This window comes from Enterobacter cloacae complex sp. 342H5 (assembly GCF_050030905.1).
Taxonomy (GTDB): domain Bacteria; phylum Pseudomonadota; class Gammaproteobacteria; order Enterobacterales; family Enterobacteriaceae; genus Enterobacter; species Enterobacter intestinihominis.
In genome coordinates this window covers 2,861,667-2,919,337 of sequence record NZ_JBLGVB010000001.1, presented here as the reverse complement: position 1 = coordinate 2,919,337, position 57,671 = coordinate 2,861,667, and the positions used below count along the sequence as shown (strand labels likewise).

The 57,671-nt window shown below is 53.4% G+C and carries 49 protein-coding genes, 4 tRNA genes, 2 pseudogenes and 1 other annotated feature (2 of these 56 cut by a window edge); of the genes and pseudogenes, 29 read left to right on the top strand and 26 right to left on the bottom strand.

Annotation, left to right across the window (positions count from 1 at the left end):
- The 8 genes from ACQG03_RS14005 to ACQG03_RS13970 form a co-directional block, all read left to right on the top strand.
- Positions 1-19, top strand: partial view of a glycosyltransferase family 2 protein gene (locus ACQG03_RS14005; RefSeq protein ID WP_426726131.1) — the end only. It extends 770 nt beyond the left edge of the window; only the last 19 of its 789 coding nucleotides appear in the window; the start codon falls outside the window, past its left edge; the stop codon is at positions 17-19.
- Between the two features lie 40 nt (positions 20-59).
- Positions 60-608: a dTDP-4-dehydrorhamnose 3,5-epimerase gene (rfbC, locus tag ACQG03_RS14000; RefSeq protein WP_032623964.1), complete on the top strand. Its 549-nt coding sequence runs from the start codon at positions 60-62 to the stop codon at positions 606-608.
- Positions 608-1,003 (top strand): sugar 3,4-ketoisomerase, encoded by a 396-nt coding sequence (locus ACQG03_RS13995; RefSeq protein ID WP_032623965.1) that lies wholly within the window; start codon positions 608-610, stop codon positions 1,001-1,003. Before rfbC ends, ACQG03_RS13995 begins: the two co-directional genes overlap by 1 nt.
- 16 nt (positions 1,004-1,019) lie before the next feature.
- Entirely contained in the window at positions 1,020-2,123 is a 1,104-nt protein-coding gene (locus tag ACQG03_RS13990) for a DegT/DnrJ/EryC1/StrS family aminotransferase (protein WP_063162897.1), read from the top strand.
- 106 nt (positions 2,124-2,229) lie between these two features.
- Entirely contained in the window at positions 2,230-3,369 is a 1,140-nt protein-coding gene (locus tag ACQG03_RS13985; protein WP_426726130.1) for an O-antigen translocase, read from the top strand.
- A 141-nt stretch (positions 3,370-3,510) separates the two neighbouring features.
- A complete protein-coding gene (locus tag ACQG03_RS13980) occupies positions 3,511-4,680 on the top strand; it encodes a hypothetical protein (RefSeq protein WP_139153939.1) in 1,170 nt (389 codons plus the stop codon).
- 24 nt (positions 4,681-4,704) lie between these two features.
- A complete protein-coding gene (locus tag ACQG03_RS13975; protein ID WP_032623969.1) occupies positions 4,705-5,592 on the top strand; it encodes a glycosyltransferase family 2 protein in 888 nt (295 codons plus the stop codon).
- Entirely contained in the window at positions 5,585-6,481 is an 897-nt protein-coding gene (locus ACQG03_RS13970) for a glycosyltransferase family 2 protein (RefSeq protein WP_032623970.1), read from the top strand. The genes ACQG03_RS13975 and ACQG03_RS13970 overlap by 8 nt, the downstream gene beginning before the upstream one ends.
- A gap of 95 nt (positions 6,482-6,576) precedes the next feature.
- Here the strand turns inward: ACQG03_RS13970 and ACQG03_RS13965 are convergent, their stop codons facing one another.
- The gene (locus ACQG03_RS13965) at positions 6,577-7,032 is read right to left on the bottom strand and encodes an acyltransferase (RefSeq protein ID WP_032623972.1); all 456 of its coding nucleotides are present in this window, start codon (positions 7,030-7,032) and stop codon (positions 6,577-6,579) included.
- A gap of 129 nt (positions 7,033-7,161) precedes the next feature.
- Here ACQG03_RS13965 and gndA point away from each other — a divergent pair, with 129 nt between their 5' ends.
- Together gndA and ugd are read left to right on the top strand one after the other, a co-directional pair.
- On the top strand, positions 7,162-8,568 hold the full coding sequence (gene gndA, locus ACQG03_RS13960; protein WP_006811221.1) for an NADP-dependent phosphogluconate dehydrogenase: 1,407 nt from the start codon (positions 7,162-7,164) through the stop codon (positions 8,566-8,568).
- A 222-nt stretch (positions 8,569-8,790) separates the two neighbouring features.
- A complete protein-coding gene (ugd, locus tag ACQG03_RS13955) occupies positions 8,791-9,957 on the top strand; it encodes a UDP-glucose 6-dehydrogenase (RefSeq protein WP_032623973.1) in 1,167 nt (388 codons plus the stop codon).
- A 51-nt stretch (positions 9,958-10,008) separates the two neighbouring features.
- Here the strand turns inward: ugd and ACQG03_RS13950 are convergent, their stop codons facing one another.
- Positions 10,009-11,013 carry an NAD-dependent epimerase gene (locus ACQG03_RS13950; protein ID WP_032623974.1) on the bottom strand — a complete coding sequence of 335 codons (1,005 nt, stop codon included), beginning with the start codon at positions 11,011-11,013 and terminating at the stop codon, positions 10,009-10,011.
- Positions 11,014-11,205: 192 nt separating this feature from the next.
- Here ACQG03_RS13950 and wzzB point away from each other — a divergent pair, with 192 nt between their 5' ends.
- Together wzzB and ACQG03_RS13940 are read left to right on the top strand one after the other, a co-directional pair.
- Positions 11,206-12,186 (top strand): LPS O-antigen chain length determinant protein WzzB, encoded by a 981-nt coding sequence (gene wzzB / locus ACQG03_RS13945; protein WP_032623976.1) that lies wholly within the window; start codon positions 11,206-11,208, stop codon positions 12,184-12,186.
- Between the two features lie 112 nt (positions 12,187-12,298).
- Positions 12,299-13,254, top strand: a pseudogene (locus ACQG03_RS13940) (IS4 family transposase); the annotation flags it as partial.
- 111 nt (positions 13,255-13,365) lie between these two features.
- Here ACQG03_RS13940 and hisIE read toward each other — a convergent pair.
- The 9 genes from hisIE to hisL form a co-directional block, all read right to left on the bottom strand.
- Positions 13,366-13,977 carry a bifunctional phosphoribosyl-AMP cyclohydrolase/phosphoribosyl-ATP diphosphatase HisIE gene (gene hisIE / locus ACQG03_RS13935; protein ID WP_063162900.1) on the bottom strand — a complete coding sequence of 204 codons (612 nt, stop codon included), beginning with the start codon at positions 13,975-13,977 and terminating at the stop codon, positions 13,366-13,368.
- A complete protein-coding gene (hisF, locus tag ACQG03_RS13930; protein WP_063162901.1) occupies positions 13,971-14,747 on the bottom strand; it encodes an imidazole glycerol phosphate synthase subunit HisF in 777 nt (258 codons plus the stop codon). The genes hisIE and hisF overlap by 7 nt, the downstream gene beginning before the upstream one ends.
- The gene (gene hisA, locus ACQG03_RS13925; RefSeq protein WP_023300528.1) at positions 14,729-15,466 is read right to left on the bottom strand and encodes a 1-(5-phosphoribosyl)-5-[(5-phosphoribosylamino)methylideneamino]imidazole-4-carboxamide isomerase; all 738 of its coding nucleotides are present in this window, start codon (positions 15,464-15,466) and stop codon (positions 14,729-14,731) included. Before hisA ends, hisF begins: the two co-directional genes overlap by 19 nt.
- On the bottom strand, positions 15,466-16,056 hold the full coding sequence (gene hisH / locus ACQG03_RS13920; RefSeq protein WP_023300527.1) for an imidazole glycerol phosphate synthase subunit HisH: 591 nt from the start codon (positions 16,054-16,056) through the stop codon (positions 15,466-15,468). The genes hisA and hisH overlap by 1 nt, the downstream gene beginning before the upstream one ends.
- Complete coding sequence (hisB, locus tag ACQG03_RS13915; RefSeq protein WP_038416352.1) at positions 16,056-17,123, bottom strand: bifunctional histidinol-phosphatase/imidazoleglycerol-phosphate dehydratase HisB; 1,068 nt, start codon at positions 17,121-17,123, stop codon at positions 16,056-16,058. The genes hisH and hisB overlap by 1 nt, the downstream gene beginning before the upstream one ends.
- Positions 17,120-18,181 carry a histidinol-phosphate transaminase gene (gene hisC / locus ACQG03_RS13910; RefSeq protein WP_063162902.1) on the bottom strand — a complete coding sequence of 354 codons (1,062 nt, stop codon included), beginning with the start codon at positions 18,179-18,181 and terminating at the stop codon, positions 17,120-17,122. The genes hisB and hisC overlap by 4 nt, the downstream gene beginning before the upstream one ends.
- Complete coding sequence (gene hisD / locus ACQG03_RS13905) at positions 18,178-19,482, bottom strand: histidinol dehydrogenase (RefSeq protein WP_063162903.1); 1,305 nt, start codon at positions 19,480-19,482, stop codon at positions 18,178-18,180. The genes hisC and hisD overlap by 4 nt, the downstream gene beginning before the upstream one ends.
- 5 nt (positions 19,483-19,487) lie before the next feature.
- Positions 19,488-20,387 carry an ATP phosphoribosyltransferase gene (gene hisG / locus ACQG03_RS13900; protein WP_000886595.1) on the bottom strand — a complete coding sequence of 300 codons (900 nt, stop codon included), beginning with the start codon at positions 20,385-20,387 and terminating at the stop codon, positions 19,488-19,490.
- A gap of 45 nt (positions 20,388-20,432) precedes the next feature.
- Positions 20,433-20,556 (bottom strand) — a sequence feature (His leader region).
- A complete protein-coding gene (hisL, locus tag ACQG03_RS13895; RefSeq protein WP_099516347.1) occupies positions 20,532-20,582 on the bottom strand; it encodes a his operon leader peptide in 51 nt (16 codons plus the stop codon). (Overlaps the previous feature by 25 nt.)
- Before the next feature lie 172 nt (positions 20,583-20,754).
- Between hisL and ACQG03_RS13890 the strand changes: the two genes are divergently transcribed.
- From ACQG03_RS13890 to ACQG03_RS13875, 4 genes are all read left to right on the top strand, one after another.
- Positions 20,755-21,579 (top strand): SDR family oxidoreductase, encoded by an 825-nt coding sequence (locus tag ACQG03_RS13890; protein WP_063162904.1) that lies wholly within the window; start codon positions 20,755-20,757, stop codon positions 21,577-21,579.
- 41 nt (positions 21,580-21,620) lie between these two features.
- On the top strand, positions 21,621-22,550 hold the full coding sequence (locus ACQG03_RS13885) for a LysR substrate-binding domain-containing protein (protein WP_063162905.1): 930 nt from the start codon (positions 21,621-21,623) through the stop codon (positions 22,548-22,550).
- Between the two features lie 219 nt (positions 22,551-22,769).
- Positions 22,770-22,832 (top strand): membrane protein YoeI, encoded by a 63-nt coding sequence (yoeI, locus tag ACQG03_RS13880; RefSeq protein WP_099458931.1) that lies wholly within the window; start codon positions 22,770-22,772, stop codon positions 22,830-22,832.
- Entirely contained in the window at positions 22,822-24,180 is a 1,359-nt protein-coding gene (locus ACQG03_RS13875) for an APC family permease (RefSeq protein ID WP_022648602.1), read from the top strand. The genes yoeI and ACQG03_RS13875 overlap by 11 nt, the downstream gene beginning before the upstream one ends.
- A gap of 130 nt (positions 24,181-24,310) precedes the next feature.
- On the opposite strand, the gene sbcB is transcribed toward ACQG03_RS13875, so the two are convergent.
- A complete protein-coding gene (gene sbcB / locus ACQG03_RS13870) occupies positions 24,311-25,747 on the bottom strand; it encodes an exodeoxyribonuclease I (RefSeq protein ID WP_373602579.1) in 1,437 nt (478 codons plus the stop codon).
- Positions 25,748-25,938: 191 nt separating this feature from the next.
- On the opposite strand from sbcB, the gene dacD reads away from it, so the two are divergent.
- From dacD to ACQG03_RS13850, 4 genes are all read left to right on the top strand, one after another.
- Complete coding sequence (dacD, locus tag ACQG03_RS13865; RefSeq protein WP_139153368.1) at positions 25,939-27,111, top strand: serine-type D-Ala-D-Ala carboxypeptidase DacD; 1,173 nt, start codon at positions 25,939-25,941, stop codon at positions 27,109-27,111.
- Between the two features lie 118 nt (positions 27,112-27,229).
- A complete protein-coding gene (gene sbmC / locus ACQG03_RS13860) occupies positions 27,230-27,703 on the top strand; it encodes a DNA gyrase inhibitor SbmC (RefSeq protein WP_022648599.1) in 474 nt (157 codons plus the stop codon).
- A 91-nt stretch (positions 27,704-27,794) separates the two neighbouring features.
- Positions 27,795-28,853, top strand: coding sequence for an FUSC family protein (locus ACQG03_RS13855; protein WP_022648598.1), 1,059 nt, complete (start codon positions 27,795-27,797; stop codon positions 28,851-28,853).
- Positions 28,854-29,000: 147 nt separating this feature from the next.
- The gene (locus ACQG03_RS13850) at positions 29,001-29,336 is read left to right on the top strand and encodes a DUF496 family protein (RefSeq protein WP_063162906.1); all 336 of its coding nucleotides are present in this window, start codon (positions 29,001-29,003) and stop codon (positions 29,334-29,336) included.
- 136 nt (positions 29,337-29,472) lie between these two features.
- On the opposite strand, the gene ACQG03_RS13845 is transcribed toward ACQG03_RS13850, so the two are convergent.
- A tRNA-Asn gene (locus tag ACQG03_RS13845) sits at positions 29,473-29,548 on the bottom strand.
- Between the two features lie 161 nt (positions 29,549-29,709).
- Between ACQG03_RS13845 and emmdR the strand changes: the two are divergent.
- Together emmdR and ACQG03_RS13835 are read left to right on the top strand one after the other, a co-directional pair.
- Positions 29,710-31,193 (top strand): annotated as a pseudogene (gene emmdR, locus ACQG03_RS13840) (multidrug efflux MATE transporter EmmdR).
- A 103-nt stretch (positions 31,194-31,296) separates the two neighbouring features.
- Positions 31,297-31,372: transfer RNA gene (locus tag ACQG03_RS13835), tRNA-Asn, on the top strand.
- 142 nt (positions 31,373-31,514) lie between these two features.
- On the opposite strand, the gene ACQG03_RS13830 is transcribed toward ACQG03_RS13835, so the two are convergent.
- From ACQG03_RS13830 to shiA, 3 genes are all read right to left on the bottom strand, one after another.
- Positions 31,515-33,287, bottom strand: a complete 1,773-nt coding sequence (locus tag ACQG03_RS13830) for an aminopeptidase P family protein (protein ID WP_058677948.1) — start codon at positions 33,285-33,287, stop codon at positions 31,515-31,517.
- Between the two features lie 15 nt (positions 33,288-33,302).
- Positions 33,303-34,757, bottom strand: a complete 1,455-nt coding sequence (locus tag ACQG03_RS13825) for an AMP nucleosidase (RefSeq protein ID WP_022648595.1) — start codon at positions 34,755-34,757, stop codon at positions 33,303-33,305.
- 76 nt (positions 34,758-34,833) lie between these two features.
- A complete protein-coding gene (gene shiA, locus ACQG03_RS13820; RefSeq protein WP_022648594.1) occupies positions 34,834-36,150 on the bottom strand; it encodes a shikimate transporter in 1,317 nt (438 codons plus the stop codon).
- A gap of 256 nt (positions 36,151-36,406) precedes the next feature.
- Between shiA and pagP the strand changes: the two genes are divergently transcribed.
- A complete protein-coding gene (pagP, locus tag ACQG03_RS13815) occupies positions 36,407-36,982 on the top strand; it encodes a lipid IV(A) palmitoyltransferase PagP (protein WP_023300518.1) in 576 nt (191 codons plus the stop codon).
- On the opposite strand, the gene ACQG03_RS13810 is transcribed toward pagP, so the two are convergent.
- The 3 genes from ACQG03_RS13810 to ACQG03_RS13800 are packed head-to-tail and all read right to left on the bottom strand — an operon-like array spanning position 36,979 to position 42,088.
- Positions 36,979-37,902, bottom strand: coding sequence for an acyltransferase (locus tag ACQG03_RS13810; RefSeq protein WP_161956935.1), 924 nt, complete (start codon positions 37,900-37,902; stop codon positions 36,979-36,981). The two genes, pagP and ACQG03_RS13810, sit on opposite strands and share 4 nt — an antisense overlap.
- Before the next feature lie 38 nt (positions 37,903-37,940).
- Complete coding sequence (locus ACQG03_RS13805; RefSeq protein ID WP_063162907.1) at positions 37,941-41,003, bottom strand: efflux RND transporter permease subunit; 3,063 nt, start codon at positions 41,001-41,003, stop codon at positions 37,941-37,943.
- Positions 41,003-42,088 (bottom strand): efflux RND transporter periplasmic adaptor subunit, encoded by a 1,086-nt coding sequence (locus ACQG03_RS13800; protein ID WP_022648590.1) that lies wholly within the window; start codon positions 42,086-42,088, stop codon positions 41,003-41,005. The genes ACQG03_RS13805 and ACQG03_RS13800 overlap by 1 nt, the downstream gene beginning before the upstream one ends.
- 472 nt (positions 42,089-42,560) lie before the next feature.
- Here ACQG03_RS13800 and ACQG03_RS13795 point away from each other — a divergent pair, with 472 nt between their 5' ends.
- The 3 genes from ACQG03_RS13795 to ldtA all read left to right on the top strand — a co-directional run bounded on the left by ACQG03_RS13795 (position 42,561) and on the right by ldtA (position 46,728).
- Positions 42,561-42,992, top strand: coding sequence for a universal stress protein (locus tag ACQG03_RS13795; protein ID WP_023300514.1), 432 nt, complete (start codon positions 42,561-42,563; stop codon positions 42,990-42,992).
- 47 nt (positions 42,993-43,039) lie between these two features.
- Positions 43,040-45,733, top strand: coding sequence for a cation-transporting P-type ATPase (locus ACQG03_RS13790; RefSeq protein WP_063162908.1), 2,694 nt, complete (start codon positions 43,040-43,042; stop codon positions 45,731-45,733).
- A 62-nt stretch (positions 45,734-45,795) separates the two neighbouring features.
- Positions 45,796-46,728, top strand: a complete 933-nt coding sequence (ldtA, locus tag ACQG03_RS13785; protein ID WP_063162909.1) for a L,D-transpeptidase — start codon at positions 45,796-45,798, stop codon at positions 46,726-46,728.
- An 83-nt stretch (positions 46,729-46,811) separates the two neighbouring features.
- On the opposite strand, the gene ACQG03_RS13780 is transcribed toward ldtA, so the two are convergent.
- Positions 46,812-46,887, bottom strand: a tRNA-Asn gene (locus tag ACQG03_RS13780).
- A 320-nt stretch (positions 46,888-47,207) separates the two neighbouring features.
- Here ACQG03_RS13780 and nac point away from each other — a divergent pair.
- The gene (gene nac, locus ACQG03_RS13775) at positions 47,208-48,125 is read left to right on the top strand and encodes a nitrogen assimilation transcriptional regulator NAC (RefSeq protein WP_022648585.1); all 918 of its coding nucleotides are present in this window, start codon (positions 47,208-47,210) and stop codon (positions 48,123-48,125) included.
- Positions 48,126-48,221: 96 nt separating this feature from the next.
- The gene (gene cbl / locus ACQG03_RS13770) at positions 48,222-49,172 is read left to right on the top strand and encodes an HTH-type transcriptional regulator Cbl (protein ID WP_063162910.1); all 951 of its coding nucleotides are present in this window, start codon (positions 48,222-48,224) and stop codon (positions 49,170-49,172) included.
- A 99-nt stretch (positions 49,173-49,271) separates the two neighbouring features.
- On the opposite strand, the gene ACQG03_RS13765 is transcribed toward cbl, so the two are convergent.
- The 6 genes from ACQG03_RS13765 to ACQG03_RS13740 all read right to left on the bottom strand — a co-directional run bounded on the left by ACQG03_RS13765 (position 49,272) and on the right by ACQG03_RS13740 (position 57,481).
- Positions 49,272-49,347 (bottom strand) — tRNA-Asn (locus tag ACQG03_RS13765).
- Positions 49,348-49,514: 167 nt separating this feature from the next.
- On the bottom strand, positions 49,515-51,704 hold the full coding sequence (locus ACQG03_RS13760; protein ID WP_063162911.1) for a TonB-dependent siderophore receptor: 2,190 nt from the start codon (positions 51,702-51,704) through the stop codon (positions 49,515-49,517).
- Between the two features lie 26 nt (positions 51,705-51,730).
- Entirely contained in the window at positions 51,731-53,056 is a 1,326-nt protein-coding gene (locus ACQG03_RS13755) for a lysine N(6)-hydroxylase/L-ornithine N(5)-oxygenase family protein (protein ID WP_023306541.1), read from the bottom strand.
- Positions 53,053-54,795, bottom strand: coding sequence for an IucA/IucC family protein (gene iucC / locus ACQG03_RS13750; RefSeq protein ID WP_063162912.1), 1,743 nt, complete (start codon positions 54,793-54,795; stop codon positions 53,053-53,055). The genes ACQG03_RS13755 and iucC overlap by 4 nt, the downstream gene beginning before the upstream one ends.
- Positions 54,792-55,739, bottom strand: coding sequence for a GNAT family N-acetyltransferase (locus tag ACQG03_RS13745; RefSeq protein ID WP_063162913.1), 948 nt, complete (start codon positions 55,737-55,739; stop codon positions 54,792-54,794). Before ACQG03_RS13745 ends, iucC begins: the two co-directional genes overlap by 4 nt.
- Complete coding sequence (locus ACQG03_RS13740; RefSeq protein WP_426726129.1) at positions 55,739-57,481, bottom strand: IucA/IucC family protein; 1,743 nt, start codon at positions 57,479-57,481, stop codon at positions 55,739-55,741. Before ACQG03_RS13740 ends, ACQG03_RS13745 begins: the two co-directional genes overlap by 1 nt.
- A 138-nt stretch (positions 57,482-57,619) precedes the next feature.
- On the opposite strand from ACQG03_RS13740, the gene ACQG03_RS13735 reads away from it, so the two are divergent.
- Positions 57,620-57,671, top strand: the beginning of a protein-coding gene (locus ACQG03_RS13735; protein WP_022648579.1) for an MFS transporter. It continues 1,157 nt past the right edge of the window; the window shows 52 of its 1,209 coding nt (coding positions 1-52); it begins with the start codon at positions 57,620-57,622; the stop codon falls past the right edge of the window.

Sequence of the window (57,671 nt, the reverse complement as noted above, 5' to 3'; positions counted from 1 at the left end):
TAATATTACACGAAAATAGAGACTCACTCTGCGAGTTACTGATATTGATAGAGGCTATAATGAAAATTTCTAATACTTCGCTCAGTGGTGTTTTGATTATCGAACCTCGAGTGTTTCATGATGAAAGAGGCTATTTCTTTGAGAGTTTTAACGAAAAAAACTTCAAAGAAAATATAGATCCAAACGTCATTTTTAAACAAGATAATCAGTCAAGATCTTCTAAAGGGGTTTTACGGGGTTTGCACTATCAAGAAGCACCTTTTGCCCAGGGAAAACTGGTTAGATGCGTTACAGGGCAGGTTTTTGATGTAGCGGTTGATATACGCAAAGAATCTCCAACATATGGGCAATGGGTGGGTGTTATTATATCAGAAGAGAATAAAAAGCAGCTTTGGATCCCAGCTGGATTTGCACACGGTTTTTTAACTTTAAGTGAGCATGCAGAATTTCTTTATAAAACTACCGATTATTATTCTCAAGCACATGAACGTTGTATAAAATGGGATGATAAGGACTTGAATATAGAATGGCCAAAAATGGAATACATCATTTCTGAGAAAGATCAGAACGGTTCAACCTTTGCTTCATTAAACGTTCAAGGTAAATAATGAAAATCAATTTTATCCCACTTCAAAAGCATGGTGATGATCGTGGTTCATTGGTCGCCTTAGAAGAAGAGAATAATATCCCTTTTAGTATTAAAAGAGTTTACTACATCTTTGATACTAAAGAAGGTGTTCGTAGAGGTTTTCATGCGCATAAAAAATTAAAACAGGTTGCGATCGCCGTAAAAGGTTCTTGTCGTTTTCTGTTGGATGATGGGACAGAGAGGATAGAGGTTGTTTTGGACAATCCAGCGCAGGGGCTTCTCATTGAGTCATGTATTTGGCGTGAGATGTATGATTTTTCGAGCGATTGCGTTCTGATGGTATTAGCTGACTGTCATTATGACGAAAATGATTATATTCGTGATTATGACGATTTTTTAAAGCAAGCAAGATAAATATTACAGGCTTAATATGATTAATTTTCTGAATTTAAAAGAAGTAAATGCCAGATACAATGAAGAACTTAAAAATGCCTGCGCTAAGGTGATTGATTCTGGCTGGTATATTATGGGTGAGGAATTACAAAAATTTGAGAAGGATTTCTCATACTTCTGCAATGTTAAACATACAATTGGTGTAGCTAATGGTTTAGATGCACTCATTCTCATTTTTAGAGCCCTAAAAGAATTAGGAAAGCTAAAAGATGGTGATGAAGTTATCGTTCAGGCTAATACCTATATAGCATCGGTTCTGGCGATCACTGCGAATAATCTTAAACCTGTACTTGTCGAGCCCGATGCGGATACATTCAATCTCTCACCTCAGAATGTTCGCTCCGTCATCACAGAGAAGACAAAAGCGATATTGCCAGTGCATTTGTATGGACAATTGTCTCCAATGCCTGAAATCATGGAGATTGCAAAAGAATTTGATCTACTCGTCATCGAAGATAGTGCCCAATCTCATGGGGCAAATATTAATGGTAAAAAATCTGGGAACTGGGGTATAGCGTCAGGGTTTAGTTTCTATCCAGGAAAAAATCTGGGTGCTCTGGGCGATGCGGGTGCAATCACTACCAATGATGATGAATTAGCAGATGTACTCCGTGCTTTAAGAAATTATGGTTCTCAGAAAAAATACGAGAACCTTTATCCTGGAGTTAATAGTCGCCTTGACGAGATTCAGGCTGCAATACTATCTGTTAAACTAAAATATCTTCCTCAAGAAACTATTCGCAGACAAGAGATTGCAAAAATGTATATCGAAGGGATCTCTAATAGTTTGATCACAGTGCCGACAGTAACCTTTGACTCTGCACATGTTTGGCATCTATTTGTTGTGAAGTGCGAATACAGAGAACAGTTACAGGCATGGCTGACAAAAAATAATATTCAATCATTAATTCACTATCCAATACCACCTCATAAGCAAAAAGCATATGAGGAACTAAACGGTATGAGTTTGCCTGTGACGGAAAAAATTCATAATACTGTATTATCTATACCTCTTGATCCAACAATGTCAAACCTTGAGGTGGAAAAAGTTATCGATGCTTTAAATGAATTTACTGTATGAAAAAGTTGTTAAAGGTTACGGCAATGACAGGGTCATTAACATTATTAAAAATGTTAATTGGCTTTATAATTGCTAAGTAGTCGCGATCTACACTGGGCCATCAGGTATGGCCCTTTTAGGCCAAATACAAAGTCTGGTAAATGCATTTAATGGTGTTATTAACGCACCTGTTTCAAATAGCGTGATACGTTATACCGCTGAGCACCATGAAGATGGCTATGAAGCATGTAGCCCATGGTGGCGAGCTGCTTTATTTTGGATGTTAGCATTATATATCATTTTACTGCCAATTGGATTATTTTTAAACCACTATCTATCACAATGGTTATTTGGTGGGGCTGAATATCAATGGGTTATTTATTTGGCAGTTTTCGTTTTGCCCTTTACCGCTATTGGGACCTTAGTCAATTCTGTCATTAATGGACTGCAGAATTATAAACTCTATGTCTTTTTGGGAATAGTTTCTGTTTCTGTTTCTGGTGCGGTTATGACAGCGCTAATCATTAGATGGAATATAAATGGAGCTCTGATAGCCGCAGCTTTGCAATCGGCATTGATAGGCATTTCACTGATTGTTATGAGCATTAAGCAGCCATGGTTTAGATTCAGCCTATGGTTTGGTAATATTGATAAAAAAGCATTGGCTGACACGTGGGGATATATTGTTATGGCAATCATCACTGCTATCGCCATGCCGGTGGCATTGATGCTTATTAGAAACTTGCTGGTAGCTAATGAAGGATGGGCCGCTGCTGGGATGTGGCAATCCGTGTGGAAAATATCAGAAGTGTACTTGGGGGTATGTACCATGGCGCTTAGTGCTTATTATCTCCCAAGATTGTCTAAAATAAGTGATTATTATTCGATTAAACTTGAGATTTGGAATACAGCCAAAATAATAATACCGATTGTAATAATTATGGCCGTTACAATTTATTTGTTACGTGATGTAGTCATAACTGTTTTATTCACTGAGCAATTCAGGAACGCAAGAGATTTATTTGGCATTCAACTTATGGGGGATGTTGTTAAAATAGCAAGCTGGCTTTATGCATTTCCTATGATAGCTCGGAATGCAACAAAATGGTTTGTTGCAAGTGAGGTGTTTTTTTCTGCAACGTTGGTTGTACTGAGTTATTATTTTATCCTGCATTTTGGAATTCAGGGCGCCAATATAGCTTACTTATTGAACTATACTCTCTATTTTATTTTTGTTGTGACAAATTTAAAAAGAATTTCTAGCTGAGTAAATCTACTTATGGACAATGGCCAGTTTTTAGATCTGTTATACTCGAACCTCACGTTATATTTATCTTTGTTGGGTCTGGTTTTCATAATTTATTATGCATGGTTTGGTAACAAAGTTAGGCATGTTGCAGACCCTCTGATGATTGGTTTTGTTGCACAGGTTTTTTCCTGTTCAGTTGTTTTATTGTTAGAGTTTACCTCAGAGATAGATGATTTTTATTTCTATTCTTTTTTATATACTGAGGTTATGTTTTTAATACCATTGTTGTTTATGCGGAAAAGTTATGTAAAGATTAATGATGATTCCCATGAACGCTTTATTGCTTACAAACGCTGGAATTATGGGTACTCCAGTTTTTACTATACAACTACTATTTTACTCATCATAACGAGTATATATTATTTTGCTATTGTAGGTATTCCAATCTTAAATCAATTATCGAGGTTGGATACAAATGAATCAGCTGGAATTATTTCATGGTTTACCGATGTCTACTGGGTTTGTTTCCCAGCTATGGTAGCTATTAAGAGATATGTTTATCGTAGGAAGAGTTTTGTCGACTACGTGCTATTATTATTTTGTTTTGTATGTTTGCTGGTTAAAGGGGGGAAATCTGACTTCTTCTTTATGATTGTATCCTTATTTTTAGTTAAGGAAGTATATCAAATACGAGAATTAGCAAAAGTTGTAAAGATACTATCATACATATCTCCTTTAATAATTCTGGGATTGATGGTTGTTATTTTCAGTGTTTGGGGAGCCAACGGCAGTGTGCTTTCGGCGTTTTTTGAGCGTTTTGTTTTATTTGGTGATGTTTTTTACCAGGGTTATAGCAAACCATTTATGGATTCGTTACCAAAGGATATTTATGTCTGGGATTATTTTTTTGGCGGTACAATAAACAAATTGTCTATGATTCTTGGCTATCCGGTCAAAGACAAAGTCATTTTTGGATACGAGATTTCAAAATACTATTATAATATCGACAGTGGAATTGGTCCCAATGCAAGACAGAACATTCTTGGGTTGTATTTATTCGGGCCATATTTTTGTGGTGTTTTTTCGTTTGTTTTAGGGCTAATATATTTGGCAATAAGACGTGGTACATTTTTAGTAAATAACCGAACAAGAGCTTATTCATTAAGAGTTGTATTCTATATTATCTTTTGTACCTATTCTTGTTATTTATTTATCGACCCAACTTTGACATGGGGTTTGTATTTAAAAACAACGTTCGTGTTTATTTTCCCGCTTATTGTGTCGCTACTTAATCAATCTATATATAACAGGCGATTAAAAGGTGTATAAAATTTGGTGATAAATAAGAAAACTATGAATTCTCTATCCGTGATAGTTCCACTGTATAATCAAGCACTATATGTTGAAGAGTGTCTCAATGCATTAAACAAAATAGATATTCTAAATGTTGAAGTGATTATTATTGATGACTATTCACGCGATACATCTGTAGAACGGGTATCGATCTGGATAGAGAAAAACATTGATACAAAACTAAATGTTCGTTTTTATAAAAATGAATCGAATCTTGGAATATGTCGAACTTTAAATAAAGGAGTTAAGTTATCGACTCATAACATTATTTACATATGTGCCGCTGATGATTTTCCATTGTCAGATGTGATTGACAATAAAGTGCGTTTACTCAATGAGTCTGATTATGATGCAATAATAAGTGATGTCATGATCATTGATGAAAAATCTAAAATAGTCTTAAATAGTGGATTTGAAGATTATTTTCATGCCAGTCCAAAAGCCCTTGAGAGCTCTAAATTCTTGGCTGGAGAAATTATTACTAATTGGTGCATTCCTGGCCCATGTCTGCTAATAAAAAAAGACGTATATAATCAGATTGGCTTTTATAATGAATCACTGATCGCTGAAGACCGAGATTTTTATTTAAGATTATTTAGACATGCTAAAGTTCTCTATGATTCAGAGAGAATAGCTGCGTATAGAGTGCATTCTTCAAATATTTCTAAAAGTACTGCCTTTAGGAAGAATATGAATTTAGAAATACGAAAAATAAATTACAGCTATGCATCTGAATGGCAAGGTATATACAAGCTATATCTTAAAAGCTACGGATTAAGTCTTATTTCAGAATCAAAGCTATCTATTTTTTATTCGATGCTTGGGAGCATCGTTCGTAAGGTTTTACGAGTTATATTTATATTGAAGGTATATTTCTCTCATGGATAATAAAGTCTGCGGAGTGGTGGTTACATATAACCCAAATATTAATGATCTCCAAATTTTAATTAACTCGATGACCTCACAAGTTGATGAGATAATTATTGTCGATAATGGCTCCAGTAGTGATTTCAGCGATCTTCAAATACCCGATAAGTTGCACTTTGAATTCTTAAATGAAAATGCTGGTATCGGAAGAGCACAAAATATAGGTGCTCGATTAGCAATTAAAAATAATTGTAAATTTGTTTGTTTTTTGGACCAAGATAGCCGTTTAGAACCTAAATTCATTTCAAGTCTTAAAGATGCCTATTCGGATCTTACCCAGCAAGGTATGAAAGTTGGAGCACTGGGGCCTATAATTATTGATGAAAGATCTGGGAAAAAATTTCCCTTTTACCGTTACACAACATTTAAACGTATAGTGGTTAGCGCAGACGAAAATGAAAAATATATTGAAACTCAACAATTAATTTCATCGGGAACTTTTTTTTGCGTTGATATATGGTCTTCTGAATCTGAAAACCATGAGGGATTTTTCCTTGAATATGTTGATACCGATTGGTGTTTACGGTTATCCCAAAAGGGATATAAATTATTTGGCGTAACTAAAGCTCATTTAATCCACAAGCTCGGTGATGACCGTAAAAAAATATTAAATGTTTTGGAGGTACCAATACATTCAACATATCGATATTTTTATGTATTCCGTAATGGCGTTTATTGTAGTTTCTACAGGAAGTTCACATTTAGTTGGAGTTCATATAATATATTTAGACTAATATCTTTCTATTTTATCATGTTAATGCTTAAGAAAGATAAATTAAAATTTACCAAGTATGTGGTTCTAGGAATTTATGACGGTATCAGAAAAAATTTTTCAAGAAAGTTAAAATAATAGAATGAAATTATAAGTTGTTCTAAATATTAATATGCCGCAAGCACTGTTATGAGTAATTGGTTCAGAATTGTAAATTTCTGAACCATTTACTTTTAAAGGTAACGCACGATTTTCCCTGGATTACCAACTACAACTGCATTGTCAGGAACATCTTTCGTTACTACGGTGCCTGCACCTATCATGCTATTAGCACCTATAGTTATTCCTGGTAATATGGTTGAGTTGGCACCAATTGATGCTCCCTTTTTAATCCAGATTTTAGGGAACTCAGTACAATATTTCTTTGATCTTGGGAATTTATCATTTGTAAAAGCAACACAGGGTCCAATAAATACATTATCTTCGATCATTGTGCCATCCCAAATATAAACTCCTGATTTAACAGTTACATTGTCACCAATGATAACATCATTCTCGATTAATGTATGAGCACATATATTGCAGTTTTTACCAATTTGTGCATTTTCGAAAATTACCGCAAACTGCCATATGGTAGTGTTTTGACCGATTTGTGTTGATTTAACATCACTTAGATTATGTATTTTCATTTATTAACCTTAAAGTTGACGCGTAATTATTAAAATAATACTGCTGAATGCTTTCTATTATAATCGATCTAAGATAGAATTTACACATTCTGCTCGCTCAATAATAATGTTATATGACAGGAGTATGTAATGTCCAAGCAACAGATCGGCGTTGTCGGTATGGCAGTGATGGGGCGCAACCTGGCGCTCAACATCGAAAGCCGTGGTTATACCGTCTCCGTTTTCAACCGCTCCCGTGATAAGACCGAAGAAGTTATCGCTGAGAATCCAGGCAAGAAACTGGTTCCATTCTATACGGTTAAAGAGTTCGTTGAGTCTCTGGAAACACCTCGTCGGATCCTGTTAATGGTGAAAGCGGGCGCAGGTACCGATGCAGCCATCGACTCCCTGAAGCCGTATCTGGATAAAGGCGACATCATCATTGATGGTGGTAACACCTTCTTCCACGATACCATCCGTCGTAACCGTGAACTGTCTGCTGAAGGCTTCAACTTTATTGGCACCGGCGTATCTGGCGGTGAAGAGGGTGCTTTGAAAGGTCCATCTATCATGCCTGGCGGCCAGAAAGAAGCGTACGAACTGGTAGCGCCTATTCTGACCAAAATCGCAGCCGTTGCTGAAGACGGTGAGCCATGCGTGACCTATATCGGTCCTGACGGTGCTGGCCACTATGTGAAGATGGTGCACAACGGCATCGAATACGGTGATATGCAGCTGATAGCCGAAGCTTACTCCCTGCTGAAAGGCGGCCTGAACCTCTCTAACGAAGAACTCGCTGAGACCTTTACCGAGTGGAACAAAGGCGAGCTTAACAGCTACCTGATTGACATCACCAAAGATATCTTCACTAAGAAAGATGAAGAGGGTAAATACCTGGTCGATGTGATTCTGGATGAAGCGGCGAACAAAGGTACCGGTAAATGGACCAGCCAGAGCTCTCTTGATCTGGGCGAGCCGCTGTCTCTAATCACCGAATCCGTATTCGCGCGTTATATCTCTTCTCTTAAGGAGCAGCGCGTTGCGGCATCTAAGGTGCTGTCCGGCCCGCAGGCAAAACCAGCCGGCGACAAAGCTGAATTCGTTGAAAAAGTACGTCGTGCACTGTACCTGGGTAAAATCGTTTCTTACGCGCAGGGCTTCTCTCAGCTGCGTGCAGCTTCAGACGAAAACAACTGGGATCTGAACTACGGTGAGATCGCGAAGATTTTCCGTGCTGGCTGTATCATTCGCGCACAGTTCCTGCAAAAAATCACCGATGCCTATGCAGAAAATGCAGGTATCGCAAACCTTCTGCTGGCTCCTTACTTCAAGCAAATTGCAGATGAATATCAGCAGGCGCTGCGTGATGTGGTTGCGTACGCGGTGCAGAATGGTATCCCAGTTCCTACCTTCTCCGCTGCGGTGGCGTACTACGACAGCTATCGTGCTGCCGTTCTGCCAGCGAACCTGATTCAGGCACAGCGTGACTACTTCGGTGCGCATACCTATAAGCGTACGGATAAAGAAGGTGTGTTCCACACCGAATGGCTGGATTGAGTTAATACAGCTGCGGTGAACATAACCCGGAGATATCTCCGGGTTTTTTTACGTTAAAAAATGACGTTTTTTTTCGAAGTTGTCTGAATGTCGGCCCGCTCGCGGGGATTAGTCCTGGTTTGCCTTGACAGTTCTGTCAGGCTGAAGGTACAAAGCCCAACAGTCTATTTCGCGATGGTCTGACGATCATCTCTACAATTAACTCAAAGAAGTCATAAGCGAATGAAAATAACTATCTCCGGAACTGGTTACGTTGGCCTCTCAAACGGTATATTGATTGCCCAGAATCATGAAGTGGTTGCGCTGGATATCGTTCAGGCCAAAGTGGACATGCTGAACCAGAAGCAGTCTCCTATTGTTGACAAAGAGATTCAGGATTATCTTTCGAATAAATCACTTAATTTCCGTGCTACTACCGACAAAGAAGATGCGTATCGTGATGCGGATTACGTCATCATCGCCACGCCAACCGACTACGATCCGAAAACCAACTACTTCAACACCTCTACCGTTGAGGCAGTTATTAAAGACGTTGTAGCGATCAATCCTAACGCCGTAATGGTTATCAAATCGACCATTCCAGTAGGCTTCACCAAATCTATTAAAGAAGAGTTGGGTATTGATAATGTCTTCTTCTCGCCTGAGTTTCTCCGCGAGGGCAGGGCGTTATACGATAACCTGCATCCATCACGCATCGTGATCGGTGAGCGTTCCGAGCGTGCGGAGCGTTTTGCGGCGCTGCTTCAGGAAGGCGCCATCAAGCAAGATATTCCGGTTCTGTTCACCGACTCCACTGAAGCGGAGGCGATTAAGCTTTTCGCTAACACCTATCTGGCAATGCGCGTGGCTTACTTCAACGAGCTGGACAGCTATGCAGAGAGCTTAGGCCTGAACACCCGTCAGATCATTGAAGGCGTGTGCCTCGACCCGCGTATCGGCAACCACTACAATAACCCGTCATTCGGTTACGGCGGCTACTGTCTGCCAAAAGACACTAAGCAGCTGCTGGCAAACTATCAGGCGGTGCCAAATAACCTGATTTCCGCAATTGTGGATGCTAACCGTACGCGTAAAGACTTCATCTCGGATTCAATCCTGGCGCGCCAGCCGAAAGTGGTCGGGGTGTATCGACTGATCATGAAGAGCGGTTCGGATAACTTCCGCGCCTCTTCCATTCAGGGGATCATGAAGCGTATTAAGGCAAAAGGCGTACAGGTCATCATTTATGAACCGGCCATGCAGGAAGACGAGTTCTTCCATTCACGTGTGATCCGCGATCTGGATGCATTTAAGAAAGAAGCGGACGTAATTATCTCCAACCGTATGGCGGAAGAGCTGGCGGACGTAAAAGATAAAGTCTATACCCGTGACCTATTCGGTAGTGACTGATTGCTAACTGTCGCGCATAAAAAACCCGGCATCTTGCCGGGTTTTCTGTTTTTAAACCTTATAGAAACTACGGTACCAGTCGACGAAGTTTTTCACGCCTTCTTTGACTGAGGTTTGTGGTTTAAACCCAATGACGTCATACAGCGCTTTGGTGTCCGCACTGGTCTCCAGCACGTCCCCCGGCTGGATCGGCATCATATTTTTCACCGCTTCCTTGCCCAGTGCCTCTTCAAGCGCGGTGATGTAATCCATCAGTTCGACAGGTGAACTGTTGCCGATGTTATACACGCGATACGGGGCAGAGCTGGTTGCTGGCGAACCGGTTTCGACTGTCCAGTCGGCATCGGCCTGAGGAATGACGTCCTGTAGGCGAATAATCGCCTCCGCAATATCATCGATATAGGTGAAGTCGCGCTTCATCTTTCCGTAGTTGTATACGTCGATGCTGTTGCCTTCAATCATGGCTTTGGTGAATTTAAACAGCGCCATGTCCGGGCGTCCCCATGGGCCATAGACGGTAAAGAAGCGCAGGCCAGTGGTCGGCAGGTTGTACAGATGCGAATAGGTATGCGACATCAGCTCATTGGCTTTTTTGGTTGCCGCATACAGGGAAACCGGATGGTCTACGGAGTCGTCAGTAGAAAACGGCATCTTACGGTTGAGGCCGTATACAGAGCTGGATGAAGCATACAGAAGATGCTGAACCTTGTTGTGGCGACAGCCTTCCAGCACGTTCAGGTGACCTACCAGGTTAGCATCTGCGTAGGCATGCGGGTTTTCCAGCGAGTAACGCACGCCCGCCTGTGCGGCAAGATGGATCACGCGGTCAAAGTTCTCATTGGCGAAGAGCGCAGCCATGCCCTCGCGGTCCGCTAAGTCCAGCTTGTGGAAGGTGAAACTCCCGGATTTGAGCAGTTCGAGGCGAGCGAGCTTGAGGTTAGGGTCATAGTAATCATTCAGATTATCAATCCCAACAACTTCATGCCCTGCATCAAGCAGGCGCTTGCTGACATGAGAACCGATAAAGCCCGCCGCGCCCGTTACCAGAAATTTCATAGCTTCCCTCATTCACAGTGTTCTTGTTGATGTCCCAGGACATCAGAATCCGTCTATGATAGCGCGTTGCTCTTCACATACATAACCCATCTTTCCGATATAACTCATCGGATTCTTATAGAATTTTCTACAACAAGAGATACACTATGGAAACAAGATTATTTTTGCCCTTTTTCATCTGTTAGGGATTGTATGACGCAGAACAACGATAGCCTGGTCAATCGCAGCAATGACCCGGAGCAAATTGATTTACTTGATTTAGTAGTACAACTATGGCGCGGTAAGTGGGTAATTGGAGCGTTTATTGCTGCTTTTATTGTTCTCGCTGTTGCATACATCACTGTTGCTAAAGAAAAATGGACTTCATCCGCCATCATTTCCCAGCCTGATGCGGCGCAAATTGCCACCTATGCAAACGCGTTGAACATCCTTTATGGCGGTGCCGCACCTTCTATGTTGGACATTCAGAATCGCGCCATTGGCCGTTTCAACTCTTCCTTCTCCGCATTAGCGCAGGCGCTTGATAATCAGGAAGATTCGGAGAAACTTACTATCGAACCGACCGTGAAAGGCCAGGCATTACCCTTAACCGTTAGCTATCAGGGTGAATCGGCTGAGGCTGCACAGAAGCAACTGGCGCAGTATATTCAGCAGATCGATGAGCAGACGGCTAAAGAACTGGCGCTTGACCTAAGAGACAACCTCAAGCAGCAGATTACTACATTGAACGATTCCCTCAAAAATGAGGAGAAAGTCGTACAGGAGCAAAAAGATCTGCGTATCAAGCAGATTTCAGAGGCGCTTAAAAACGCAGAAGCCGCAAAAATTAGCACACCGCAGCTTCAGCAAACTCAGGATGTGACCCAGGAAACGATGTTTCTGTTAGGTACTGTTGCCCTCAAATCAATGGTTGATAACGAAGCATCTCGCCCGCTGGTGTTCTCTGGCTCTTACTATCAGACCAAAAAGAATTTACTGGATATTCAGAATCTCAACGTTAATCCTGATACCATTCATGTCTATCGTTACGTTATGAAACCGGACCTTCCTTTCCGCCGTGATAGCCCTAAAAAGGCTGTAACCCTCATCCTCGCGATACTGCTTGGTGGTGTTATTGGTTCTGCTGTCGTCCTTGGCCGCAATGCGCTGAGAAACTACAAACCAAGAGCCTGATTTACAAACAAAAAAGACCGGGTCGCCCCTAATGCCGATCTTTTAAGGATCGGTTGACCGATCCAGTGGCTGGTGTAAAAAGGGTTCATGTCTCTTCATGGACCCTTTTAAAATGGAACTTTCTCAGGCTCCCGGTAATATACATCTCACCGCACCGGAACGTGCCTGTTCCCTTTCCGAACTCATCCACGCAGACCTTATCCGGGAAGCCTTCAGGCTGACCGATACTGTGACGCTCCGTAAACGTAAACTCCCATCGAATCAATTGCATGGCTTGTTGTCGGCATGTCTGTTTTCTGTGACAGGCCGATGACCGATATTGTTAATCTCATGGATATCACTGGCCGTTCGGGCGCGCCATTCACCGCACGAAGCGCCGTTATCCAGCGCCGCAAAAAGCTCGGCGAGGGGGCTGTCCGGGAGCTTTTTGATATCACGCAGCAATACTGGAACCACCAGGTGTCACACCCGCAATGGCACGGACTTTACCTGTTTGCGATGGATGGTGTGGTCTGGAGAACGTCTGATACGCGGGAGAACAGCGAAGCGTTCAGCAAACACGGCAACCAGCACAGCGAAGGCAACTATCCGCAGGTGCGCATGGTCTGTCTAATGGAGCTCAGCAGCCATCTGATTAACGCCAGCGCTTTCGACAGTGAGAGCGTCAGCGAAATGCGTCTGGCGGCACAGTTAACGGACCGGGTACCGGACAACAGTATCCCCCTGTTCGACAAGGGATATTACTCCCCGGGGCTGCTGCATCACTGGCAGCACGCCGAATAGAACCGGCACTGGCTGCTGCCCCTGATAAAGAATACGGAGTATAAGGTCGTGTGCCGTCTGGGGCGGGGTGACGAGCGGGTGAAGCTGAAAACGAGCCCGCAGGCCCGGAAACAATGGCCGGGACTGCCGGAAGAGGTCGCTGCCAGACTTCTGAGCCGGAAAGTGGACGGAAAGGAGAGGAAAGTCCTCACGTCTCTGGAAGACCCCTGTCGTTATACGGCGGGTGCGCTGAGCGAGCTGTACCGTCACCGTACGAACAGGCGAGATGGCTGGTATTACCGGGAAGACGGGAGCGAAGTTACCCGAGAGAGCTCAGGGTGAAGGGCAAGAAATACCCGGATAAAAAAACTGCTGGTCACCTTAAGTGACCAGCATTAGAGTCTCCCCGGTTTTTTTTTATTTATGTCGTTTCCGCAAATTCTCAATCACCGTCGTTAAATCCAGCTCCTGATCCTGAAGCAGCACCAGCAGGTGATACATCAAATCCGACGCTTCGTTCGCCAGTTCCTCCCGATCATGCACGGTGGCCGCCAGCGCCGTTTCAACGCCTTCTTCACCCACTTTCTGCGCAATCCGTTTGGTGCCGCTGGCGTACAGCTTCGCCGTGTATGAGCTCTCGGGATCCGCTGATTTACGCTCTGCCAGCAGCTGTTCCAGCTGATAGAGGAACAGCCACTGGTGGCTCGCCTCGCCGAAGCAGCTGCTGGTGCCTTTGTGGCAGGTCGGCCCAATCGGGTTGACCAGCACCAGCAGGGTGTCGTTGTCGCAGTCTGGCGTAATGCTGACCACGTTCAGGAAGTGATCCGAGGTTTCCCCTTTCGTCCACAGACGCTGCTTGGTGCGCGAGAAAAACGTCACCTTGCCGCTGTCGAGCGTTTTTGCCAGTGCCTCCTGGTTCATGTATCCCAGCATCAGCACTTCGCCTGAAACGGCATGCTGTACAACCACCGGCAGTAATCCGTCAGTTTTTTCCCAGTCCAGCTGCGCCTGTTGTTGCTCTGTTAACATACCCTGATCTCCACGCCCTGGTCGGCCAGGTACGTTTTTAACTCACCAATATTGATAATCTGTTTGTGGAACACGGAAGCGGCCAGCGCGCCGTCTACGTTCGCATCGCGGAAGGCTTCAAGGAAGTGTTCCATGGTGCCCGCGCCGCCGGAGGCAATCAGCGGAACCTGGCAGACCGCGCGCACTTTTTTCAGCTGCTCCAGGTCGTAACCGTTACGAACGCCGTCCTGGTTCATCATGTTCAGCACGATTTCACCCGCACCGCGTTTTTGCACTTCCTGCACCCAGTCCAGCGTCTCCCATTGGGTGATGCGCGTGCGGCTTTCATCGCCGGTGTACTGGTTAACGTGATATTTTCCCGTTGCGGCATCAAACCAGGTGTCGATCCCCACGACAATGCACTGCACGCCAAAGCGATCCGCCAGACGCGTAATCAGCTCCGGATCTGCGAGCGCAGGGGAGTTAATGGAAATTTTGTCCGCACCGAAAGAGAGAATTCTCGCCGCATCGTCAGCAGATTTAATCCCGCCCGCCACGCAGAAGGGTATATCAATCACCTCTGCCACGCGCGCCACCCAGCTTTTGTCCACCACACGGCCATCGCTGGAGGCGGTGATATCGTAAAATACCAGTTCGTCTGCGCCTTCCTCGGCATAGCGTTTTGCCAGCGGAACGATGTCGCCAATGATCTCGTGGTTGCGGAACTGCACGCCTTTTACAACCTGACCATCACGCACGTCCAGGCAGGGAATTATCCGTTTTGCCAGCATTGAATCGCCTCCTTCACTGTAAATTTGCCTTCCAGCAGCGCGCGACCCACGATCACGCCGCGTACACCGGTTCCGCGCAGAGCGGCGATATCCGCCAGGTCGCCGATACCGCCAGAAGACTGGAACGCTACCTGCGGATAACGCGCGCAAACCTCTTCATACAGCGAGACGTTAGAGCCTGCGAGCGTACCATCGCGTGAAATATCCGTGCACAGCACATGCTTTAGCCCTACGGGGAGATACATCTCAACCAGCTCTTCCAGCGTCACGCCGGAGTTTTCCTGCCAGCCGCTGACCGCGACCTGCTTGTTACCCTGTTCGTCAATGCGCACATCCAGCGCCAGCACCAGCGCATCCGCGCCGAAGCGGCGGAACCAGCCCTTGACCGTCTCAGGATCTTTCACAGCGGTCGAACCGACTACCACGCGCGCCACGCCCGCGTCCAGTAAGGCGGCAACATCGGCTTCCGTACGCACGCCGCCGCCCACCTGCACCGGGACGTCCACGCCAGCCACCAGTGTTTTAAGCAGTGGGATCTGGCGTTTGGCCGGATCTTTCGCACCGGTCAGATCGACCAGGTGCAACACCTCAGCGCCCTCGGCGGCGTAGGCCTGTAACCGCGGCAGCGGGTCGTTGCCGTAGTCGCGCTGCTGTCCGTAATCGCCCTGGTGGAGACGAACAACCGTGCCGTCAATTAAATCTAAAGCGGGAATTATCATCACATCTCCAGGAAATTTTTCAGCAGTTGCGCACCGGCGGCGCCGGAGCGTTCCGGGTGAAACTGCACGCCGTAAAAGTTATCTTTCTGCACAGCGGCGGTGAACGCCTCGCCGTAATTGCACTGGGCGATGGTGTAGGTATTCACGGGCATGGCGTAGCTGTGGACGAAGTAGAAGTACGCGCCGTCTTCGATTCCCTGGAACAGCCTGTTGCCCGCCTTCGGATAAACGCGGTTCCAGCCCATGTGCGGCAGCGGCAGGCCGTGGTCGGTCATTTTCGGCACGTCTTCTTCTATAATGCCCAGCAGATCGACGCCGTTGCTCTCTTCGCTGCGGCGGCCAAGCAGCTGCATGCCGAGGCAAATGCCCAGCACCGGTTGAGTACAGGCTTTGATGAGTTCAACCAGCTCGCGCTCGTGGATCTGATCCATCGCCGCCTGGGCGGTGCCTACACCCGGCAGAAAGAGTTTATCCGCGCGCAGCACCACGTCCGGGTCGCGGCTCACTACCGGCTCGTAGCCGTGGCGCATAATCGCCGACTGTACGGAGTTCAGGTTGGCGCATCCGGTGTCCAGAATCACCACGTTCATTACAGCACTCCTTTCGACGAGGGAAGGGCGTCACCTTCCACGCGGATCGCCTGGCGCAGGGTACGGCCAAAGGCTTTGAACAGGCTCTCGACGCGGTGGTGATCGTTTTTGCCTTTGGTTTTCAGGTGCAGCGTCAGGCCCATGGTGTAAGAAAGTGAGCGGAAGAAGTGCTCCACCATCTCGGTGCTGAGATCGCCCACGCGCTGGTAGGTGAAGTCGGCTTTATATTCCAGGTGCGGACGCCCGGAGATATCCATCGCGCAGCGCGCCAGGCACTCGTCCATCGGCAGAACAAAGCCGAAGCGGTTGATGCCGCGCTTGTCGCCGAGCGCCAGCTTCAGGGCTTCGCCCAACGCCAGGCCGGTATCTTCCACGGTGTGGTGATCGTCGATATACAGGTCGCCCTTAACGGCGATCTCCATGCGGAAGCCGCCGTGAGTGGCGATTTGATCCAGCATATGGTCGAAGAAACCGACGCCGGTGTGGATCTTGCTGCCGCCTTCACGATCGAGCCAGACCTTCACGTCGATCTGCGTCTCTTTGGTGTTGCGTTCTACGTGAGAATAGCGGTCGCGTCTGGTGAGCTGCTCGCTAATCATCGCCCAGTTTAGCGTGTCGCGGTTATAGCGCAGACCCGCAATGCCCATATTTTCGGCCAGCGTGATGTCCGTGAGGCGATCGCCAATCACATAGCTGTTCGCTTTATCCAGCGCCTCTTCGGCCAGATAACGCTCAACAAGCTTCACTTTTGGCTTGCGGCAGTCGCACTCGTCGGCAGGCATGTGCGGGCAGATCAGCACCTCGTCGAAGGCGATGCCCTGCGAGGTCAGCACCTGCATCATCAGGTTGTGCGGGCCGTCAAAGTCCGCCTGCGGGAAGCTGTCTGTGCCCAGACCGTCCTGGTTGGTGATCATCACCAGCTTATAGCCTGCTTTCTGAAGCTTCAGCAGCACCGGGATCACGTCGGGTTCAAAGGCCAGCTTGTCGAAACGATCGACCTGAAAATCGCTGGGTGGCTCCGAGATGATGGTGCCGTCACGATCGATAAAGAGATACTTCTGACTCATACTTTCTCCGCTTTCAGGGCGTCAATCACGCGCTGGCTCTCCGCGCGGGTGCCGACGGTAATACGCAGGCAGCCGCTCAGGGTAGGTTGTTTATTCTGGTCTCGTAAGATAATGCCCTGATCCCACAACGATTTAAATATCGCGCTTGAGGCGGTGAAGCGCACCAGGATGTAGTTGGTCTCCGAGTCGAACACTTGCTCCACGCACGGAATCGTTTTCAGGGCATCGACTAGATACTGACGCTCCTCCAGGATCTGCGCCACACGCTCGCGCATCGCGCTGATGCCCTGCGGGGCCAGTGCCTGTGCCGCAATATCGGCAACCGGCGTTGAGAGCGGATACGGGGCGATCACTTTTAGCAGCAGGTCGATAACCGCTTTATTTGCCAGCGTAAAACCGCAGCGAAGACCGGCGAGAGCGAACGCTTTGGACAGAGTGCGCAGCACAACGAGATGCGGATACTCTTCAATCCAGCCTGCCAGCGTCGCCTGCGGGCAGAACTCAATGTAGGCTTCGTCGGCCACAACCAGCGCTTTGCCGCGCGTCATTTCCAGCAGGGAACGGATATCCTGCGGATTGATAATCTGCCCGGTGGGGTTGTTCGGGCTACAGACAAACACCACCTTCACGCCGTCGAGGTTATCGGCGATGCCCTGCAAATCCAGCTGCCAGTTGTCGAGCGCCTGTACGTTGCGGCAAGCCACGCCAAAGGTTTCGGCGCTGACGCTGTACATCCCGTAGGTGGGCTGGCAGTACATCACCGCGTCTTTACCCGGCTCGCAGAAGGCGCGGATCAGCAGCTCAATCCCTTCATCCGCCCCACGGCTGACCAGCACCTGCTCAGGCTTCATGCCTGCATACTGCGCATAGTTCTCGATCACCGCTTTCGGCTGACACTCCGGGTAGCGGTTCAGCGTCTGCTGCGAGAGCTCAAAGGCCACCGCCGTGGGGTATTCGTTGGCATTCAGCCAGACGTCGCCGTTCCCGCCCAGACGACGCGCAGACTGATAGGGCGTCAGGCGACGGACATTTTCGCGGGCTAATTCTTCGATGTTCATGCTTGCTCCTTCAGGGCGGCAACGCGCAGCGTCACGGCATTTTTGTGGGCAGTCAGGCGCTCGGCGGCGGCCAGGGTTTCAATGGTCGACGCCAGCGAGGCAAATCCCTCGCGAGAGAGTTCCTGCACGGTCATGCGCTTCTGGAAATCCGCCAGCCCCAGGCTGGAGCAGGTTGAGGTATAGCCATACGTGGGCAGCACGTGGTTGGTGCCGGAGGCGTAATCCCCGGCGGATTCCGGTGACCAGTCCCCGAGGAACACCGAGCCTGCGCTGGTTATGCTGTCGACCAGATCGCGCGCGTTGCGGGTCTGAATAATCAGGTGCTCAGGACCGTACTGGTTGGAGATGGCGATGCACTGGTCGATATCGCGAGCCACAATCAGTCGGCTGGCCGATAGCGCCTGACGTGCCGTTTCCGCACGCGGCAGGTCGGCAAGCTGACGCTCAACGGCCACGCCCACGCGTTTTGCCATGTCGGCATCTGGCGTCAGTAAAATCACCTGCGAGTCAGGGCCGTGCTCGGCCTGCGAGAGCAGGTCAGAGGCCACGAAATCCGGTGTAGCGCCGCTGTCGGCAATCACCAGCACTTCAGACGGACCGGCAGGCATATCAATCGCCGCGCCGTCCAGACGCTGACTGACCTGGCGCTTCGCTTCGGTAACGTATGCGTTGCCCGGGCCAAAGATTTTGTCGACTTTGGGAACAGACTCCGTTCCGACCGCCAGGGCGGAAATCGCCTGCGCGCCGCCCACTTTATAGATCGCCTGCACGCCGCACAGCTTCGCCGCATACAGGATCTCATCGGCGATCGGAGGCGGAGAGCAGAGCACCACCTTCTGACAACCGGCAATACGTGCCGGAGTGGCCAGCATCAGGACGGTCGAAAACAGCGGGGCAGAGCCGCCAGGAATATAGAGGCCAACGGACGCCACCGGGCGCGTCACCTGCTGGCAGCGCACGCCGGGCAGGGTTTCCACATCCACCGCCTGCAATTTCTGCGCGGTGTGGAAGGTATCAATATTTTTCACCGCGACGGCCATCGCCTGTTTGATCTCATCCCCAAGGCGGCTTTCCGCCCCGGCGATCTCCTGTGCGGTGACCTGTAACGCGTCGACCTCAGTTTTATCAAACTTCGCGCTGTACTCACGCAGCGCGTCGTCTCCGCGGGCTTTGACGTTATCGAGGATCTCCGCCACGGTGCGGGTGATGCTCTCCGAGGCGGAAATTGCCGGGCGCATCAGCAGCTCACGCTGTTGCGCGTCGCTACAGGTATTCCAGTCGATGATTGTGTTAAAGCTCATGGTCGTTACTCCATCATCTTCTCAATTGGCAGCACCAGAATAGAACTCGCGCCCAGCGCCTTCAGTTTTTCCATCGTTTCCCAGAACAGGGTTTCGCTGCTGACCATGTGCATCGCCACGCGCTGCTGGTCGCCCGCCAGCGGCAGAATGGTTGGGCGCTCAGCACCTGGCAGCAGGGCAATCACTTCGTCCAGGCGCTCGGTAGGCGCGTGCATCATGATGTATTTGGATTCACGCGCCTGAATCACGCCCTGAATACGGGTCAGCAGCTTGTCGATGAGCTGCTGTTTGGCATCGGCCATCTCGCCGTCGCGCTGGATAAGGCACGCTTTGGAGCGGTAGATCACCTCCACTTCGCGCAGGCCGTTGGCTTCCAGCGTGGCGCCGGTGGAGACGAGGTCACAGATGGCATCGGCCAGGCCCGCGCGTGGCGCCACTTCAACAGAGCCATTCAGCAGACAAGATTTAAACTGCACGCCTTTTTGATCGAGGTAACGCTTCAGCAGGTGAGGGTAAGAGGTGGCGATACGTTTGCCGTTCAGCGCGGCCGGGCCATCCCAGGCTTCATCAACCGGCGTGGCCAGCGACAGGCGGCAGCCGCCGAAGTCCAGACGACGCAGGGTAAAGTAGCGCGGATCTTCGCCCTGCGCGCGGCGGGTTAATAACTCTTCTTCCAGTACGTTTTCGCCGATGATGCCGAGATCAACGACGCCATCCATCACCAGGCCCGGAATATCGTCATCACGTACGCGCAGAATGTCGATCGGCATATTTTCAGCCAGGGCGATCAGGCGCTGGGTGTGCAGGTTGATTTTAATCCCGCAGCGGGCCAGCAGTTCGCGTGAATCATCGCTTAAACGGCCTGATTTTTGAATAGCTATGCGTAAACGTGAGTTATCTAACATTCTGTGTTCCTCGTTAACCTGTTTTAACCTGTCTGAATGCGGTCCAAAAAAAAGCCCCCGGAAGAAGATCTTCCGGGGGCTTTTTCATGCGTTCATGCACCACTGGAAGATCCAAACGTCTTCCAGCACACATCGCCTGAAAGACTAGTCAGGATGATGGTGATGATGGTGGTTTTTAAAAGGAACGCGTGTCATATAAATTCTCGTTGAATGCTTATGCATTTGATGTCTTTTAACCTAAACCAGTTGTACGCCATAAAGCAAGGGCTTTTTTTGATCATTAATTCATTTCATATTGATGGTATGAATTGTGCGTTCCATAAGGCTGGCGTAGCCTTATAACAGGCGTCGTTAAGCGGAGAATGTCATGAAAAAGGTCGCGATTGTCGGATTAGGGTGGTTAGGAATGCCACTGGCGATGTCATTAGCCGCAAAAGGCTGGCAGGTGACAGGGAGTAAGACCACGCGGGACGGGGTTGAGGCGGCGCGCATGTGCGGCATTGATGGTGTCGAGCTGCGTCTCGAACCCGAGCTTATCTGCGATACCGACGAGCTGGATGAACTGATGAATGTGGACGCGCTGGTCATTACCTTACCGGCGCGGCGCAGCGGGCCGGGCGAGACGTTTTACCTGCAGGCGGTGCAGGAGATTGTCGACAGCGCCCTGGCGCACCATATTCCGCGTATCATTTTCACCAGCTCGACCTCCGTCTATGGCGATATCGACGGTACGGCGAAAGAAAACACCGAGCGCCGTCCGGTAACCGCCAGCGGACGGGTACTGAAAGAGCTGGAAGACTGGCTGCACAATCTGCCTGGCACGCAGGTGGATATTTTACGCCTCGCCGGGCTGGTGGGGCCGGGGCGTCATCCGGGACGCTTCTTTGCCGGTAAATCCGCGCCGGATGGTCAGCACGGCGTTAACCTTGTACACCTTGAAGATGTTATCGGTGCAATAGAGCTGCTTTTACAGGCTCCGAAAGGGGGGCACATCTATAATATATGTGCGCCTTCGCATCCGCCACGCAGCACCTTTTATCCGCTGATGGCGCGCCAGCTGGGTCTGGCGCCGCCGGTGTTCAGTGAGGCGCAGGGGGGGCGTAAAGGCAAAATTATTGATGGCAATCGTATTTGCCATGAACTGGGATTTGAGTATCAGTATCCCGATCCGCTGGTTATGCCCATGGAATAATTGCGCCGGCGGAGGCCATCGCACACCGCAAGGGGGCGAAGATGAAACCGCTGCTGGATGTTCTTGTTATTCTGGATGCGCTGGAAAAAGAGGGGAGCTTTGCCGCCGCCTCGGCGAAGCTCTATAAAACCCCTTCGGCTCTGAGCTACACCGTGCAAAAGCTCGAGAGCGATCTTAATATTCAAATTCTTGACCGCACCGGGCATCGCGCGCGTTTCACCCGTACTGGGCAGATGCTGCTGGAAAAAGGGCGTGACGTGCTGCATACGGTTCGCGACCTGGAAAAACAGGCCGTCAAACTTCATCAGGGCTGGGAAAATGAGCTGGTGATTGGGGTTGATGATACTTTCCCTTTTTCGCTGCTTACCCCGCTTATTGAGGCGTTCTATCAGCGCCATAGCGTCACGCGGCTGGTTTTTATCAACGGCGTGCTGGGCGGCTCGTGGGACGCCTTAACGCAGGGCAGGGCGGATATCATCGTTGGAGCGCTGCATGAGCCTCCTCAACTGAGTGAATTTGGTTTCGCCCGGCTGGGCGTTCTGGAGCAGATCTTTGCCGTTGCGCCTCACCACCCGCTGGCGAATGAACCGGAGCCTGTTTCAAGACGCGTCATTAAAAACCATCGCGCCATTGTGGTGGGAGACATCTCCCGCCCCGAGTGCGGCATTTCATCGCAGCTTCTGGATGAGCAGGAGGCCATCACCGTTTTTGATTTTAAAACCAAGCTGGAACTGCAAATAAGCGGCCTGGGGTGCGGCTACCTTCCCCGTTATTTAGCACAGCGCTTTATTGAAAGCGGCGCGCTGGTGGAAAAACAGGTTTTAGCGCAGAGCAGTAACGAATCGGTATGGGTGGGCTGGAATGAACAGACCGCCGGGCTTGCCAGCGCCTGGTGGCGAGACGAAATTTTAGCAAATAGTGCTATCGCCACAGTTTACACTCAGGCAGATGATGGGAAATCAACCAGTTAGTAAAATTAATTTATGGGCAGGTTTCTCAATGTATTGCCTTTTGTATCTGGAATAGGGCAAAATGCCGCCGCTGCAAACAAATGAATAATCGACGATATAAAAGGCGTCGGTTATTTTTTTTTGCATGTACGAAACGAAACTAAAAACCAAGAGGCCGGGCTTCGTACCGGATAGATATTTACTAAAATCCGACAGTTGTTGTCGCTGAGGAAGAAAGAAATGGGGCAATTTTTCGCTTACGTGGCGGTTATCACCGTAAAGGAGAATAACTATGTCGCATAACGCAACTCCAAACACCTCTCGCGTGGAATTACGTAAAACGCTTACGTTGATTCCGGTTGTTATGATGGGCCTTGCCTATATGCAACCGATGACGCTGTTCGATACATTCGGTATCGTATCAGGCCTTACTGACGGTCACGTTGCAACGGCGTACGCCTTTGCACTGGTCGCCATTCTCTTTACAGCGCTGAGCTACGGTAAACTGGTTCGCCGTTTCCCGTCCGCTGGCTCTGCGTACACCTATGCTCAGAAATCCATTAGCCCGGCTGTTGGCTTTATGGTGGGCTGGTCATCACTGCTGGACTACCTGTTCATGCCGATGATCAACATTCTGCTGGCAAAAATTTACTTCGAAGCGCTGGTACCTTCCGTACCGTCGTGGATCTTCGTTGTGGCGCTGGTGGCCTTTATGACCATCTCTAACCTGCGCAGCATCAAGACCGTGGCTAACTTCAACACCCTGATCGTGATCCTTCAGATGGGGATTGTTGCGGTTATCGTTGGGCTGATCATCTACGGCGTTTCCCACGGTGAAGGCGCAGGTACGCTGACCAGCACCCGTCCGTTCTGGTCTGAAGGTGCGCACGTTGTGCCGATGATCACCGGGGCGACTATCCTGTGCTTCTCGTTCCTGGGCTTCGACGGTATCTCTTCTCTGTCTGAAGAGACCAAAGACGCTGAGCGCGTGATCCCGAAAGCGATTTTCCTGACCGCGCTGATTGGCGGCCTGATCTTCATCGGTGCGTCTTATTTCTTACAGCTGTACTTCCCGGATATCTCTCGCTTTAAAGATCCGGATGCATCGCAGCCTGAAATCATGCTGTACGTGGCGGGTAAAACCTTCCAGTGGGGCGTGCTGATCTTCTCCAGCGTCACCGTACTGGCATCCGGTATGGCAGCGCACGCGGGCGTTTCTCGTCTGATGTACGTGATGGGCCGTGACGGTGTGTTCCCAACTCGCTTCTTTGGTTACGTGCATCCGAAATGGCGTACCCCGGCGTGGAACGTGCTGCTGGTGGGCGCGATTGCCCTGCTGGCAATCAAGTTCGACCTGGTAACGGCCACTGCGCTGATTAACTTTGGTGCGCTGGTGGCGTTCACCTTCGTTAACCTCTCCGTGATTTCGCAGTTCTGGATCCGTGAGAAGCGCAACAAGACGCTGAAGGACCACATCAACTATCTGGTGCTGCCAGTGTGTGGTGCCCTGACGGTGGGCGCCCTGTGGATCAACCTGGAAGAGAGCTCAATGGTTCTGGGTCTGATCTGGGGTGCAATCGGTCTGATTTACCTGGCTTGCGTAACGAAGAGCTTCCGCAACCCGGTTCCTCAGTACGAAGACGTCGCGTAAGACTGTGTCGGGTGGCGGCTTCGCCTTACCCGACCTACGGACTTCTACACTGTAGGCCCGCGTAAGCGAAGCGCCACCGGGCAAAAAAAAAAGCCGGAGACATCGCCTCCGGCTTTTTTGTACCCGCTACTCAGACAATCTCTTGCGCGTACTGGAACAGCGCTTTCAGCAGCGCCTGTTTCTCAGCATTCCCTTCATACTGGCCGTAAAGCATCTCCAGCTCCTGGGCATAGCTATTAAGAAACTCCGGTGTAAACACGTTGCGCCGATGCTGTAACCAGCGCTCCTGCTCTGCTTCATCCAGCGAGCCGGGATAGTTGCGCGCACGGTAGTTAAACATCAGCTTCTCAATACGCTTATCTGCGAAGGTGATATCCAGCGCGGGCAGGTTACGCGGGTCGGTTTGCAGCACGATGTTCATCGCCGCGCGATCGGCATCGCTAAAGAAGCCGTTATAAAGCTGCGCATCCACATTCTCAGACGGCACGAACGGCTCTGCTTCGGCAAAAATGGCGACGACTTTCTCGCGCACCTGCGGGTTGTCGCGCAGCACTTTCAGGTTATCGAGGCAGTGCTGACGGTTAATCCCCAGCCGGTCGGCGTCTTCCGGGCGCAGCGTGTTGGCCTGCGCAAGCACCGGGCATTTATTGATGTGCACCAGTTTTACCGGTACGGCTGGCAGGTCACCCAGCGCCTCTTTCGGCGTATAGAGCCGTTCACGTAAGGTGTCGCTGTCGAGCTCAAGCAGCGGCGAGATATCCCCGGCAAGATCCACCATGATGACGGCGTTACGGTTGTCCGGATGCCAGGCAAGCGGCGCCACCCAGCTTGTGTTCCCGCGCCACGCGCCAAACATCCCTGAAATGTGCACCAGCGGTTTCATCTGCGGCACGTCAATCAGCGTCATCAGCTTTTGCTTGCTGCGATGGCTCAGCAGATACTCAAACAGGCGCGGCTGCGCGGTTTTTACGAGCTTCGCCATAGCGATGGTCGCGTAGACGTCTGCCATCGCGTCGTGGGCGTTGCTGTGCTCGATGCCGTTGGCCCGCGTCAGGTGCTCGAGCCTGAAGCTCGGCAAGCCGTCGTCGTTCTCCGGCCAGTTAATCCCCTCCGGGCGCAGCGCATAGCAGGCGCGCATGATATCCAGCAAATCCCAGCGCGAATTGCGGTTCTGCCAGCTCCAGGCATAGGGATCGTAGAAGTTGCGGTAGAAGATATTGCGCGTCACTTCATCGTCAAAACGGATGTTGTTGTAACCCACCACGCAGGTATTGGGCACCGTGAACAGGTCGTGGATGCGACGGGCAAATTCTGCTTCGCTAACGCCTTTATCCCGCGCTTCCTGAGGCGTGATGCCCGTCACCATCACCGCGCCTGGCTGCGGCAGATAGTCATCGGCGGGCTTGCAGTAAAACACCTCGGGTTCGCCGATAACGTTAAATTCGTCATCGGTTCGGATAGCCGCAAACTGCGCCGGTCGGTCCAGCGCCGGATGGGTACCAAAGGTTTCGTAATCGTGGAACAAAAAAGTCGGGCGCGCGGCAGAGTCAGACACCAGTAATCTCATCCTGTTAAAAATTGACGTCTCTATGGTAAACGATTGGGGTGAGCAGTCCGAATAAAAAGCACCTTCAGGCAAGAAATTTGCGAGATTTGTTCCGAAAAAATCTGCGTGCTGTCACATTTTTTTGCAATTAAGGCAGGTAACGACATCAGAACTCCCGTAAAAAGGTCATCGATTTTTACTGACCTGAGGATATACCGTTGAAACGCCGTCTGTTTATTGCTGTTTCTTTACTCGCTTCGAGTATTTCATCCGCGCTGGCTGCCGAGCCGCTGGATTTTTCACCTCAGCCGCCTGCCATCCAGGCAGGATCCTGGGTATTGATGGATTACACCACGGGTCAAATCTTAACGGCGGGCAACGAACATCAGCAGCGTAATCCGGCGAGCCTGACCAAACTGATGACGGGGTACGTTGTCGATCGTGCCATTGATAGCCACCGCATCAGCCCCGATGACATTGTGACGGTCGGACGTGACGCCTGGGCAAAAGGCAATCCGGTCTTTGACGGTTCGTCTCTGATGTTTCTGAAGCAGGGCGATCGGGTTTCTGTGCGCGATCTCAGCCGCGGCCTGATTGTTGATTCCGGCAATGACGCCTGCGTGGCGCTGGCGGATCACGTGGCGGGCGGTCAGCCGCAGTTCGTCAGGATGATGAATGACTACGTTGAAAAGCTGAACCTGCGCGATACCCACTTCGAAACCGTACACGGGCTGGATGCACCGGGTCAGCACAGCTCCGCTTACGATCTCGCCGTGCTTTCCCGCGCCATCATCCACGGCGAGCCTGAGTTCTACCACATGTACAGCGAGAAGAGTCTGACCTGGAACGGCATCACTCAGCAGAACCGCAACGGCCTGCTGTGGGATAAGACCATGAACGTGGATGGTCTGAAAACGGGACACACCTCGGGCGCGGGCTTTAACCTGATCGCCTCTGCGGTGGATGGTCAGCGTCGACTGATTGCGGTGGTGATGGGGGCAGACAGCCCGAAAGGACGTGAAGATCAGGCGCGCAAGCTGCTCCACTGGGGACAGCAAAATTTCGATACGGTGCAGATCCTGCATAACGGCAAAAAAGTGGGAACCGAACGCATCTGGTATGGCGATAAAGAGCAGATCGCGCTGGGCACGGATCAGGATTTCTGGCTGGCATTACCCAAAACGGAAGTGCCGAACATCAAGGCGAAATATGTAATGGATAAAAAAGAGCTGGAAGCGCCGATCGCCGCGCATCAGCGGGTAGGGGAGATCCAGCTGTACGATCGTGACAAGGTGGTAGCGCACTGGCCATTGGTTACGCTGGAGCGCGTTGAAAAGGGCGGCCTTTTCTCCCGCCTCGGCGATTATCTGCATCATAAACTCTAACCTTTTCGGGCAGACTGGCAGTGTTGCGAGTCTGCTCACATAATAAACACTCCTGGTTTGCCGATAATCTCGATTCTGCTTTATAGTGTATATATATACAGTAATAAACGGAGGCAGCATGGACTACAGCATCAGGCAGCAACAGAAACGTACGATCGCTGGCTTTCATCTCGTGGGGCCGTGGGAAAAGACGGTCAAGCAGGGATTTGAACAGCTGGTTATGTGGGTAGATGGACGTCATATTCAGCCGCAGGAGTGGGTGGCCGTTTATTATGACAATCCGGATGACGTGCCGGCGGAAAAGCTTCGCTGCGTTACCGCCGTAACGGTAGCGGACGATTTCACTATCCCTGATAACAGCGAAGGGGTAATGCTGACCGAAATTGCTGCCGGAGAGTATGCTATTGCTGCCGCGCGCGTCGAAAATCATGATTTCGCCACCCCGTGGTATCAGTTCTTCAACTCCCTGCTGGAAGACAGCAAATTCCAGATTGCGCCAAAACCCTGCTTCGAACGCTATCTGAACGATGGCAATGCTGACGGCTACTGGGATATTGAGATGTTTGTACCGGTAGAGCACAAAGTGGGATAATCCTGCGAAACGCAGGGTTTTTCAGCCGGGCGCGATCCACCCGGCTGAAAACACAGTACAATTGTGGTTTGCCGTAGAGCTGGAGACGGGTGTGCGCCCCGACAAGTCATTAACCCCTTTTGAAATTCGGTTATACAAACATTATCGCGTGGTGCATGGTTGCCGCATTGCGCTGGCGTTTGTGCTGACCTTCGTACTGGTTCGTTTGCTGGATATCCCGGAAGGAACGTGGCCGCTGATCACGCTGGTGGTGGTGATGGGGCCGATCTCATTCTGGGGGAACGTGGTCCCTCGCGCTTTCGAACGCATAGGCGGTACCGTTTTAGGCTCGGCACTTGGGCTTATCGCCCTGAAGCTGGAGCTAATTTCATTTCCGTTCATGTTGCTGTGGTGCGCGGTGGCGATGTTTCTTTGCGGATGGCTGGCCCTCGGCAAGAAACCGTATCAGGCGCTGCTGATTGGCATTACGCTCGCCGTTGTGGTCGGCGCACCGGCGGGCGATATGACCACCGCATTGTGGCGAAGCGGGGACGTGATCCTCGGCTCGTTGCTCGCCATGCTGTTTACCGGCATCTGGCCGCAGCGCGCCTTCCTGCACTGGCGCATTCAGATGGCAAACTACGTCACGGCATTTAACCGGGTCTACCAGGCCGGGTTTTCGCCGAATCTGATTGAGCGTCCGCGGCTGGAAAAGCACCTGCAAAAAATCCTTAATGATGTGGTCAAAATGCGCGGGTTAATTACCCCGGCAAGCAAAGAGACGCATATCCAGAAAGCCATTTTTGAAGCCATTCAAACGGTCAGCCGTAATCTGGTCTGTATGCTTGAACTGCAAATCAATGCCCACTGGGCCTCACGCCCCAGCCATCTTCTGATGCTCAACGCGCATACGCTGAAAGAGACGCAGCAGATGACGCAACAAACCCTGCTGACCATCGCTCATGCACTTTACGAAGGTAACCCACAGCCGATACGGGCGAACAGCGAGCGGCTGAATGACATCGTCATCGAGCTCAAACAGCTGATGAATGAGCGTCAGGGCGACAATGTGTCGGAAACGCCCATCCACGGCTATGTCTGGCTGAGTATGGAGCTGGCGCGACAGCTGGAGTTGTTATCGCAGCTGATTTGCCGGGCACTGCGCAAATAAAAAGCGTATGTGATGCCTGCTGCTTCGATTCAGCAACAATTAGGGTTATGATGGTTTTAAACGATATACTCATTGTCATTCGCAGCCGCTGTCTGTTAAAACGGTTGCTTTAACGAATCCGAATCTCACATTATCAGGGGTGTAAAAATGGAAACTACCAAGCCTTCGTTCCAGGATGTTCTGGAGTTCGTCCGCCTGTTCCGCCGCAAAAACAAGCTACAGCGCGAAATCCAGGACGTAGAGAAGAAGATCCGTGACAACCAGAAACGTGTCCTGCTGCTGGACAACCTGAGCGACTACATCAAGCCAGGTATGAGCGTTGAAGCCATTCAGGGCATCATCGCCAGCATGAAGAGCGATTATGAAGATCGCGTTGATGACTACATCATCAAAAACGCTGAGCTGTCCAAAGAGCGTCGCGACATCTCCAAAAAGCTGAAAGTGATGGGCGAAATCAAAAACGCCGACGCTAAAGGCGAGTAATCGCACACTCTGTTGCCCGGTGGCGCTGCGCTTACCGGGCCTACAGGACCCTAGGTCGGGTAAGCGCAGCGCCACCCGACAATTTTACTGAACGCAGAAAAGCAAAAAGCCTGCTTAAAAGCAGGCTTTTTTAATTTGGCTCCTCTGACTGGACTCGAACCAGTGACATACGGATTAACAGTCCGCCGTTCTACCGACTGAACTACAGAGGAATCGTTGTGGAGGCTTATCTTAGCGGCGAAAAAACTTTTGTCAAACCTGATCTCAGGCAAAAGTGATTGTTTGATGATTCTGTCGTCATTTTGTTGTAAATCCAAACATAATTTTATGGAAAATACTTTGCAGGATACACATTTCTGCCCCATCATTTGAAATGGAGTTTCAACTTTCTCGTTAAGGCCCATTTTGAACGTCACCGCACCCCTGCGCCAGGCGATTATGCGCACGCCCTGGTATGCAAAACGTAAGAGTTATCGAGTTCTGTTCTGGCGTGAAATCACCCCCCTTGCTGTGCCTATTTTCCTGGAGAATACCTGCGTCCTGTTGATGGGGGTGTTAAGCACCTTCCTGGTGAGCTGGCTCGGTAAAGAAGCCATGGCCGGGGTAGGGCTGGCGGACAGTTTCAACATGGTTGTGATGTCCTTCTTTGCCGCTATCGATCTCGGTACAACGGTAGTGGTGGCGTTTAGTCTTGGAAAACTCGATCCAAAACGCGCCCGGGATGCGGCCAGACAGTCGCTGATGATCATGACCCTCTTTTCGATCATCCTGGCGGCGGTTATCCATTATTACGGCAAAGAAATTATCGACATCGTCGCGGGTGAAGCGACAGGTGAAGTGAAGGATCTGGCGCTCACCTATCTGGAAATGACGGTGCTGAGCTATCCGGCGGCTGCCATCGCGCTGATTGGTAGCGGTGCGCTTCGTGGCGCAGGGAATACCAAAATTCCGCTGTTAATAAACGGCGGCATGAACATCCTGAACATCATTATCAGCAGTGTTTTGATTTACGGCGTCTTTTCCTGGGAGGGGCTGGGCTTTGTCGGCGCGGGATTAGGGCTGACCATTTCCCGTTATATTGGTGCGGCGGCGATAATCGGCGTACTGATGGCGGGAATTACGCCATCGCTGCGCCTGACGCTGAAAAGCTATTTCCGTCCGCTTAACTTCGCCATTATCTGGGAAGTGATGGGGATCGGTATTCCGGCCAGCATCGAATCCGTGTTGTTTAACGGTGGGAAACTGCTGACGCAGATGTTTGTTGCCGGGATGGGAACAGACGTCATCGCCGGCAACTTTATTGCTTTCTCCATCGCCTCGCTCATTAACCTGCCCGGAAACGCACTGGGATCGGCGTCGACGATCATCACCGGCAGACGCCTCGGAAAGGGGCAGATAGGGCAGGCGGAACGGCAGCTTCGGCATGTCTTCTGGCTTTCAACCATTGGACTGACGGCGATTGCGTGGGGAACTGCGCCTTTTGCCGGGCTAATGGCCTCGTTCTATACGCACGAAAATGACGTGAAAGAGGTCGTGAAGGTGCTGATTTGGCTCAACGCGGCGTTTATGCCAATTTGGGCCGCGTCCTGGGTACTTCCTGCCGGGCTGAAAGGGGCGCGCGATGCCCGGTTTGCGATGTGGGTCTCCATGCTCGGCATGTGGGGCTGCCGCGTCGTGGCGGGCTACACGCTGGGGGTAATGTTAGGTATGGGCGTTGTCGGCGTCTGGCTGGGGATGTTCCTTGACTGGGCCGTGCGCGGGGCGCTGTTCTACTGGCGCATGGTGAGCGGACGCTGGCTGTGGAAATATCCGCGAAAAAAACCGGAGCAGGAGGTTTCGGAAACGGCAAGTGCCTGACAAATGTGCGAAGTGGAGAATAAATCGGCAAACGATTGAAAATCTGCATTCACCCTTTGACATCCTCAGGGCGCATCGATAATATGCGCCCCGTTCACACGATTCCTCTGTAGTTCAGTCGGTAGAACGGCGGACTGTTAATCCGTATGTCACTGGTTCGAGTCCAGTCAGAGGAGCCAAATTTGAAAAGCCTGCTTTTAAGCAGGCTTTTTGCTTTTCTGCGTTCAGTAAAATTGTCGGGTGGCGCTCCGCTTACCCGACCTACAAAAACATCGAATCGTAGGCCGGGTAAGGCGAAGCCACCACCCGGCAAAAGCCGCACTACCGGTTCACACGTATTGGCGCCGTTGCCTCCACCAGCCACGGCCGCGCATCGCTGTCCACCCGGGGTGAAAGCGCCTCTCGTACCTGCTGGTGGTACTCATCCAGCCACTGTTTTTCTGACTCGCTCAACAGATGCAGCTCCACCTGGCTTAAATCGATTGGGATCAGCGTCAGCGAGGCAAACTTACAAAATCCCGGACGGCTTTCGACAATCTCCACCTGGTTTTCAATGCGAATACCGTGGCTATCGCCCAGGTAGTAACCCGGCTCAATGGTCATAATATTGCCCGCCACCAGCGGCCACGGGTTGACCTTTTGCGCAAAACGGTGCGGGTTCTCGTGGATCAGAAGCTGATGCCCTACGCCATGCCCGGTGCCGTGGTCGTAATCCAGTCCCAACTCCCACAGCGGACGGCGCGCAAAGGCATCCAGCTGGTGCCCCTGAGTGCCGGACGGGAACTGAAGGGTAATCAGCGACAGGAAGCCTTTAAGCACTGCGGTGTAGTGCAAACGCTGCTGTGGATCGACCTTTCCCCAGGCCAGGGTACGCGTCGCGTCCGTGGTGCCGTTGCGGTACTGCCCCCCGGAATCATTCAGGTAAAAGTGGTCGTGGCCGATGGGCTTGTTGCTGGCCTCGCTTGAGTGGTAATGGCACATCGCCGCGTTACTCGCGGAAGCGGAAATGGTGGCGAAACTCGGCTCGACAAAGCCAGGCTGTTGCAGGCGGAACGCAAGCTGTTTCGCCTGCACGTCAAGCTCGGTCAGCGGCATTCCCGACGCGGCCCGCTGAGGAACTTCCCGGCTCAGCCAGGCCAGGAAATTCACCCATGCCGCACCGTCCTGGTGATGACATTCACGATAGCCCGCCAGCTCCACCGGGTTTTTCGTAGCTTTCATCAGGGTGATCGGGTCGGTCTGCCAGATAATTTCCCCCTGAGGTTCAACCGCAAAGCGTAACGCCACCGGTGCGGAATCGGGATCGATCATGACCCGCTTACCCTGCGCAAGCTGCCTACAGCGCGGGATAAAGGCTTCCTGAGGCGCAATCGTGAAGGCGTTCCGCACGGCATCCGGCAGCGCATTCAGCTTGCTGTCATCCACAAACCATTCCACCGCACCCTCGCGGCTCAGCAGGGCAAACGACAGAGGCACCGGGCAAAAGGGGATATCTGAGCCCCGCACGTTCAGCAGCCAGGCGATATTGTCCGGCAGGGTAACGGCCAGATAATCCGCGCGGTGCTCTGCCAGCACGGCGGCGGCGCGCTGGCGTTTGGCGGCGCTGCTTTCGCCGCTGATGTCTACAGGCATCTCGCGGATAAGCCTTGCGGGGGCGGCAGGGCGGTCAACCCAGAGGGTATCGAACGGAGAGCGCGCGAGCGGTACCAATTCGCACGGCGTGGCCGAGAGCCGCGTAAACTCTGCATTGGTCATCAGCAGCGCATCAAAGCCGATGCGCGTGCCGGCCGCAACGTTTTTCGCCAGCCACTCGGCCAGCGGCTCGTTGTGCAGATGGTGGATCTCCACCTCGTCGAGATTGACCTGTACGCGGGCCTGAATCTGATAGCGTCCGTCAACAAACAGCAGCGCTCTGTCTTTCAGTACCAGCGCAAGCCCCGCCGAGCCGTCAAAGCCCGTCAGCCAGGCCAGCTTTGCATCATACGGTGCGCAAGATTCGCTCTGCCAGGCATCGGCGCGCGGCACAATCATCCCGTCGAGCTGATTGTCCTGTAGCCACTGGCGCAGGGCCGTAAGCGGTGATGTGGTGTGCATATTGTGTCCTTAGTATCACCTAAACGGTGGCTCATTGAAGGTGCGCAGCTTACGGGAATGCAGTTTGTCGCCCTCTGCACGCAGTAAATCGATGGCGCGAATTCCAATCTGAAGGTGCTCTGAGATCGCCCCTTCGTAGAAACGGTTCGCCTGACCCGGCAGTTTGATCTCGCCGTGCAGCGGTTTATCGGACACGCACAGCAGCGTGCCGTACGGGACGCGGAAGCGGTAGCCCTGCGCAGCAATGGTGGCGCTTTCCATATCGATCGCGACCGCACGGCTGAGATTGAAACGCAGAGCGGAGGCGGAATAGCGAAGCTCCCAGTTACGATCGTCGGTGGTGACGACCGTACCGGTACGCAGGCGCTGCTTCACCTCTTCACCCGGCATGCCGCTCACCTCTTTGGTGGCGTCGTACAGGGCGCGCTGCACTTCCGCAATACTCGGGATAGGAATGTCCGGCGGCAGAACCGCGTCAAGGACATGGTCGTCACGCAGATAAGCGTGGGCGAGGACATAATCACCAATCAGCTGGCTTTCACGCAGGCCGCCGCAGTGGCCGATCATCAGCCAGACGTCCGGGCGCAGAACCGCCAGATGGTCGCAGATGGTTTTCGCATTCGATGGGCCAACGCCGATGTTAATCAACGTAATGCCCTGACCGTCGGCGGTAACCAGGTGCCAGGCGGGCATCTGGTGCTTTTTCCACGCCAGGTCGGAGATGGCCTCTTCCGGTGCTTCGGTTTCGGCAGTGATCCAGATCCCGCCCGCGCAGGAGAGAGCGATGTAAGGGCTGTCCGGGTCAAGGATCTGGCTACAGCCCCAGCGGACAAATTCGTCTACATAGCGGGTGTAGTTGGTAAACAGTACGAACGGCTGGAAATGTTCGGCTGGGGTGCCGGTGTAGTGGCGCAGGCGTGCCAGCGAAAAATCGACACGGCGGGCATCAAAGTGCGACAGCGGTGAAAACTCTGCCGGGTGATAGATCCCGTCCGCCGTCTCATCGCCAATCTGCGACAGCTCAGTGGTCGGGAAATGGCGGGTCAGCCCCGCGCTCATGGAGCGATCCAGCGTCAGCGCTGAGCCGTCTATCACGTACGGGTAAGGGATCTCGTGCAGGGACGGTTCAACGCTGATATGCGCGCCGTAATCCTGATACAGCAGGGTAAGCTGCTCTTCCAGGTAGGGGCGGAACAGCGCAGGACGCGTGATGGTCGTGCTGTAACAGCCGGAGTGGGTGAAACGCGCATAGGCGCGGGTTTTCGGATTGCTGCTGGCGCTGCCGTCCCAGGTGACAGAGAGCGATGGATAAACAAAAAGGCCCTGGGTTCTGGCCTTTTCATCGGGAAGTTTCCCTGTTTCGATATAGTCACTGATGGCGCTGCGCAGTGCATTGACGGACTGTTCATACAGCGCGTCGAGTTTTTCCAGCGCCTGAGCCGGGGTCAGGCTGGAGCCCTTATTATTCATGTCTGTCTCCTTGTTCCACAGGTGTGCGGCTATACCCGATAGTATGTCACACGCCTGTGAAACAAAAGTGAGGAGATCAGCTGTGCGCGGTTTCCTTCATCAACAGGGCGGTGGCAGCAGAAAGCAGGCAACCTGCCAGCAGATAAATCGCCACGCTATGCCAGTTCCCGCCGGAGAACGTCACCAGCGCGGCGGCGATAAACGGCGTAAACCCGCCGCCGACCACGCTCGCCACCTGATATCCCACGCCCGCGCCGCTGTAGCGGTAGCTTGCGCCAAACAGCTCGGTAAACATCGGCTGCTGCACGCAGACCACCATATCGTGAGCGATGTTCGCGAGCATGATCGCGAAGAAGACAATCCAGAAGACCGACTGGGCCTCCAGCGCCATAAAGAACGGCCAGGCGCTGAGTGTGCCGATAAGCGCCCCGGTGATATACACCCGTCGACGGCCAAAGCGATCCGCCAGCCAGGCGAAGCAGGGGATGGTCAGGCAGCTGATCCCGCCCACCACCAGGCCAATGTTCAGGAACAATTCCCGCGGCAGGCCGAGGTTTTGCGTGGAGTAGTTGAGGGCGAAGGCGGTGACGATATACATCGTCAGCAGTTCGCACAGGCGCAGGGCGATAATTTTCAGAAAAGCGCCAGGGTGCTGCACCAGCGCTTCCATCACCGGCAGCCGTTTTTTCGCGACCGGTTTTTCGCGTTGCTGCTGCTCAAACTCAGCCGACTCTTCCATGCCGTTACGGATCCACAGGGCCACCACGACCAGCACAATGCTGAAGATAAACGGAATACGCCAGCCCCAGCTCAGGAACTGCTCGTCTGTCGTGAGCTGGCTTATGAGCGACACCAGGCCCGTGGAGAGCAGCAGACCCACGCCATAACCTACCTGCACGCCGCTGCTGTAGAACGCTTTCTTATTCTTCGGCGCGCTTTCCACGGACAGCAGTGCCGCGCCGCCCCATTCGCCGCCGACGGCAAAGCCCTGAATGGCGCGAAGCGTCACCAGCAACACCGGGGCCCACCAGCCAATCGATGCAAAGGAGGGCAAAATACCGATCAACGCGGTGGCAATGCCCATCATCCAGACGGTGAGCATCAGCATGCGCTTACGGCCAAGGCGATCGCCGAAGTGGCCGAAAATTATCCCGCCCAGCGGACGAAACAGAAAACCGACGCCGAAGGTGGCAAACGCAGCAAGCGTGCCCATGGCGGGGCTGATCTGAGGAAAGAATTCACGGTTAAAGACCAGCGCAGCGGTAATACCGTAGAGCAGAAAGTCATACCAGTCGACGACGGCGCCTGCGAAGCTACCTAAAGCGGCGCGGCGGGCGCGGTTAAGCGAAGGTGTCTCCTCGTTGCGGCGAGCGGAGATGAGGGTGGAGTCCATAGTTGTCCTGTCTGTACTGATTTTTAATTATTGGTATAAGAAAAGGTCACTCACGTTGCAGCCGTCATATTGACGGAACGTATGAGACTACCGCGACAGACGGCCTGAGAAAACGTTTTTATCTTTCCTGAAAGCGCAGAATCAATAAATTTCATCTTATCGGGTCCCAATATAAATCAGCCTGTTTGGCTCCGGTTAGGGCTGAATGGTTTACAGTAATAATGATCGCTGTGTGACGTAAGCTGAGGGAATAACGATGCAACGCCTCTTTCCTGCACTCTGGGTAGTCCTGTTTTTGGTGGCTTCGCCGCTGCATGCGGAGCCAAAAGTCTACGGCGAACAGCGCATCCACCGCTGGTGGGATGCGGTAACAGACGATATTTCCCAGACCTGGGAGCAGCCGGATCGTTACGATCTCTACCTGCCGTTTCTGAGCTGGCATGCCCGCTTTATGTATGACAAAGAGAAAACGGATAACTACAACGAAATGCCGTGGGGCGGCGGACTGGGCGTTTCTCGCTACAACGACGAGGGCAACTGGAGCGCGCTCTTTGCCATGATGTTTAAAGATTCACATAACGAGTGGCAGCCCGCGATGGGCTACGGCTGGGAAAAGGGCTGGTATCTGGATAACGCAAAAGATTTCCGTCTGGGGCTGGGGGCCGCCGCGGGGATCACCGCGCGCGACGACTTTGCCAACTATGTCCCGCTGCCGTTTATCTTCCCGCTTTTCTCTGCCGGATATAAGCGCGTCACCGTCCAGTTCACCTATATTCCCGGAACCTACAACAACGGCAACGTGCTGTTTGCCTGGCTGCGCCTGGGCTTTTAAAGTGTGATCACTTTTTTGGCCACTGCGTTGGACAGGATCAGCAGCGAAAACAGGACCGACGTAACAAAGGTGAGCACAATCAGAGCAAGTTTGGTGCTCAGGGACGTTACCGGAATGAGCGCCGTCAGCAGGTGAAACACCGAGTAGTGCATGATATAGACCCCGGTCATCGTTTTGCTAATGGCGGCCAGCACGGACTCTTTAAACTCCGCATTGCGGCGAAAACGTACGCCGTTGGCCGCAATCACCAGGGCAATAATCAGGATGTAGATTTGCGATCCGGTGAGGATAAAGGCGTTTCTGTCCGCTTTAAATAGCGCAAAAAAGAAATGCCGTTCGTAAAACCACGTGAAGAGATAGATAAACGGTATGGCAATCACCGCTGCCCTGACCACATTTTTGCGGCCGATCCACGCCGCAATCTGCGGATCGCAAAAGAGCTGCCCCGTCAGATAAAACAGCAGCCACGTCCACAGGCGATACTGCGGCGACAATGAAAGCACGTGGACATCAGGATAGAGGGCTGACAGCAAATCGTACCCGTATGAGAAAAGCAGCAGGGTGGCAATCACCCCGCAAAACAGCGTTCGCCGCTGGCTGAGCCACTCCACCGCCGGATGAAAAGTGTAAATCACGACAAACGCGAACACGAACCAGGGCTGGATCAGATATCCGCGCTGATAGGGCTCCCACAGGTAGTAAATGGTTACCCAGAACAGAAAGACGATCACCAGGCTTTTGATCTTATCCAGCTGCCAGCGCGTGCCGTGTCGGGATTGCCCATCCAGATACCCTGCAACCACAAAAAACAACGGCGTGGCGATGGTCGAAATGAAGGTTAAAAAACCGAGGATCCAGTGATAGTCATAATCGTAATGGTCCCAGGTGTTGTAGATGGTGAAGAAGGTGACCGCCGTCATACAGCCCAGCGTCTTGATGATGTTCAGCCCTGTCGCATTCATTGTTGTTCAGCTTCGTCCTTACGATGAAAACACGCGTAAATTACGGGGAGTACCAGCAGCGTCAGGATTGTAGCAAACCCAAGCCCAAACATAATCACAACGGCCATGCTCTGGAAGAACACATCCAGCAGCAGGGGGGCGAGGCCAAGCACGGTCGTAAAGGCGGTGAGCAGGATGGGACGCAGGCGCGACGTGGCGGCGTAAACGATCGCACTGTGCTGATCCTGCTGCGCTTTCTGCTGCTCAATCTCTTCCACCAGCACAATGCCGTTGCGGATCAGCATCCCGCTCAGGCTCAGCAGGCCAATCAGTGCCATAAAGCCAAAGGGGATCCCGGTAAGTAAAAAACCGGGCGTAACGCCGATCAGCGCCAGCGGCACGGTCAGCCAGATAGCGACGGCGTTTTTCACCGAACTGAACATCAGCACCGTGATCACAAACATCACCAGATACCCGAGCGGCAGCGTGGTAAATAGCCCCTGCTGCGCTTCGCTGGAGTTCTCCGCGTCCCCGCCCCATTCGATGCTGTAGCCGTGGGGCAGAGGCAGGGCATCTATTTGCGGCTTCACGCGGGCGAGAATATCGCCGGACGTTTGCTGGCTTAGCGGGTCAGGGTCGGTCTGCACGGTCAGCACGCGCGAGCGGTCGCGACGCAGGATCAGCGGATCTTCCCACTCCAGCGCGAAGCCGCTGACGACGTTGCTCAGCGGAATATACTGCTGACGGGTCTGGCTCCATACCAGGACGTTATTCAGGTGATTGGCGTCCAGCCGTTCACTTTCCGGCGGGCGCACCACCACGGGTAACAGGTCGCTTCCTTCTCTGTACAGTCCCGCCCGGCTGCCGGAGAAATTCATCTCCAGGGCGTTATCGACGTCTTGCTTATCCACGCCAAGCTCACGTCCCAGCGCGGTGACGTACTGCGGGCGGATCACTTTGCTGCGGTTTTGCCAGTCGTTCCTGACGCTGTCCGTCGCCGGATCGCGCGTAAGAATACTGTCTACATGGCTGGCGATCAGACGCAGCCTGTCCGGATCGGGGCCCTTAATACGTATTTCAATGGCGCTGTCACCGGAGGGGCCAAACATCACCCGTTTCGTGCTGGCGTTAACCTGCGGGTAGTTCCGTGCAATGTACTCATCAACGTGGCGGGTCAGGGCGGGGATGTTACGCTGGTCGTCCATTCTCACCATGATTTGTGCATAGTTGCTGTACTGCCGCTGTCCGCTGTAGGTCAAAATAAATCGCATACTTCCCTGACCAATCGTCGAGACCGTAGTTTCCACACCAGGCTGGCCGTTAATGGTTTTCTCGATATCGCCGGTCATCTTCTCGGTCCAGTTAATGTCGGTCCCGTAAGGGAGCCAGAGATCGACAAAGAAAATTGGCGTACTGGATGAGGGGAAGAAGTTCTGCCGCACCGAGCCAAAGCCCCAGATGGCGGCAGCCAGCAGCGCGGCCATCACCATCAGCGTTGGCGCTTTACGCCGTAACAGCGCGTTGAGCACCGCCTGGTAGATCCGATAGATGCGTTTGTCGTAGGGATCCGTTTCGTCGGCGTCTGGCGGTGCAGCGTCATGTTTAAACAGCCACCATTTAATCAGCACCGGCGTAATGGTGAGGGCTGAGAACCAGCTCAGCATCAGCGAAATCAGCAATACCTGAAACAGCGACTTACAGTATTCGCCGGTGGAATCCTGTGACAGCCCGACGGGCGCAAAAGCCAGGATGGCGATGACCGTCGCACCCAGCAGCGGCAGCGCAGAGCGGCGAATAATCGCGTTAATGGCGTTAAGCAGGGGTGAGCCCTGCTGCCGGGCTATCAGTACCCCTTCGACAACCACGATGGCGTTATCGACCAGCATACTGAGGGCGATGATCAGCGCCCCCAGTGAAATACGCTGTAGTTCTATGCCCCAGAGATACATGATCAGCAGCGTGCCCAGCACGTTGAGCGCGAGGGAAAAGGCGATAATGAGCCCGCTGCGTAAGCCCATAAAGATCAGCAACACACCGACGACAATCGCCAGCGCCATCAGGAAATTAATGATAAATCCGTTGACGGAATGCCCGACCTCCGCCGCCTGATCGTAAAACAGGTCGATATGGATACCTGCCGGTTTCTCGGCTGACATCTGCTCAAGCTTCGCCTCCAGGGCATGTCCCACGTCGATCACGTTAACGCCGGGTATAAAGGAGACGCCCATGGTGACGGCTTTTCTGCCGTTGGCATGGTAGATGCTGGCAGGGGACGCATCCAGCCCGCGTGACAGGGTGGCAATATCCCGTAAACGGGTAGCCGCCCCAACGCCGGGCGGGGTCACTATGAGATCGGCCAGCTCGTCAATACTTTCGAATTCACCTGTAGGATGCAGACGAATTGACTCTGTACCGGAGGTGATCTCTCCTGCGCTGGAAACCACGTTCAGCCTGCTGAGCTGGGCAGAAAGCTGGTTAAGCGTAATCCCGCGCGCGGCCATTTTGCTCAGAGAAATGTCCACGTTAATCTGCTGGGTGAGGGCTCCGCCGATGGCCACTTTGCCCACGCCCGGCACGAGGACCAACTCCCGGCGCAGCTGCTCGGCATACCGCACCAGTTCCGGATTGCTGAATTCATCGCCGGAAATGGCAAAGAAAAAGCCGAACACATCGCCAAAATCGTCATTCACAAACGGGGTCACTACCCCCGGTGGAAACTGTCGAGCGGCATCTCCCACCCGGCGACGCAGTTCATCCCAGATTTGCGGCAGCGCATTTGAGTGGTAGCGCGAGGCTATATTGACCGTGATCTGCGACAGGCCGCTGGAGGAGATGGAGCTGACGTTATCCAGGTAAGGTAACTGCTGAAGCGCGTTTTCCAGCGGCAGGGTGACCTCTTCCTCAACCTGCTGCGCCGACGCGCCCGGATAATGAGTGATTACCACCGCCGTTTTGATGGTAAACGCCGGATCTTCCAGTCTGCCGATGTTCAACAGGGCAATAATGCCACCTACGCCCAGCAGCAGAATAGTCAGCCAGACGCGAACCGGGTTGCTGATAAACTGACGAGAGATATCCATTACAGTCCCCGTTCACGCGTCCAGATACGTACCGGCTGGTTGGGATGTAACTCCCCAACGCCTGCGGCCACCACGCGTTCACCCGCCTTAAGCCCACCGACGATGACGACCCCCTCAGCGCTGACTTGCCCGACGCTGACCTTACGATCTTCCAGGTGCAACGTATCGCCTTCGCCCGTCACCACCCAGACGTGTGGCTCATTGCGCGGGCGGTTATCCGGGTTAAAGACCGCTTCAACCGGCACCACCAGCGCCTCACTGCCCACGCCCGCCGGTAGGTTGGTTAAATTGATGGTGACCGTTCCGCTGACGCCGCCCACGACGGGAAAATCATCCGGGCGGGGCATGGTTAAAATCACCTGCCAGGTCAATGTGTTGCTGTCGCTACTGCCTGAGTGCTCTTTGTACACAGCGGTAAACTCGCGACCGGGCAGGGCGTTGATCCTCACTACCGGTTTGTACTGCGCATTGCGGATATCGAAGGTGTTAAACAGGTTCTCTGGAAGGCTGAACACCACGTCCAGCAGGTCGGTACGGGTCAGGGTGACGACGGGCTGGCCGGCTGAGACGACCTGATGATTTCGCACATGTACGCTGGCCGCTGTCCCGCTAAAGGGGGCGACGAGCGTCATCTGGCTTAATTCCTCGCGAGCAATCTGTAGCGCGGCGTTTGCAGAATCGCGGTTTGCGCGCTGGACATCCATCTCGGCCTTCGACACGGCCTGGCGTCCTGCCAGGGTCTGGAAGCGGTCGAATTGCCGCTGAGCCAGGGTCGCCGCCGTTTGCCTGTCGTTCAGACGCTGCCGGGCTTCGCGATCGTTAAGACTGGCGAGCCGTTGCCCCTGTTTGACAACGGCACCCTGGCGAATGTCCAGGGTCTCAATCTGCCCGGCACGTTTGAACGCGAGATCGGTGGCGTCGCCGGATTCGATACGCGCGGGAAATACGCGCTGCTGCGCGTTGCCGGCCTTCACCACCTCTGCGACTTTTACCATTTTTGGCAGGGGCGCGGCGCGGTCGGGTTTGGGGTCGCACGCCGTCAGCAGCAATAAAACAGCAGGCAGAAGAGAGAGGTAGCGCTTCACAGTATTCCCCTGATAATAATTGTTTTATTTATTTCATCATCAATGCTGGGGTGGCGCTATTCCGCCAGGGCCGAGACGACCACATAGGTAAATAAACCGATTGCTGTGCTGGCGATAATGGCAAGCGCAATAAACAAACCAAGGCGAATCAGGCTTAAACCGTACATGCATTCCTCCATGAGGTTGAAGGTGGCGCGGGATAATGAGAATGAACGTGTTGCATGTCTGACTATGAGCATAGTCGGTGAATAAATAAATGTTAAATAACCATTATTAGTGGCGTGACATACTCAGGCGAAACAAGCGATACGATAGCGTATCCCCTTTGAATAACATCCTGATATTCCTGTGCTACGTTTAATAGCATCCATTCCTTTTTTCCGTAAAAGGCATTCACGCCTGTACCCATGGGTTTGATGCGATCTCTCCTGATTCACTCACTGTTGTGTTGGTTATAAAAAGGATGCTTGATATGTATAAAACGATTCTGGTGCCGGTGGATGTATACGAAACAGCGTTGTCTGATAAAGCGCTACAGCATGCCCAATTCCTGGCGCAAAGCGCATCGGGTAATGTCCATCTGCTGTACGTTATGCCAAAGTTCTCGGCGGAACTGACCCGCGGTTTTATTGCAGACGCGAGAAAGATGGATGAATATATGATTAATAATGCTAAAGAAAAACTGGCCGCGCTGGTAAAAAAAATCAGCCTGCCGGAAGCAAATGTCCATCTACATGTTCGCAGCGGGAATATACGTGATGAGGTAATCAAACTGGCGGATGAACTTAACGTCGGCGCGATTATTGTGGGGTCGCGCAATCCCAATATTCAAACCCATTTATTAGGGTCAGAGGCGGCGAGTATCGTTCGTTATGCACATGTTCCTGTTTTCGTTATTCGTTAATGACATGAAAGCAAGGTGATTTCTGAAAAGAACCCGAGGAAGGAACGATGATAACAGAAAAGCCTCACCATCCGTATTATCAACAGACCGTTGATGAAACCCTGACAAATATCCAATCCAGCCTGGACGGACTTACCAGTGCAGAAGCCACCGCCAGACTGGAAAAATACGGTGAAAATGCCTTACCGCAAAAACCGGGTAAACCTGGCTGGCTGCGCTTTCTGGCCCATTTCAACGATGTCCTTATTTACGTCCTACTGGCGGCGGCGCTGCTGAAGCTGATAATGGGACACTGGGTGGATATGTTTGTCATTCTTGGGGTGGCCATCATCAACGCCCTGATTGGACATATTCAGGAGAGCAATGCGGAGAAATCGCTGCAAAGCATTCGTAATATGCTCTCCAGCGAGGCTGTGGTCATCCGGCAGGGCAACCATGAAACTATCCCGACGACAGCGCTGGTGCCGGGAGATATCGTGGTGATACGCGCCGGGGATCGCATTCCTGCCGACCTTCGCGTAATAGAGGCGCACAACCTGCGGGTGGAAGAAGCTATTCTTACCGGCGAATCCACGGTAGTGGAGAAAAGCAGCGATGCGCTCCACGGGGAGTTGCCGTTAGGCGACCGTTACAACCTGCTTTATTCTGGCACCACCGTCAGCTCCGGCGGGGGAAAAGGGCTGGTGGTGGCGACCGGGGGGGAGACCGAACTCGGCCATATCAACCAGATGATGTCGGACATTGAAAAACACCGTACCCCGTTGATGGTGCAAATGGACAAGCTCGGCAAGACCATTTTTATCACCATTCTGGTGATGATGCTGGCGCTGTTCGTTTTCAGTCTTATCTTCCGTGATATGCCCGTATCAGAGCTGGTGCTGTCGCTGATTAGCCTTGCGGTGGCGGCGGTGCCGGAAGGTTTACCGGCCATTATCTCTATCATCCTCTCGCTGGGCGTGCAGGCGATGGCGCGTCGCAAGGCGATTATTCGCAAGCTGCCTACCGTGGAAACGCTGGGGGCGATGACAGTGATCTGCTCGGATAAAACCGGCACCCTGACCATGAATGAGATGACGGTAAAAGCGGTGATTACCGCGGACACCACCTACCGCGTGGAGGGAGACAGCTACGAGCCGGTGGGCAATATTCACCCTGTTGACGATCCAACACCGGTAACCGTGACCCAGGGGTCTGTGCTGGAGCGCTATCTGCGCACCGTCGATCTCTGTAATGACAGCCAGCTGATCAAAGATGAGCAGGGGCTGTGGAAAATCACCGGCGGGCCTACCGAAGGCGCGCTGAAGGTGCTGGCGGCAAAAATCCCGCTTCCGCCAATTGACGGCGAATTGCGCAGTAAAATCCCATTCGATTCGCAATATAAATACATGTCCACCCTTTATCGCCTGGGCGACGAAGAGGTGATGTTAATCACCGGTGCGCCGGACGTCCTTTTCCGTCTTTGCCAGCACCAGCAGACTCAAAACGGGCTGGAGCCATTCAACCTGCACTATTGGGAAGAGAAGATTGAAGAGTATGCGCGCGAAGGATTGCGCATGGTGGCTGCGGCCTGGAAACCGGCTGCCAGCGGGCAGCGCGAGCTGACGCATGCGGATCTGCAAGAGGGGGTCATACTGCTCGGCATTGCGGGCATGATGGATCCCCCGCGCCCGGAAGCCATTTCGGCCATTGCCGACTGCTTGCAGGCGGGCATTCGCGTGAAAATGATTACCGGGGATCATCCACAAACGGCGATGAGCATTGGTCAGATGCTGGGTATTGGCAACGCGGCGAGCGCCATTACCGGGCGCGAACTGGAGGCGATGGACGACCACCAGCTGAGCGAGGCGGCGCAAAAATACGATATCTTTGCCCGAACCAGCCCGGAAGATAAATTCCGTCTGGTGCAGGCGCTGCAAAGTAAGCAGGAAGTGGTCGGGATGACCGGGGACGGCGTGAACGATGCGCCTGCGCTGAAGCGGGCGGATGTCGGCATCGCGATGGGGATCAAAGGTACTGAAGTCACCAAAGAAGCCGCCGATATGGTGTTAACGGATGATAACTTTGCCACCATTGCCCGGGCGGTCCATGAAGGGCGTCGGGTCTACGACAACCTGAAAAAGACCATTCTGTTCGTTATCCCGAGCAACATCGCCCAGGCCCTGCTGATCATTATTGCCCTGCTGGCGGGGAACCTGATCCCGTTAACACCGGTACTGATCCTGTGGATGAACATGGCAACCTCGGCAACGCTGTCGTTTGGTCTGGCGTTTGAAGCGGGTGAGAAGGACATCATGAACCGGCCGCCGCGTAAGTCTAACCTGCACGTGATGGACGGTTACGCCATCTGGCGCGTGGTGTTTGTCGGCCTGATGATTGCCATCAGCGCCTTTGTGCTGGAGGCCTGGCTGCAACCGCGCGGTTACTCGGCGGAGTTCATCCGCACCGTGTTGCTGCAAACGCTGGTCACTGCCCAGTGGTTTTACATGCTCAACTGCCGCGTCACCGACGGCTTCTCCCTGAGTAAAGGTCTGCTGGCTAACAAGGGCATATGGATGGTGAGCGGCGTACTTCTGGCCCTTCAGCTTCTGATCGTCTATGCGCCGTTTATGCAGATGTTGTTCGGTACCGAAGCGCTGCCGTTCCGCTACTGGATCATTACCTTCCTGATCGGGTTCGCAATGTTCATGATTGTTGAAGCGGAAAAAGTCCTTACCCGGAGATGGCGCACGACGAAAGGATAACTGAATGAGTAGGCTAAGCCTGCCCACCGGCAGGCTTTCTCTTTGACCGAGTACAGAACACTATGATTCGATTTGCCGCGTTCGTTTTTACGCTTTGTATACTGGTTCCCGCTGCATCTGCTGTAACCTACCCACTCCCTCCCGAGGGGAGCCGCCTGGTGGGAGCGCCGATAACTGTCACCGTACCTGAAGGCAATACCCTGCCGCTCGAAGCGTTTGCAGCGCAGCACGGGCAAGGGTTAAGCAATATGCTGGAAGCTAACCCGGGGGTAGATCCGTTTTTACCACGTGCCGGTACAGCGCTGGTGGTGCCGCAGCAGCTTATTCTGCCGCCAACCGTGCGTGAAGGGATTGTGGTGAACGTCGCGGAAATGCGTCTTTACTATTATCCACCCGGCAGCAACACGGTTGAGGTGCTGCCTATTGGCATTGGTCAGGCCGGGCGCGAAACGCCGCGTAACTGGGTAACCGCCGTTGAGCGCAAGCAGGAAGGCCCAACCTGGTCACCCACACCAAACACGCGACGCGCTTACGCGAAAGAGGGGAAAACGTTGCCCGCGTTCGTGCCCGCCGGGCCGGATAACCCGATGGGGCTGTATGCCCTTTATATCGGCAGGCTGTACGCGATCCACGGTACCAACTCAAATTTCGGCATTGGCCTGCGCGTCAGCCAGGGCTGCATTCGCCTGCGTAATAACGATATCAAATACCTGTTCGATAACGTTTCGGTGGGGACGCGGGTACAGCTTATCGATCAGCCCGTAAAAGTGACCACCGAGCCGGATGGTAGCCGCTGGGTAGAGGTTCACGAGCCGCTTTCACGCAATCGCGCGGAATTTGAATCAACCCGAAAAGTGCCGCTGCCCATTTCGGCCGCGCAAAGTACGCAGCTGATAAGTGAAGGGGCGGGCGCTGAGCTGGAACGGCGGTCGGGGATGCCGGTGAGGCTTGCAATGCCCGGTGGCGTTGCGCTTTCCGGGCCTACAGGACCGTAGGTCGGATAAGCGGAGCGCCACCCGACAAAATTACCAAACGCAGAAAAGCAAAAAGCCTGCTTCAAAAGCAGGCTTTTCAAATTTGGCTCCTCTGACTGGACTCGAACCAGTGACATACGGATTAACAGTCCGCCGTTCTACCGACTGAACTACAGAGGAATCGTGTGAACGGGGCGCATATTATCGACCTGCGTACGCCTTGTCAAAGGATGGATCGCCGACTTTAGACTGTTTGCTGACAAAAACAGCAAACTGACGTTTTTACCAACGTAATGCACCATTATTGTGCAGATATACCCCGAATGGGGCAGATCGGAATCCGTTGTCACTGTCTGAAAACAGGCACCAGCGATTGGCTTTCCTTATTTTCAGCCGCTTAGCAAAGATATTTATTCGCTGCCAAAACCTGGCATCCATATTGCAAAACCTGTTTAACAACACAGCCGTTACCGGCACGCTATCTTCGAACAGGGGGCAACATGAACTTAAGACGACTGAAATACTTCGTAAAAATCGTCGATATCGGCAGCCTGACCCAGGCGGCTGAAGTGCTGCATATCGCGCAGCCTGCGCTGAGCCAGCAGGTCGCGACTCTGGAAGGCGAAATGGACCAGCAACTGTTGATCCGCACCAAGCGCGGCGTAACGCCTACCGAAGCGGGAAAAATTTTATATACCCATGCCCGTACGATCCTGCGTCAGTGCGAACAGGCGCAACTGGCCGTGCACAACGTAGGTCAGACCCTGAGCGGGAATGTCTCCATCGGCCTGGCGCCGGGAACGGCCGCATCGTCGGTAACCATGCCGCTGCTTCAGGCGGTGCGCGCGGAGCTACCGGAAGTGCTGGTTTATCTGCATGAGAACAGTGGTTCCGTGCTCAATGACAAACTGCTCAACGGTCAGCTGGATATGGCGGTGCTGTACGATCGCTCACCGGTTGCCGGGATCACCAGCCAGCCGCTGCTTAAGGAAGATCTTTATCTGGTCGGGACCCGTGATTGCCCCGGCCAGAGCATTGATTTAACCGCCGTGGCAGAGATGAACCTGTTCCTGCCGCGCGACTACAGCGCCGTGCGCGTTCGCGTTGACGAAGCGTTCTCGCTGCGCCGTCTGACGGCGAAGATTATCGGGGAGATTGATTCCATCTCCACGCTGACTGCCGCCATTGCCAGCGGCATGGGGGTAACGGTACTGCCCGAGTCTGCCGCACGTTCACTGTGCAGCGCGGCGAATGGCTGGATGGCCCGCATCACCACGCCATCCATGAGCTTACCGCTGTCGTTGAATATGTCCGCGCGCGGCTCCCTGTCACCGCAGGCGCAGGCGGTGAAAGAGATCCTGATGTCTCTGGTCAGTAAGCCGTCGCTGGAAAATCGCGAGCTGCAACTGGTCAGCTGATATTCCAAATAAGCATAAGATGCTGGTTTTTATTATTTGTTCTTCAGCCCGGCTGACTTTAACAATAGCCTTATGTCAGATGCGCCGGAGTGAATCGTGAATTTCCAGCAACTTAAAATTATTCGTGAGGCGGCCAGGCGGGATTACAACCTGACCGAGGTCGCTAACATGCTTTACACCTCTCAGTCGGGTGTCAGCCGACATATCCGCGAGCTTGAGGAGGAGTTAGGCATTGAGATTTTTATCCGTCGCGGCAAGCGCCTGCTGGGCATGACGGAGCCAGGCAAGGCATTGCTGACCATCGCTGAGCGCATTCTCAATGAGGCCAGCAACGTTCGTCGGCTGGCAGATCTCTTTACCAACGACGCGTCAGGTGTGCTGACAATCGCCACCACCCATACGCAGGCGCGCTACAGTCTTCCGACCGTTATCAAAGCATTTCGTGAGATCTTCCCGGACGTACGTCTGGAACTGATCCAGGGCACGCCGCAGGAAATCGAAGTGCTGCTGCATAACGGTGGGGCAGATATTGGTATCGCCAGTGAACGGCTGAGCAACGACCCGCTGCTGGTGGCGTTCCCGTGGTTCCGCTGGCATCACAGCCTGCTGTTACCCGCCGATCACCCCCTGAATCAGGTTTCGCCGTTGACGCTGGAAGAGATCGTCAAATGGCCGCTGATTACCTACCGGCAGGGCATTACCGGACGCTCGCGCATTGATGAAGCGTTCAAGCGTAAAGGTCTCACACCGGACGTGGTGCTGAGCGCACAGGATTCCGACGTGATCAAAACCTACGTCGAGTTAGGGCTGGGGATTGGCCTGGTGGCCGAGCAGTCTGGCGGAGAATATGAAGCCGGAAATCTGGTGCGCCTGGATACGCGTCATCTTTTCGACGCGAATACCGTCTGGCTGGGGCTAAAGCGCGGGCAGCTTCAGCGCAACTACGTGTGGCGATTTATCGAGCTGTGCAATGCAGGGCTGTCCGTGGATGAGATCAAACGCCAGGTGATGGAACCGGAAGAGGTGGAGATTGATTATCAGATTTAGTCGCTAATCAGTAGGCCGGGTAAGGCGCAGCCGCCACCCGGCAAATTTACCGAACCCACAAAAGCAAAAAGCCTGCTTTAAAAGCAGGCTTTTCAAATTTGGCTCCTCTGACTGGACTCGAACCAGTGACATACGGATTAACAGTCCGCCGTTCTACCGACTGAACTACAGAGGAATCGTGTGAACGAGGCGCATATTATCGACCTGCGTGCGCCTTGTCAAAGGGGAAAACACCGTTTTTGTTCGTTTGCCGACAATTTCAGCAAACCGATGATTTAATAGCAAATTTGCTTTCAAATTGCACAGCAAATCGCGCCGCCCGCAGACAGGCGGCGCGCAGGATCAGAACAGAACGGAGTAGTTCAGACCAAACGTACGTCCACGGCCTTTATAAGTATAAAGACCCGGTGCACCGTAGGTTGGACTATACAGCCCCGGTGCGCGCTGGCCCCAGGCGGTGGTGTAGTCTTTGTCCAGCAGGTTCTCCACGCTGAAGCTGACTTTGCCCACCGGCAGGGCGTAGCTGCCCAGGAAATCAACGGTGTTATAGCCATCGATCTTCTTACCGTCGGCGTCAGACACGTCGAAGGTTTGTGTGCTCTGCACGCGCAGGGCCCAGTCGCCCGGCGCCCAGTTCACCCATGCGCTGGCTTTCGACGGGCTGGCGCTGTCGACCGTCAGCTTCTGCCATTTCCCGTTTTCACGCGTTTCGGACTTGATGGCGTTAAAGTTCGCCCCGGTGCTCCAGTCGCTGTCGGTGAAGAAATAATCCACCTGGCCTTCAATCCCGTAGATACGACGTTTGTCGTCTTCCAGGTTGATGGTCATGTCGCTCTTGTTGATGGTGATGGTTTTATCCGAGAGCGAGTAGTAGGCCGCCACCTGGGTACGCAGGTTATCGCCGGTGAAGCGCCAGCCCAGCTCGTAAGCATTGACCTTAATACCGTCCAGCGTTGAGTCGTTCACGTTCACGCTGTTTTGCAGGCGATAGTGACCATCGACCAGCTGATAGGTGCCGGAGCCGTAGTACTTCGCCAGGTCCGGAATTTCGAAGCCCTGGGAGAAGTTAAACCACAGCTGTTGCTGTTCGGTCAGACGTCCAAGGATCCCGGCGTTAAACAGGAAGTTGTTGTAGTCGGTTTTCCCGCCCGGCACCGCGTCAGCGGAGGTGGCTTTGCCCGTGGCGATTGCCTGCTGCTGGGCGTAACCGACAAAATCGTCCACCTTGTTTTCGGTGTACTGGTAGCGCACGCCACCGCTCAGGGTGATAGCGTCAATGTCATAGCTGGCTTGCAGGAACGGCGCGAGGTTGGTAATGCTGTATCCCGGGTAACGGCCCACGTTGTAGGCGTTGTCCAGCTCCATGCCGCCGCTCGCCGCCGCTTTGCTTAAGTCGAAGAACTGCTGGTTAGCGTCGAACGTTTCGTGATCGGCATCCACACCCCAGGTGAGGGTCAGGTCATCCATCGGCTTGCTGTTCAGCGTCAGCTTGCCGCCGTAAAAATCGGTTTTCTGCTGGGACGCGCCAATGCTGGTCACCGCGCCTTTGCTCAGCGTCGGGAACGGGTAGTAGGTCAGGCTCTCATCACGGTAGTAAATCTGCGCAACCAGATCCTGCCCCCAGAAGTCGGTGTTCGAGTACTGCAGGTTGATCAGGTGACGCTCTGTGCCCGGGATACGGTCAGAGTTCAGGTTGTCTTTGTTATAGGCTTTGGCATCGCCCGTGACCGCAGCGAAATTCTCTCCGAGGAACAGGCCGTGTTTGCCGTCGGATTCGCTCTTGTAGTACTGGGTGGTTAACTGGAGCTGCTGATGATCGTCGATGTTGATGGTGCCCGTTCCCATCACGTCGATACGGTCGGAATACTGCAAGCCGGTCTGGGTGTTATCGATAATCACCTCGTCGCCGTTGCCGTCATACCAGCCGCCGTAGCGCTGATAGGAGACCGACAGACGTCCAGAGGCATTGTCGTTGCCGCCGCTCACGGCTGCTGAGACGTTCTCATCATGGTCGTTATGGCTGTTAAACCCGCTTTTTGCCCCGGTCTGGAACTCCACTTCGGTCTCCGGCTGGCCTTTTTTGGTGACGATGTTCACCAGACCGCCGGTACTGCCGCCGCCGTACAGCGAGGTGGCGCCGGAAATGACTTCGATACGGTCAATGTTGAACGGATCGATAGAGTCGAGCTGGCGGCTGTCGCTGCGGGACGAGTTCAGACGTACGCCGTCCACCATTACCATCATGGAGCGACCGCGCAGGTTCATGCCGTAGTTGGTACGTCCCTGGCTGCTGACGTCCATGCCGGGGATCAGCTGGGCCAGCACCTCTTTAATCTCTTTCCCGCCCTGAACCTGCTGCTCAATTTCCGCCCGCTCTATAACCCAGGTGGTTTGCGCCATCTCTGCCACGCTGCGATGTGCCCGGCTGGCAGAAACCACAATATCTTCTTCCTTTTGTTCTTCCGCCCACGCAGAGGTAGAAAGCATGGCAAGCAAGCACGGATTTAAAACCCAAAGATGAGAACGTTTCATTGTTATGTTGATCCTGAATGTGTGTGTCAGTACTCGGTGGTCTTCATTAATGATTTAAAAACCTGGCTGCTCTCCGGGCTGGTGGTGCTCCGCCAGTGGATCACGCCGGGGGTGGTTGCCAGTTCAAACGGCTCGTCATCGTGAGCGCGATTCAGAATTCGCGCCGCGCGCCAGGCCATCAGGCTGAGCTGGGGTTCGGCAATACCGAGACGGTGCATCCCGGCATTGACGGCAAACAGGCGGTTGCTCTGCGGGCCGTCCCATTCAAGGGTAAAATCGTTGTTGATGCAGAAGGCTTCATCCTCATCCAGACGCAGTCGGGAAGAGAGCGGGGCGAGAAACGCGGGCTGTACGGCGCGGTAGCCGGTGGCGAAAATCACCACGTCGCTCTCCAGCTGTTCGCGACCGCCGTCCAGGTGATGCTGGATGCTCAGGCGCTGCCCGTTCTCCTGGCGCGTCAGCGCCGTCACCGAGCGGGACGGCATCAGGTGCGCCCAGGGTTTTTCCCGCAGCACTTCGAAGCGGTGATACATAGCACGATAGATGGCCAGCAGCGACTCCGTGGTGATCCCGTCGGAGGTCATCTTCTGCTCCTGCAACATCTGGCGACGGGCGTCGTCACCGAGGGTGGAGAAGCTGTCCACATACTCCGGCGTGAAATACTCGTTAGCAAACGCGGCTTCATCCAGCGCGTTGTAGTTGTTGCGACGCGAGATCCAGTTGAGGCTCAGCGGCTGGCCCCATTCCCCACGGAAGATATTCAAAAACAGATCCGCACCGCTCTGGCCGCCGCCGACGACGGTGACGCGCTTGCCTGCTAAATCCGGCGTGCGCAGCATCATTTCGCTGGCATGGAAGCAGGTGTCGTCCTGCGCGGTGACGCAGTCTGGCAGATTGATCTGCTTCCCAATCCCCACGCAGACGTGGCGCGCCAGGAAGCGATCCCGCTGGGTCACGACCTCAAACAGACCGTTTTGCTCATCAAAGCTGACCTGCTGCACCTGCTGGCTGAAGGCCAGATTAGTCAGGTTATCCGCCGCCCAGCACAGGTAGTCGGCAAACTCCTCGCGCGAGACGGTGCGCTGCTCGGTAGTGAGGAAACGGTAGAACTTTTTGCGCTGTACCAGGTAGTTCAGGAAGCTGTGTCGGTTGGTTGGCTCCACGGCGCTGACCAGATCCTTCAGGAAGCTGGTCTGCATATGGCAGTCCGGTACCATCATTCCCGGGTGCCAGGAGAAGTGCGGCTTGCGTTCAAGAAACAGCGAGCTAAAACCGTCCAGCCCCTCTGCCAGCGCGGCAATACTGAGGTTGAACGGACCGATACCAATGCCGATGAAATCATAGGTTTTCATTGCGCTGACTCCTGGGAGACCAGAAAAAGAGGGTTATCAAGATCGCAGACGTAGTTCGGCAGCATGCGGTTGCCGCCATCGTGTTCAGAGAAGGTCAGTTTGACCGGGTTGAGGATCACGCGAATAATCTGCGGCTTAAACAGGTCGAACTTCGCGAAGCGCGCCTCAAGATCCGGATGGGCGGCCATATAGCGACGTAACACCTGCGCCAGGATCAGATAGAAGCGGGTTTCGCTCACGCCGCATTGCAGAGTGAGACGGGAAATAAAGCGCAGCACCGTGACAAAGTTGCCGGTTTGCAGGTCGTGGATGATGTAATCCGCACTGAGGCGTGCGGTGACGGCTTTTACCTGCTCCGGCAGGCTCTGCGCCTGCGGGAAATCCTCGTCCACCAGGCGCATGTCGCCCTGGAAATCCTTCAGCAGAATGCGCTGTGGGACGTAATCTTTCATCACCAGCGTGACGTTCTGGCCGTGAGCGATGAGCGCCACCCCGTAGCGGCAGAGCAGGTGATAGAAGGGAATCACCGTCGCCTCAAACAGCTTTTCCAGCCATGCGTCTGCGGTTAACCCCGAGCGTTTGATCCATGCGTCAATCAGCGGGCGCCCGTCGTTATCGGTATCCATCAGCGCGGCCATCAGCACCGCCTGTTCGCCATCCTGTAAATAGCAGGATGGGTTCTCGCGCCAGATCACCCCCAGCATCTCCTGATAGCGGTACGGCGCCTCGGGCAATGCGGCATAACCCGGATGCGACAGATATCCGGCTGCGGGTTCGCCAAGCACCTGCGCCCCGGAGTGAATCAGCGTGGCATCGCTGGCGAACTGCTGCTGTAGCCAGCGCGAGGCCAGCGGACCGGCGGCAATATACTTGCCCGGAATACCGCGGTAGCAGGAAGTGTTGTAGATGGTCAGCGGCAGCTTGATGTCATACGGCGCGCGACGGCTGGCATTGGTCAGCGTGCGCAGGGACTGCTGCGCCAGATACTCATCGCCGAACTCTCCCAGCTCCACCATCTCACCGCGCGCGAGCTGTGCCAGGAAATGAATGGCAATTTTTTGCTGCCACTGCCACGGATGCAGCGGCACCGGCAGCCAGCTGTCGTCCAGATCCAGTTCCTGCCAGCGGGCGTCGAATCGGTTGCGCTCGGCATCGTCCATGGCGCTGGCGAGCAGGGTGTTGATATCGCAATCGGCGTCACTGCTCCAGACCAGACGATCGCGTTGCACGGCGACCCAGTACAGACGAAAACGCCCGCGATATTCCGGCGCGTAAAGGCGCAGGGCATCCAGCCCCCAGCCGCGGCGTCCCTTGTTGAAAATAAACTTCGGGTGACCGCGCATAAGGCACTGTAGTTCGTCCGGGTCGAGGTGGATCAGCGCATCGGCATCCAGCGTGTCACGCGCCTGCAACAGCTGCATGTCGCCCCGCAGCGTGGCGTAGAGATCTTCCATGTGCTCCGCCGTTTGCGCGTCGCTCATCTCCAGCACGGTGGCCAGTTGCAGCAGCGCGTTTTCCGCTTCGACCGCCGCGCCGCTGGCGGTGGTCAGGGTATCAGGATCAATATGCAGCCAGCCCCAGATCCCACGCGTGGCGCTAAACTGCCAGGTCGCGTTGCCCATACTGATGCGCCAGTAGTCCGCCGAAACCGGCTCGGCGCGCAGGGTGCGTTCATATTCCAGTTCAGCGAGGATCTTCGCCACCATCTCGCGGTTCACTTTCTGCCAGAGCGCGTTCACAGTTCCACCTCATGGAAGAAGCGGTGACGCTCGCTCATGATGAGACGGGAACGTTTGTGCGGGAAGTCGAACTCTTTCACCGTGTCGAAACCGGCAGACGCCAGATGGCGGAACAGACGCTGGTTGTCGAAGCGCGGTTCCGCCACAATGCGCGCCGTACGCGGTTCATCGAGATACAGATAGTGGCTGAGGCCGCGCAGCCAGCTGCGGATATACTGCGCCCCGCGCCAGTTCTCTTCACCCACCAGCATGTGCAGTCCGCGATCATAGGGCTGCCAGCGATAGTGGCGGCCAATGCGGTCTTCCGCCGCCCAGTAAAGTTCAAAATAGCCGAACGGCTGGTCGTCAAAGCAGCCGATCACCGGGTAACAATAGGTCGAGTCGAGCTGACGGCGCAGGTAGTTTTCCTGCTCGGCCTGCGGGCCCGCCATCTCCCAGAAGGCGTTCACGCGTGGGGTGTTCATCCAGCGGGTAAAACGCTCGCCGTCCAGCGCCACGTCCGCCACGCGGAAGCTCAGGGTGCGCTTAATCTGCGGATCGTAACGGCGATACACTTCGCCCTGCGGACGATGAGGGCGCAGCGGTAAGTACAGCTGACGGCTTTCATCAAACTGCATTCCGCCGCTCACCTGCGGACGTTCGCCTTTCAGCCACAGCGGCAGCTGCCAGAATATTTCGCGCGCCAGATAATCCCCGTTTGCGAGGCTAAACAGCGCCTGCGCCTGAGGTTCATCCTGCCAGGCGGCCCACGGCAGGGTAATGCCGGTCAGGGCGGGTGCGGCAACAAACAGCTGGTCGAGGGCGTCCACCAGCCAGCCGTCCGGGAGCCCGGCCAGACGCGCAAGGACCGCGCTGCCGTCAAGACCCAGCGTCAGCGGCAGGTTTTGTTCCGTGGCCGTACAGCGAAAGCCGTAGCCGGAATGGACGATGTTCGCGTTTGCCATCACGCCTTCTCCTTATAAAACGGGTTGCTAAAGCCGAAATAGATCACCGCCGGATCGACGATGGTGTTTTCGTTAAGATCGTGCAGGTAGCAGAAGAAGTTGCCTTTGCAGTTCCAGGTCGGGTTGTCGAGCACATAATCAAGGCAGCGGGTCTGCTTCGCCGTCGTGCGCAGTTTGGCCAGCGCGTCACGCACGCGGGGCATCAGGTTCTCTTCGCTGTCGAAGCCGGCAGCGGCGAGCGCGGCGGTGACGGCAAGGGTAGAGTTCAGCAGCAGGTAATAAGGGAAGTAGCGCAGCAACTGGCTCTCACCGAAGCGGTTTTCCACCTCGGTTTCGCCTGCCTCTTTCAGCCACGCGTCGGCCCCTTCGGTCCAGGCGCTGCCCTGACAATCGCGGTAGATCAGCCCAACGGGGAAATCCTGCTGCATCTCAACGAGGATATTTTGCTGGTGCGCCAGCAGGACCAGACCGTAGTCCGCCTCGGCGCTGAACAGCGGAAGCAATACGCGGTCGCAGTAGGCGTCCAGCCAGCAGCGGGCGGCCTGGGCGAGCGGGAGATCCAGACGCTGGCTCAGACGGCGCACCACCGCCGCCAGCAGGCTGTCGCCGCCGTCCGGTGCCGCCTGGGTCAGGCTCACCAGCACGTTGGTTTGGGTATCTGGCGTATCAAACAGCAGGTTGACGCGCAGGGCCATCAGGCTCTCTTCCTGAATGACGCCGCTTTCATCGCGCAGTCCGGCCCAGCCGTCTTCCTGCATCACGCGCATGGTCGGGTAGCGCGCCTGGAGTTCCTGCCAGCGTGCCGTTTTCGCCAGCCGCGCCAGGCGCATGCCGCGCTTAACTTCTTTGACCGACAGCGTGCGCACGGAGTTGGTCAGCCGCACGCTGAGGGAAAACTTAATCATGTCGCTATTGGTTTCGCTGTACAGCGAGCGGGAAGAGCTGGTAGGCAGCCACTGTGCGCCCGCCTCGCCAAGATCCCGCAGGGCGCCTTTTTCAACCAGACGCTGGCACCACGGCTGCTCCAGCAAATAGGCAGCCTGCCACGGATGCATCGGCAGCAGCCAACGGGTGTCGGTGAAGTAGCCGAGAAGATCCGGCGCACTCTGGGCCGCGAAGCGCAGCAGACGTTCACGCAGGGAGACGTTCAGGCTGTCCCCGGCAATCAGTTCATGCTCAACCGCAAACCAGCGCAGCGGGAAGCGCGAGGCGAAATCCGGCAGATAGCGGCGCGCCTCGGCCTCGTTAAACGGCTCGTGCGATTTTGGGGCAGGATGAAAAGCATGGCCGACCAGCAGCGCCTGTTCCGCTTCGGCAAAGGTCAGCGGCTTATCGCGCAGGTTTGCCCAGTTGTGGCGTAAATCAATGGCCTGCCAGGTGTGCGTATGGCTCTCCAGGACGCGCTGCTTAAAGCGGGCCAGCGTATCGGCGTCCAGAGCGCCTTTTACTGTCTCTTTTTCAAGAATGAAATCAATCAGTTGATGGAATGTGACCGTGTCACCGCCGTCGCTGTCAGCCTGAATCAGCGTGGCCGGGAAACAATACTGGTGATGCTGCGTGGGGGAGAAATAGCGTACCGGAACCCGGATGGCCTGGGTTGGGGAGAGCGGGATATGTATCTGCGATAACTCATCCGCACGGGTTGCGGGAAGATAGTGCCAGTCCTTCGTTTCGCGCAGCAGCGCGTTCAAAAAACACTGGGCCGCAACATCTGTACCGGCGGAGCGGGGCAGAGCACGCATAGATGTACCTCATTCCATGACTGATAATAATTCTCGTTATGATATTCATTCTGTTTACAGTCGCAACTATTTTTGCAATATTTGTTTTCATAAACTTCATAATTTCCACACATTTATTGACATTATCTTCACAATTCTATGCGCACCTGTACTGAGAACATCACTGACAATATGGCCCCGAAGGCAAACT

Coding starts and splice junctions, on each gene's coding strand:
- rfbC (WP_032623964.1), top strand. CDS start 60: ATGAAAATTTCTAATACTTCGCTCAGTGGTGTTTTGATTATCGAACCT.
- ACQG03_RS13995 (WP_032623965.1), top strand. CDS start 608: ATGAAAATCAATTTTATCCCACTTCAAAAGCATGGTGATGATCGTGGT.
- ACQG03_RS13990 (WP_063162897.1), top strand. CDS start 1,020: ATGATTAATTTTCTGAATTTAAAAGAAGTAAATGCCAGATACAATGAA.
- ACQG03_RS13985 (WP_426726130.1), top strand. CDS start 2,230: ATGGCCCTTTTAGGCCAAATACAAAGTCTGGTAAATGCATTTAATGGT.
- ACQG03_RS13980 (WP_139153939.1), top strand. CDS start 3,511: ATGATTGGTTTTGTTGCACAGGTTTTTTCCTGTTCAGTTGTTTTATTG.
- ACQG03_RS13975 (WP_032623969.1), top strand. CDS start 4,705: ATGAATTCTCTATCCGTGATAGTTCCACTGTATAATCAAGCACTATAT.
- ACQG03_RS13970 (WP_032623970.1), top strand. CDS start 5,585: ATGGATAATAAAGTCTGCGGAGTGGTGGTTACATATAACCCAAATATT.
- ACQG03_RS13965 (WP_032623972.1), bottom strand. CDS start 7,032: ATGAAAATACATAATCTAAGTGATGTTAAATCAACACAAATCGGTCAA.
- gndA (WP_006811221.1), top strand. CDS start 7,162: ATGTCCAAGCAACAGATCGGCGTTGTCGGTATGGCAGTGATGGGGCGC.
- ugd (WP_032623973.1), top strand. CDS start 8,791: ATGAAAATAACTATCTCCGGAACTGGTTACGTTGGCCTCTCAAACGGT.
- ACQG03_RS13950 (WP_032623974.1), bottom strand. CDS start 11,013: ATGAAATTTCTGGTAACGGGCGCGGCGGGCTTTATCGGTTCTCATGTC.
- wzzB (WP_032623976.1), top strand. CDS start 11,206: ATGACGCAGAACAACGATAGCCTGGTCAATCGCAGCAATGACCCGGAG.
- hisIE (WP_063162900.1), bottom strand. CDS start 13,977: ATGTTAACAGAGCAACAACAGGCGCAGCTGGACTGGGAAAAAACTGAC.
- hisF (WP_063162901.1), bottom strand. CDS start 14,747: ATGCTGGCAAAACGGATAATTCCCTGCCTGGACGTGCGTGATGGTCAG.
- hisA (WP_023300528.1), bottom strand. CDS start 15,466: ATGATAATTCCCGCTTTAGATTTAATTGACGGCACGGTTGTTCGTCTC.
- hisH (WP_023300527.1), bottom strand. CDS start 16,056: ATGAACGTGGTGATTCTGGACACCGGATGCGCCAACCTGAACTCCGTA.
- hisB (WP_038416352.1), bottom strand. CDS start 17,123: ATGAGTCAGAAGTATCTCTTTATCGATCGTGACGGCACCATCATCTCG.
- hisC (WP_063162902.1), bottom strand. CDS start 18,181: ATGAACATCGAAGAATTAGCCCGCGAAAATGTCCGTCGCCTGACGCCC.
- hisD (WP_063162903.1), bottom strand. CDS start 19,482: ATGAGCTTTAACACAATCATCGACTGGAATACCTGTAGCGACGCGCAA.
- hisG (WP_000886595.1), bottom strand. CDS start 20,387: ATGTTAGATAACTCACGTTTACGCATAGCTATTCAAAAATCAGGCCGT.
- ACQG03_RS13890 (WP_063162904.1), top strand. CDS start 20,755: ATGAAAAAGGTCGCGATTGTCGGATTAGGGTGGTTAGGAATGCCACTG.
- ACQG03_RS13885 (WP_063162905.1), top strand. CDS start 21,621: ATGAAACCGCTGCTGGATGTTCTTGTTATTCTGGATGCGCTGGAAAAA.
- ACQG03_RS13875 (WP_022648602.1), top strand. CDS start 22,822: ATGTCGCATAACGCAACTCCAAACACCTCTCGCGTGGAATTACGTAAA.
- sbcB (WP_373602579.1), bottom strand. CDS start 25,747: ATGAGATTACTGGTGTCTGACTCTGCCGCGCGCCCGACTTTTTTGTTC.
- sbmC (WP_022648599.1), top strand. CDS start 27,230: ATGGACTACAGCATCAGGCAGCAACAGAAACGTACGATCGCTGGCTTT.
- ACQG03_RS13850 (WP_063162906.1), top strand. CDS start 29,001: ATGGAAACTACCAAGCCTTCGTTCCAGGATGTTCTGGAGTTCGTCCGC.
- ACQG03_RS13830 (WP_058677948.1), bottom strand. CDS start 33,287: ATGCACACCACATCACCGCTTACGGCCCTGCGCCAGTGGCTACAGGAC.
- ACQG03_RS13825 (WP_022648595.1), bottom strand. CDS start 34,757: ATGAATAATAAGGGCTCCAGCCTGACCCCGGCTCAGGCGCTGGAAAAA.
- shiA (WP_022648594.1), bottom strand. CDS start 36,150: ATGGACTCCACCCTCATCTCCGCTCGCCGCAACGAGGAGACACCTTCG.
- pagP (WP_023300518.1), top strand. CDS start 36,407: ATGCAACGCCTCTTTCCTGCACTCTGGGTAGTCCTGTTTTTGGTGGCT.
- ACQG03_RS13810 (WP_161956935.1), bottom strand. CDS start 37,902: ATGACGGCGGTCACCTTCTTCACCATCTACAACACCTGGGACCATTAC.
- ACQG03_RS13805 (WP_063162907.1), bottom strand. CDS start 41,003: ATGGATATCTCTCGTCAGTTTATCAGCAACCCGGTTCGCGTCTGGCTG.
- ACQG03_RS13795 (WP_023300514.1), top strand. CDS start 42,561: ATGTATAAAACGATTCTGGTGCCGGTGGATGTATACGAAACAGCGTTG.
- ACQG03_RS13790 (WP_063162908.1), top strand. CDS start 43,040: ATGATAACAGAAAAGCCTCACCATCCGTATTATCAACAGACCGTTGAT.
- ldtA (WP_063162909.1), top strand. CDS start 45,796: ATGATTCGATTTGCCGCGTTCGTTTTTACGCTTTGTATACTGGTTCCC.
- nac (WP_022648585.1), top strand. CDS start 47,208: ATGAACTTAAGACGACTGAAATACTTCGTAAAAATCGTCGATATCGGC.
- ACQG03_RS13760 (WP_063162911.1), bottom strand. CDS start 51,704: ATGAAACGTTCTCATCTTTGGGTTTTAAATCCGTGCTTGCTTGCCATG.
- ACQG03_RS13755 (WP_023306541.1), bottom strand. CDS start 53,056: ATGAAAACCTATGATTTCATCGGCATTGGTATCGGTCCGTTCAACCTC.
- ACQG03_RS13745 (WP_063162913.1), bottom strand. CDS start 55,739: ATGGCAAACGCGAACATCGTCCATTCCGGCTACGGCTTTCGCTGTACG.
- ACQG03_RS13740 (WP_426726129.1), bottom strand. CDS start 57,481: ATGCGTGCTCTGCCCCGCTCCGCCGGTACAGATGTTGCGGCCCAGTGT.